Here is a 57671-nt window from a genome sequence, read left to right as displayed (position 1 = left end):
AAGAAGATGATTTGCTGGTGTTCCCAGATCATGGGGTTGAGCAACAAGAGGCAAATATTTTAGAGCAGAGCCAAAATCCCGTCACGGAAAGCTCCAATGCTCTGATAGAGTCTACAGAGCCATCATCTGATTTATGGGAAGGCTTGTTGTTAACAGAGGATACACAGCCAGAAGTAGAAGTTACTATAGAAGATACTGCCCCCACACTACTCGACTCTCTGCCAGATCCTACTGATACAATTACAGTTCTCACGGATTTATTGGTTGATGCCAGCAGTGACCAACAACTTTTAGAAATATTATCCTTTGATGATAATTTAGAAATCGCAGCGGCAGAAACTCTCATAGTGTCCTCACCAAGAGAGGTGCAAACAGAAGCGCAGGATTTACTTGTATCTACTTACATTGCTGCTTCACCACAGGAAAATTTACTGTCTCTAGAAAATAACGAGGCACAAATTGTACCGGACATTGTTCTAGACGAAGAGCAGTTGCAGCAATTGAATCGAGATTTGGCTAACTTTGATTGGCAGTTAAATTCTGGCTCAGAATCTCTTAATAACTCGGAAAGTTTTCAGAATTCCCTAGACACAGTTGAGACGATAACTGAAACTTCTAGGAGCCAACCATTAGAAAATATACCAACGGGTGCTGTTGCTGATTTGGATGTTCCTCAATTGGACATTGGGGTAGATTTGAATCAGACAACTGAAAAAAAAAAGGAAGCCACAATTTTTTTCCAGGACGCTTCTTTGCCTACCAGTAACAATTTGATTGCTACTTCTGAAGCAACAGTTACAAGTCTGGATTCAATTTGGTATTTAGGAATTGATTTGGGTACAACGGGGATTTCAGCGGCGCTATTGAATCGTTCCAGATCGATTGTTTATCCTGTTTATTGGTCAGCACAAACCCAACTAGGCGAAACTGCTTTTGAGCAATCATTTCGCTTACCCGCAGAAGTTTATCTACCTACGGCTTCCATACCTCACGCAGAAACTATTGAGCAGACTACACCAGCAGCTGTCGCTAAGGATAAAGTCTCTGACAATCTGACTCAAAATTCTCCGCTACATGGATCACCAGAAGAACCAAAGCACCATCTTTATTCAACGCATTTAAAGCCCTATTTACACGTAGCTATCCCCTACAAGAATACCCAGCAAAAATGGGAACCTGTGTTGCAGTTAAATGAATTTTCAGCCGGACCATTGATTTGGGTGGTGCGATCGCTCTCTAAACTACTATTAACTCTCAAATCTGATCAAAGCAGTACTACTCCCGCTCTCATTGCTCATGCTGTGGGGATAGATACACAAACTTTCTCTCACATCATCAATAACCTAGCCGGTGTTGTTTGTACTTGTCCCTCTAATTGGTTAGAACAATATCGCTTCAATGTGCGGGAAGCTATCCTCACTAGTAAACTAGTCTCCCATGCCCAACAAGTATTTTTTGTTGAGGAAGCGATCGCTAGTTTGCTACCAGAACTTGATAGCGCTGATTCTCAACCAGTCCAATTGAGTGAAAATCAGGGTTTGCGTCCTTTAAAAACTAGCGAATATCCTATGCAGGGTAACACCTTAGCACTGAATATTGGCGCAACCTCTACAGAAATGGCACTGGTTGATTTACCAAGTGATTTAAGTCAATTAACATACAGAGATTTCATGCTCCACAGTTTTGCCTATGCTGGTAAGGGCATTGAGCAGGATATTATCTGTCAGTTACTGCTACCACCAAAATCTCGTCAACCCCGTCAGCAAGCCCAAGCTAATAGCAACACAGCTAGCAGTAATTCTACTCAAAGGCATTGGCAACCCTCTATTCCTGGTTTAGATCAGATGCACTTGTCTAGTTTGGGGTTGGAAGCATTAGAACTACCACGAGTTGGGGAACCGGATATTGCTGCCCGCATTCGCTTCCAGCAGCGGTTAGAAAGTTCTCTGTTAGGACAAGGACTGTTAGAAGCTGCTACCGCCCTGAAACTGATTTTGCAACACCAAGAATCTTTTACCCTAGAATTAGCTGACGGGTTGTGGGTATTGCAGCGACGAGACTTGGAGAGCCAAGTATTTGTGCCTTATGTACGTCGTCTCAACCGCGAACTTAATAAGTTATTAGTAGCTCGTGGTATCCCTACAGAAGCTGTTAATCAAGCGATTCTCTCCGGTGGAGTTGCTTCTGTGGGTACAGTCAACCGTTGGTTAAGACAAAAACTCCCTAACGCCAAGATTATTCAGGATTTATATCTGGGTGAAAACGGCGCTCCTAATAGTAGTCGGGTTGCCTATGGTCTGGCTATGTTGCCTCTGTATCACCAGGTTTTAGAAATACCTAGGCAACAGTACACTGATTATTTCCTGTTTACTGAATTGCTGAAGCTTTTACCTGATATCTCCCCTGGTGTTCACGGTAGCGTGCCGGAGACATCAACTATACGTTCCCTATCTTTTGGTGAAGTTCTCCAATTATTTGAAAGTCGTGGCATCAATACCCGCACTTGTCAACAGCGACTACTGGCTTTCTTAGAAGGTGAATTACCTCCAGGTTTGATACCTTCTATTCTGTCGGAAAGGCTACCTCACTCAGATGCTAGGGAAATGCCTTTAGATTCTATTTGGTTGACCAAAGGCTCCCAGGAAAATCTAGATTATCAAGCGATCGCAGCTGCACCACTTTTTGAAAAACAAGGAAATCTTACTTATCGACCGAATTCTCAACAACTTTTGTCTCTGCGTCGCTATCTCGATGCTATCAAAGCCAGTAGTTTGCAATCACTAGAAGAACCATATACAGTTAACTTTTCCTTCACCGTAAATCCTCAACATTAATTCTCCAAAAAAACATCCTCCAAAAGACATATGTAAAAGGATGTACCACGAGATTGAAAGAAACATTAACTGCACCGTATTAATAACGCCTACTTCTGAGTAAAAACATCTTCTACTCAAAAGTAGGCGTATATTTTTAATGTTGGTTTTATAGTATTTACCGATCACTTAATTGTCATGCACTGAGCATATAGCAGGAGGCAGGAGGCAGAGGGCAGGAGGCAGGAGGGAAAGCCTTATTATATCTAAGTTTCAAGGATTAATAATGTCCTAATTATCCTGGCTACAGCTATAAAACTCAGGCACAGAGCAACTTGTAATATCACTTCACTTAATTAAAGCTACAAATGAATCTCCCCATCCCCGCCATAACTTCTATATAAAAAACATCAAAACTTTAAAATACCTTGGCTTAATTAAAAGATTGTATAAAGTTATATGGTTTTACTTTTTATGGTACGAAAAATTACTTATGATGATCATGGATTAAATTGAAATGTGCTTTCGCCTGCAAAAGATGCAAAAGATAACCATAAATTGTGTCCCTGTTTACTCTTAGAAATAAAACCAAAAGTTATACTGTGGCTAATTTAAGTGTTCTCAACCATCTGACTGTGATTGATGTATTATCACAGTCCCTCCATCCATCAACTACTAGTACTACAAAAAGATTAATTGATATTGTCGGAGCAATTGTTGGTTTAATAATTACATCCTTGGTCATACTTCCCATAGCAATTGCCACCTTATTTAATGATCCAGGTCCCATATTATATTCCCAAATCCGCTGTGGATTGAACGGACGTACCTTTCGGATCTGGAAGTTCCGTTCTATGGTGGTTAATGCAGATAAACTCAAGTCTCTAGTCAAAAATCAAGCCCAAGGTCATATATTTAAATCTACTGATGATCCTCGCATTACTCCTTTGGGTAGGTTTTTGCGACGCAGTAGCTTAGATGAACTCCCTCAATTTTGGAATGTCTTAATGGGAGATATGAGCATAGTTGGCACTCGTCCACCCACTCCTGATGAAGTCATTCACTATGAACCACATCACTGGGATAGATTGCGAGTTAAACCAGGCATTACGGGAGAGTGGCAGACTCATGGTCGTTCCCAAATCAAGGACTTTGAAACTGTTGTCCGTATGGATTTAGATTATCAACGTAAGTGGTCTATCACTTATGACTTGATGCTAATGTTTAAAACTATCTGGGTAGTTTTAAATAGAAGTGGCGCTTATTAGAAAGTGACTCAGTTAAGTAAGTCAGCACAATAAAATCAAACTGTTGAGCAGAATAGGATATTAACCCTTGACACCGCTACCAGTATCTGTAGGGACAATAAACCTTTGTAAAAATAAAAATAATAGCAATACTGGGGTAATAGAAATTATTGACCCAGCAGCAACTAATCGCCAATCTAGAGAAAACGTCCCCGCCAGTTTAGCCACTCCCAAGGGTAAAGTATATAAACTCTCATCTTGGATGACAATTAAAGGCCACAAAAAGTCACTCCAAGCACCAATAAATACAAAAATAGCTAGGGTTATTAGTGCTGGGCGAATAGCTGGCAACATTATATGCCACCATAATCCTAATTCTGAACTACCATCTAAGCGGGCAGCTTCTTCTAGTTCTTTAGGTACGCTCATAAAAGCTTGTCGCAATAAAAAAATCCCGAAAGCAGATGCCAAACTCGGAAAAATTATTCCTAAATAACTATTTCTCAACCCTAACTGCACTGTCAAAATATAGAGGGGAATCATCACGATTTGAAAGGGAATCATAATCGTCGAAACGATAGCGATGAAAATTCCGTCTCGTCCCACAAATGATAATCTGGCTAAGGGATAAGCTGCTAAAGCACAAAATAGTAGATTTAATCCCACAGTCAGTATAGCCACCAAGGTACTGTTATATAGGTACTGCCCAAACGGTAAGGATTCCCACACACGAGAGAAGTTGTCTAATGTGGGTTGAGTGGGTAATAATTGCGGCGGTGATTGTAAGATGTTTTCTGTGGGCGATTTTAAGGCTGTGCTAATTAGCCATAGCAGAGGAAAAAGGGTAACAATTGCGATCGCACCTAGTATTCCATAAATTAATAACGTTTGCAGGCGTGAATTTTTTAAGTTCAGCATTTTAATTTTTAATTTTTAATTTTTAATTGTTCAACTCCTCATCAACCCATTTTCCGTCACCACTGCTTGTAAAGGCTTATCCCAACTATCTACTGGGAGTTGAGGTAAATAGGCAAAATCGAAAACTATCCCCATAGTTGGTTTTTTAGCCCACTCAGGAGAACTCAAAAATCGGTCATAATATCCCCCACCATAACCCAAGCGGTATCCTTGGGCATCACAACCTACACAGGGAACAAGTATTAAATCCACTTCCTCAATATCAATTATTCGCGCTTCTGGGTGTGGTTCACGAATACCATAAGCACCTGTATGAATAATGTCCTCAGGTTGCCAAAAATGCCAAACTAGGGATTTACCAACACAACGGGGAAAACTCCAGCGTTTTTCTGAGTTAGTAAATAGTAAACTCAGGTCAGGTTCTTGACGAAAGCTGAAAAAAGCGAGAATGGTAGTAGATTGAGTAAATAATCGAGAGTTTTGTAAATTAGAGGAAATGCGATCGCTCTTTTCTTTCCACTCTGATAATGTCATTGATTGACGTGTTTTGAGCAGAGTGCGTCGGAGTTCGGTCTTCTTTAGCGGGGAATTAATTTTTGGCAAGGTCTAATTTTGATTGTGCTGTTTTTCTTTTATTTTAGACAAGCTACAACCTTCTGCGGTTCATCAAATTAAGTAATTTTTGGAGGTGATGCAGTATTCAAAAAGGCGGGTAGACCCCGCCCTACACAGATAAGGCAACCTCACCTGGCTTTCAAACCTTAATTCTTTCTTGGGAACTTATAGTTAGGCTGCTAAATTAACCAGCGTTTTGACGATACCAATCAATTGTATTTTTTAGCCCTTGTTCAAAGCTGACTTGAGCAGAAAATCCAAAGGCTTGCTTCGCTTTTTCGGTATCCAAACAACGCCGGGGTTGTCCATTCGGCTTGTCAGTTTCCCAAACAATCTCACCTTCATACTCCATCAATTCTGCAATTAAAGTAATCAAATCTTTGATGGATATTTCATAACCAGTTCCCAAATTAACTGGTTCCGAATCATTATAGGATGTTGTACCCATGACAATACCCCGTGCGGCATCGGTAGAATACAAAAACTCACGGGTAGGAGAACCATCACCCCAAACAGGAAGTTGCTTATCTCCCTTAATTTGAGCTTCATGAACTTTGCGAATTAACGCTGGAATTACATGAGAACTGCTGGGGTTAAAATTATCTTCAGGCCCGTATAAATTTACAGGCAACAAGTAAATACCATTAAAGCCGTACTGCTGGCGGTAAGATTGCAATTGGACTAAAAGAGCTTTCTTAGCGACTCCATAGGGAGCATTTGTTTCTTCTGGATAGCCATTCCACAAATCTTCTTCCTTAAATGGGACTGGAGTAAATTTGGGATAAGCGCAGATAGTACCAACACAGACGAATTTTTCTAAACCCACTTGATAGGCAGCATGAATTAACTGGGTTCCCATCATCAAGTTATCGTAGAATAACTCGGCGGGTTTTTCGCGGTTCAGTCCAATACCGCCTACATGAGCCGCTAAGTGAATCACAATATCTTGCTGGTCAACAGCACGTCGGCAATTTTCCCAAACTCGCAAATCACAATCATGCGATCGCGGTACTGTAATCTTGTCACGGTCTGCCCCGGCCTGACACAGCTGATCTATCACCTGACGACCTAGAAACCCCGACCCACCAGTAACCAGAATTCGTTTGTTTTTTAGTTCTAAGGCAGTCATAGTTTTATCCTTGGCAAGAAGTTTGAATCAAAAGTGGAGAGTGCCTAGTTCCTGACGAATAGTAGCAATATCACGGGGGTGTTGTGAACCATTGCTATTGGGGGATGTGCAACCCAAAGCTTGTAAGTCACCTTCTACCATGAGGGAGACAAGTTCTGGAAAAGTTACTGAAGTTTTCCAGCCTAACTTTTGCTGCGCTTTCGTGGGGTCACCAATTAACAAATCTACTTCGGCGGGACGCAGATAACGCTCGTCAAACTCCACATAATCTTCCCATTTGAGATTTACATAACCAAATGCCAATTCCAAAAACTCTCGTACTGAGTGAGTTTCTCCAGTAGCAATCACGTAATCATCTGGCTGGTCTTGCTGCAACATCAACCACATTGCTTGTACGTAATCTTTGGCATAACCCCAGTCTCGTTTGGCATCTAAATTGCCCATATAAATACTTTTCTGTTTACCGGCAAAGATGCGAGCGACTGCTCTGGTGATTTTCCGGGTAACAAAGGTTTCACCCCGACGTGGTGATTCATGATTAAACAGAATGCCATTACAGGCAAACAAGTTGTAAGATTCACGATAGTTCACTGTTTGCCAGTGAGCATAAACTTTAGCACAAGCATAGGGACTGCGAGGATAAAAGGGTGTTGTCTCGCTTTGTGGTACAGCTTGGACTAAACCATACATTTCTGAAGACCCTGCTTGGTAGAAACGCACTTGAATTCCGGTGCGCTGCTGGTAGTCCCGAATGGCTTCTAACAAACGTAGAGTTCCCATTCCTACTGCATCTACTGTATATTCTGGTGAATCAAAGCTGACTCTAACATGAGATTGCGCGCCCAAGTTATAAATTTCTGTAGGCTTGACTTCTTCTAAAATTCGGCGCAACGTAGTACCGTCTGTCAAGTCCCCATAGTGAAGCAACAACTTTACGTCTTCTTTATGAGGATCTTCGTAAATATGATCAATACGGTCTGTGTTAAAGGTAGAAGTCCGGCGAATAATACCGTGAACTTCATAACCTTGTTCTAGTAAAAACTCACTGAGATAGGAACCATCTTGACCCGTGATACCAGTAATCAACGCTCGCTTTTGTTGCGTCATGCTCAATTATTCCTTTTTGTTGTAGATCTTATTGAAGATAGGAAAGGTTACAGTCCATCTGAGATAAATTAGCAGCTAATGGCTAAAATTGTCTAACAATAAACCTAAAAGTCTAGTTGCTATTTTAATCTAAATGTAAATTATTTTACTTAAAAAGCAGTACTTTAACAAGCCAGATAATCCAGATAATATTTATGTAAATTAAAATTGTGAGTATAATTTTATAATTGTACAAATCTTTGTCAAAAGTTCATTAATTCTTGGTTTGTGTGAAGCCTGTGCAAATAATAGAATTATTATTGCCGCCAAGCTTTACTAGTGATCTAGTTGAGGCTACTGATTGGTAACGGGGTAAAAACGGAAATTTTTACCAGTTACCTGTAGCCTGACGCTACGAGTCAACATAGCTATGCCACGGAAGCTATCATAAATCAAACCGGATTGCTATAATCAGCACAACAGCTTATCTGTAGAGCAATTCATACCCCCAGATAAGCTATGAGTCTTTTCTTAGTATGCTCCGTTGTTTTTGGGCATGATGACAACATCAATGGTTTTTAAGATGATCCATAAATCTAGCCAAAAATTCCTAAATTTGACATAGTGCAGATCTATTTGGACTCTCCGGGGGTAAGGAATATCATTACGTCCAGACACCTGCCATAATCCAGTAATTCCCGGACGGATGGTTAAAATCTGATCGATGTGACAGCCATATTTTGGTAATTCTTCCGCTACTAAAGGGCGGGGACCGACAACACTCATATCCCCTGTTAACACGTTCCAAAACTGGGGGAATTCGTCCAAGCTAGTAATTCGCAAGAAGTGACCAATTTTGGTAATACGAGGGTCTTGTTTGAGCTTAAAAGTACTGGAAAATTCTTGGCGCAACTCTGGGGATGTTTCCATCATTTGGACGAGAATTTCGTCTGCATTGCTGACCATAGTGCGGAATTTAATACAATTAAAGCGGCGATAGTTTTTACCCACTCTTTCTTGGACATAAAAAATCGGCCCTTCTGAACTGACAGCGATCAGTAAGGCCAAAATTATGTACAGCGGAAAAAACAAGATCAAGACCGACAGCGAAAAGACAATATCTAATAGTCGTTTGGCAAACTCTCCGTTTAAACCCTGAAAAGACAAACCTCTAGGTTTTACCTTTGGCGGTTTAGTTTTTTGACCACGTTTTGCTAAAGTATGCGTCGAGGCATTGGCATCTTTACGTGGGTATCGCTTGCCGGAGAGGAGTGAGCTCTGGGCAGTCATCATACTCCTTAATAATCCACACCACACATAGTCCCGATCTTAAAGCTAAAAGGCAGTGATTCTGGGGAAAAATTCCCACAAGCTTACAAAAGAAATACAAAAATCCAGACCATCACTCTCAAGAAGGTCTTTTTTCTTGACATTGATTCAAAAAATCTAGATAGCGCTCTGCGAAGACTTGTCTAGAAAACTGAGTAGAGTGTAATCGTATATACTCATAATTTAAAAAATCCTGATAAGCTTCAAACTTTTCTACTGCCTCCACTAAAGCTGCTACTGTTTGTGATCTGAAAAAGATACCTGTTCCTGTATCTACACAGGTACGAATATCCCGTACAGTTTCTAAAGCACCTCCCGCACCATAAGCAATCACCGGAGTTCCACAAGCTTGCGCTTCCACTAAGGCAATGCCAAAATCTTCACAAGCTGCATACACAAATGCTTTAGCACGAGCCATATATTTTTTTACCATATCATCGGGTTGCCATCCCAGTATTTGGATATGAGGATTTGCTATCTCACACAGCTTTTTCATTTCGGGGCCTGTACCAATTACCACCAATGGTCGTTTTAGCTGATTAAAAGCTTGAACAATCAAGGATACTTGTTTATAACTCACTAATCGGGAAACGATGAGATAAAAATCCTCTTTATCAGCTAAAAAAGGAAAGTCTTCAATATTCACTGGTGGGTAAATGACTTCTGCTTCTCGCCGATAGCAACGCCAAATCCGCCTAGCTGTATGCTGTGAGTTGGCAATGAAATAATCAACACGGTTTGCACTCAATACATCCCATTGACGTAAACTATGCAATAGATGTCTTGTCATCCACCCAATCCAGCCTTTTCCTAGTTTGCTTTGGTCTAGATAATCAAAAGTCAAGTCCCAAGCATAGCGCATTGGGCTATGACAATAACAGATGTGCAGTTGATCAGGAGTAGTCAGGATGCCTTTGGCGACTGCATGGGATGAAGACAGAATTACGTCATACTGCCGTAAATCTAATTGTTCGATTGCCAATGGTAACAAAGGCAAATATTTTTGTACACCTTTGTGGGCTAATGGGAAGTGTTGGAGAAACGTTGTACCAATCTGACGCTTGTATAGATAACTTTCAGGATTACAGGATTCAAAATCTATCAGGGCATATAAATCAGCCTCAATGTGATTTAAAATTTCTCGAACAACGAGTTCTGAACCGCCTGTGGCTTTAGGTGTCAGCCACTCATGAATGAGAGCATATTTCAAGGACACAGTTAATCTAGGGGGGGCAAAGGGTGGAATTTATTGAATTTTGACTTGATGAGTAAGTTGGGCTGTTCTTGGTTAAGCAAAAGATGTCATCCTAGCAAAAGATGTTCCGAGATGATGCGGCAACCTGATAACCTCAAAGACGAGGGTGATGAAAGCAAATAACTGACATAGGAATTGGGGGTTTATGCGAATTCTGATTATTGGTGGTACTCGGTTTATTGGTGTGTATTTGACTCAGCTACTGCTGGAAACTGGACATGACGTGGTGTTGTTTAATCGTGGTAATTCTCCAGCACCAACAGGGGTAGGACAAATTATAGGCGATCGCACTGACTCTAGCCAGTTAAAAGCTAAGTTATCATTAGAAAATTTTGATGTTATTTTTGACAATAACGGTCGGGAATTGACAGATACTCAGCCACTGGCGGAAATTTTTCAAGGACGGGTGCAGCATTTTGTCTACATGAGTTCTGCTGGAGTATATCTTAAATCTGACCAAATGCCCCATATAGAGGGTGATGCTGTCGATCCTAAGAGTCGTCACAAGGGTAAGCATGAAACGGAAGCTTACTTGCAACAATCGGGAATTCCTTTTACTTCGATTCGTCCCACCTATATTTACGGACCGAAGAACTATAACGAGTTGGAAGGCTGGTTTTTTGATAGAATTGTGCGCGATCGCCCGATTCCTATCCCCGGTAATGGAATGCATATCACCCAGCTAGGCCATGTCAAGGATTTAGTCCAAGCAATGACTCAGGTGATAGGTAACGAAAAAGCTATCCAGCAGATTTATAATATTTCTGGCGATCGTTTTGTAACTTTTGATGGTTTAGCCCGTGCTTGTGCTGTGGCTGCTGGTAAATCACCTGATGATCTTAAAATCGTCCATTATGACCCGAAAAAGTTTGATTTCGGTAAACGGAAAGCTTTTCCCATGCGAGTACAACACTTCTTTGCATCGGTGAATAAAGCGATGACAGAATTAAATTGGCAACCTGAATATGATTTAGTTTCGGGTTTAAAAGATTCTTTGGAAAATGATTACCTACCCTCTGGCCAGGATAAAACAGAAATAGATTTTTCTGTGGATGAAGAGATTTTGAAAGCTGTGTGATTAGGGTTTGGTGACTGGCAAGATGAAGCAGGGGGAGAAAAATTAATTCTTACTCCTGTTCTCCTAAGGGGAAGTAAACTACGTGCAGCGTTCTTTAGGTATTCGTCTAGCAGGACAAACGCATTTTATAAAAAATTAGAATCTGGCATTGGTTGAATGTCGTGCCAGGAGTCACGAGTCGCTTTAGCCTTAGTCATTTTCTATTCAGGATTTATGTAAGAAATATCTGCGGAGCTTATTTCTTCAAAATCTATCACTTTTCTTGATTATTTGCAGGTAGCAAATAGATAACTCCAGATATCACCGTCAAAGCAATGGATACCCAAAAGGCAGTTAATGCAAATATTTGCCAGACTGAAGATAAAGGTGCTATGAGTAGGGCTATAGCAATGATTTGACTGACTGTTTTTAGTTTTCCCCAAATATTCGCACCAGTGATAGTGGTTTGATTGACTCGCCAACCTGCGATCGCTATTTCCCGTGCTAAAATCACAAACACTCCCCAAGCAGGGATTTTTCCTAATTCTACTAATACCAATAATGGTGCTAACACCAGCAATTTATCTACTAAAGGATCAAGAAATTTACCTAATTCGCTAATTTGGTTCAGTTTTCTGGCTAAATAACCATCTAACCAATCAGTTAAAGCTGCAATTAAAAATATTGTTAAACATATCCACCTAGCTTCATTTGTAGGATTATATAAACCATAAAGTAGAAATGGTATTCCCAGAAGACGAGAGAAAGTAATCCAGTTAGGTAAAGTCATAAATAATTCAAAATTTAAACAAAATTCACAATAGATACTCTTCTGTAAGCAATACAAAATTCCCGACAGAAGGCATCTACACTTTACGGCATTATACGTCAATAAAGCGGTATAGCAGGAGGCAGGAGGCAGAGGGCAGGAGGCAGGAGGGAAAGCCTTATTATATCTAAGTTTCAAGGATTAATAATGTCCTAATTATCCTGGCTACAGCTATATTTATAGCGGTTATCGATAGCGTCAGGTACAGTTTTGACCTTTCTTTTATCTCTCCCTCACCCTCCCGTAGAAGCGAACAGGAGCAGCTTTTATTGTGGGAGAGGCTGTGAATTGTTCTCCCTTCCCTCGTTGAGAATGGGGTTAAGGAGTTAATAGGTCTGTCTGTATACTGTTACCTCACCGAATTGAAAATGGCTATAATATCAATTCACTTAATTAAAGCTACAAATGAATCTCCGCGTCTGTGCGTAAGAGCATCTGTCCATTTGTATCCACTTTAAAGTGAAACGGGATAAGGCAGGGATATTTGACATGGTTGTATTTTATTATTAGTAATTAACAAAACACTATTAGGAAAGTTAGCCATGCTGTATCACTTAGATTTTCACGTCGAATACCCAGAGGATATGACTCAACAAGAACTGTTTGCAATTTGGAGTGAGGAAGCAGATGCTGCACTACAAGCAAAAAGCGCAGGAATAGTTGTAGATTTGTGGAAATGTGTTGGAACTCGTCGGGTAATTGTGATTGTTGATGTTCCAACTCCTGACACCCTTGATCAAATTCTGCTAGATTTACCCATTATGAAAAAAAATGGTCATAAGGTGCAGGTGGAGGTAACTCCTCTGAGAAGGTATGAAGACTTTGCAGCAGATATTAAAGCTAGGTTAGAGGTTGTTTAAAAAATATTTTTATTAACATCCAATATATTGGAGACCTAACCCCAAGTCCTCTTCCATACAAGGACAAGAAGGAATCACAAGCCTCTCAAAAAATAAAAGCTGCTCCTATTCCCTCCTGCTTGTGGAAGATTTTTAGAGAGAGGTTATTGGGGGTGAGTGGTTAGGTCTCCTATGTCTTTAATTAAATCGAAAACTGCTATCTCAATAAAATTATTCCTTTGGATATACATTCATACAATAACAAGCAAAACTATCGACAGAGATAGCGTAAATTTTATTTTGCTACACCTATAATTAAAACCTTGTGAATACTTTTGAGGAATTTGACTCAATACTAGAAATATAATACACAGCAAGGTAAATAATATGTATATTGATCGAAGATTGCCACAAAAAATAGTAGCAAATACAACTGCCAATCAGTTAATTCACCGCGACGTTAAACAGAATCAAGTACAACAAGATAGCTTGAATTTCACCGATTTAGCAATATCTTTAAGTCCTCTAAGCTTTGTCTTGATTTGGGCTATTTTTCTAGTTATTTTGCAGAAAACTCGTTCTCATTTAGATAACAAGATAGTTTTTACTATCAATGGTTTACAAAAAGTACCCTGTAAAAACTGTAAGTTTTTTGCCAATAACCATTATCTTAAGTGTGCTGTGCAGCCCGATATTGTTCTCACGGAAGAGGCAATAAATTGTTCTGAATACTGCCCTAGAAAAGGTAAATTTTCTGTCAATCAATTCTTTAATTAGGGCTTGCTGAATAAATGTAAAACCTAGATAAATCAAGGGATTCAGGGGTAAAAAAGGTTAAGTTGGTGCAAGGAATAGACATTTTACCCATCAAAAACTTATCACTTTTCCGCCAAAGCAACTATTCAAAAGCTGCTTCTAATTCTTCCTCCTGACTCCTGACTCCTGACTCCTGACTCCTAACCCCTAACGGAAAGACTTTTTCAGCAAACCCTAATTAAGTCCTACCAATTCTGATGCGGGGACGCGGAGAGGGGGAGACACGGAAGAAAAAGACGCGGAGAGATTGTCCCCTTGTCCCTCTTTCTCCGTGTCCCCTTGTCCCCGTGTCTTCTTTTCCCTGTTCCCTGTTTACGAATTAGTAATTAGTTACTTTGGTGATTGATTATATTTCTCTACCAACTCCTTCACTTGAGCCATGACAAGTGGGTGTGGATCTGTTTGCAAGTGGGGGAGAATTTCTTGAATTACTCGCTGAGAAACTACACTCAGGTAAGAAATTGCTGCTTCCCTAACAAAACCTGTTGGATGGCGCAAATTTGCCAAAATTTCCGTAGTTGTGAGGCGAATATAAGCAGCTTGAGCAAAATGAAAACAACAAGCTAAACACCAATCAGAGAGTAAATTTCCCTGTTTAATTAGCTTACATAGGCGTTCATTGACTGAAATATTTTCATATTGCCAAAATCCCGCATCGACGAGATACTTGAGCTTTTCTTGTTCTGGTCGCCGATCTAAAATGTTTAGCAATAGAGACTTACAAGGCAAATTCACAGTGTGGTCTAATATCTCTAACCCTCGCGCTAGATTTACCAAAGACTGAGATTGAAGATTGAACGCTGCGGCTTGCATCTTTTCTGCTGGGTAAAGCAGTTTCAACAGGAGTAATAACCGATCTTTAACATCTAACTCTAATTCTAGAAGTGAACGTTGCAGCAACTGACCAATAGTCAAAATCTTCTCATTCTCTTGATAATATTTTAGAGAATCTAGATTTTGGAAGTCTAGGTAAGCGGCATAAATCTCACCTAACAATCGTAATTCTTGCTCAATTAAAGCTTCAACGCGACTTTCATAAAACCGATCCACAAGACTACTATTTTCGGCTTGTTGCTGAATTTTCAGTAAACTGCGGAGGATATAGTCTCTAGTCGTACCCCAGGATGTTTCCAAATATAGCCATAAAGTTTCTATTGCTTCTGGTGTGCCGATTTGAGCAATTGTCCGCCAAGCGTACATCCGCACAACTTCTGGTTTGTAAATATTTGTAGCTAGTTTCAATAGCATGGGGATGGCTTCATTTTCCAGACTCACCAAGCACTGCATAGCTGTAGTTCGAGTGGATTTGTAGTAGAGTGCTGCCAGCAGTGATGAATAGTATTCTTCTAAATGAGTAGCAGCAATCATTTCTAAGACTGCACAGCGTACTCGTAATGAGTCATCCTGCAATAAGTTGGGGAGGTGAACACGCAGCGCCTGTAAGTAAACCACTTCTCTGAGCGCTCTGACTCCATTCACCCGTTCTCGTTCTTGTTTATGGGTGAGCATCCGGCGCATAGTTGTGGTAGCTGCTGCCTGTTGCATGGGTGTTCCCTGACGCAACAGCAAGGCGGCCGCAGTGGCGCGGATCAGTGAATGGTGTCGCGGTTGCAGATACTCTTCTAGAAGGCTTAAATTGGGATTTTCCTCAGCCAGCCACACGTAACGCATCGCTAGAGCAAATACTTCTGGATCTACTGTTCCTTGGGGTTGGTCTAATAATACACGCACTTCAGGGATATACAGGGGTTTTGCACCTGCCATGAGCATGACTTCTAGGCTTTGTCCTTGTAAATCTGGGGGTAGCTTCAGTAGCAGGGGTGCTAAAACTTCTCCTGATCCTGGGAGATCAATTTGGGCTAAAAGTTCTAAACAAGAGCGTTTATCGGCTGTAGTTCCTGTTTCTACTAAAGCTTTGACTATTCCCTGCTTGAAGGCACGTAGACCTACTGTGGCGGCACTCAATCCCCCTCGTTCTGCACTTAAGACTAATACGTCAACATAGCGCGATCGCAATTCCCACACTACTTTTAAACAGGTGGCAGCTACAATCACAGTTTCGCCGATTAAGACCCACTTTTGTAGTGGTTCAGGAACAAATTTTTGGGAGATCCATATAGTTCCAAAAATGACTAATCCTGTCAAACCTGATGCGATCGCTTCTGCTGTCCCACTGGATAAGGCCTGCATTCGGCTGCGAATCCTCTCAGGTATAGGTTGATAAAGTGCTGGACCGCTACTAATTACAAAGGTATAACGCAGCAGTTCATCGCAGAATTTGAGACTGATTAAACCCCAGAAAAATCCCGGTTCTTCAATGGAAGGAAATAAGTTGAGAAGGGAAATCACCCCTGGTAATAAAAAGCCGACAGTAATTGGTAACAGTGCAGCTGTGAAAAACACACCCACTTTTTCAATCAATCGGCTGGAAATAAACCACTGGGTAACTAATTCACACAGTCCCACAATCCCACCAAAAACACCCAAAAAGCTTGCTAGTTGTTGTTCACTTAAACTGGAATTCAGTTCGCGCAGATACTGAAAATCTATTAATAGACCAATTACTTGCAACAGGGCAAAAAAGGCAAATAACTGCCAAACGTATCGCTTTAGCGGAGTTTCTAGGCGGCGGTGTCGGGAGGCTTGTTCTTCGGTGATGTGCCGTTGTGGGGTATGGGGGAAAGCGGTTGGATATTTATAAGTTAAATAAAATAAAATTCCTGAGCCTAAAAGAACGACAATACAAGCAATGAGAATAACTTTATTCAGGTTAGCGAATTTGAGTAACCAAGGTAAACTAAAGCCACTAATCACGTCGGCTACTAATATGCCACTACTGACTAATGGATAAGTACGCTTAATCTCACGAATGTTGAATAGTTGATTAGCAACAATAGAAGTGTTGAGGTCATTGACCACGTAACAGGCATCTACCCACAACCTCAGCAGAAAGATAATAATTACTGCCACATAGGGAATATTTATACTCCCATACAGAAATACTAATAGAAATAATGGCATCACCATGCCCGGAGCGATCGCTACAATCACCGCACGCAACGGAAAAACTTTTTGTAACCAAGAGTATAAAACAACTAGTCCAGCACCAGTGACTGCACTGGCAATATAAATCCAGGGTAGTTGTCCCGCACCATATTTACCTAAAAACAGTGCTACAGTGCTATCCTCAGCCCACCGCAATCCTACAGATACAATTGTGTAGAAGGCAAACATCATCCAAGTGCGTTCCACTTCTTCTGGTCGAAGATTCACCCACTTAAGCAATCGTGCCAGAACGCCTTTATTGGTAGTTAACCAGTGATTTTTTAATTCCATGCAGTTTTAATTTCTGGGGTAATCACAACGCAATGGCTAAGTAATTAGAATAACAGTAACTGAATGGCAAAAGTCCTGAACAACTGAGTATTTTCTTTCTCACTCAGGTGTCAGGACTATCGTTTTTAAATAAATTTACAAGAATTTAGACAAGAATTTAAAACTGATGAGCGCTTGGAGTCTGAAAACAACAGCCCTGATTTTCACACAGAGTCTTTTATTACCTGATGTACCCAGCGCTCAACACTATTTTGGTGAGAGGATTATTTTTTGGGAGAAATCAGCATCATCATATTTCGCCCTTCTTTCTTTGGCGCTTGCTGTACTTCACCAAATGGCTCCAAATCAGTTGCCATCCGCTTAAGCAGATCCTCTGCTAAATCACTGTGTTGGATTTCTCGACCCCGGAACATCACAGTGGCTTTGACTTTATCACCATCTTTGAGGAAGCGTTCTGCTTGCTTGACGCGCACGTTATAGTCATGTTCTTCTATTTTGTAGCGCATCTTCACTTCCTTCACATCAGCCGTGTGCTGCTTCTTCCGGGCTTCCCGCGCCTTTTTCTCCTGCTCAAATTTATATTTGCCGTAGTCCATGATTCGACATACCGGCGGATCAGCTTTGTCACTGAGTAGCACCAGATCTAGTTCTTTATCTTCTGCTAGTTGTAGCGCTTCCTGTGGAGTGATAATTCCCAGTTGTGCGCCATCAGTGTCAATGACCCGAATTTTCGGGAAGCGAATCCGTTCGTTAATTTGGGGCAGATCGCGAGTTCTTTTTTTCTCAATCACAGGCATTATGATTTTTGGGAGCTTTTTAGTTAAGGATTGGGCTTGGTCTTGGTTTACTTAGTTTTGGTTGTTATGCCCAGACAGGCAAAATACACAAATGACTCACAACTGAAAAATGAGTCTATATTCTCTAGGATAGCGAATCCATACAATAGTTGGATTGTCTGTTATATTTGTCATTCTACTCACTTTGATATAATTTCCCTACAATAGTTAATTTAAATTACATAAATTCGGCTAATATTGAGTATTATTACATTTTTGAGCAATGGCTTGACATTTTTACCAATCAACGGATAGTCCAGATATCTGGGTTAAATATATAACTACCACTTATAACTACACTGCTAAAATAGAGAAAAGAAATGTTTCCAAACTCATGAGTTGGAGGAACCTGTGACCACTGCGTTATCTTGGCAGCAGCGGGTTGGTAATCAAAGGGACTGGGTTTGGCGGGGTTGGCAAATCCGCTATACGTATATCCGTCCTCGTCAAAATCATCAAAATCAAACACCTTTAATTTTGCTACATGGGTTCGGTGCTTCCATTGGTCATTGGCGACAAAATTTAGAAGTTTTGGGCGAACATCATACAGTTTACGCTTTAGATATGCTAGGTTTTGGCGCTTCGGAAAAAGCCCCAGCTAATTACAGCGTCCAACTTTGGGTAGAACAGGTTTACGACTTTTGGAAAGCATTTATCCGTCAACCAGTAATATTGGTAGGCAATTCTAATGGTTCACTGATTTCTATGGTTGCTGCTGCTGCCCATCCTGATATGGTGCAGGGTATAGTAATGATGAGTTTGCCAGATCCAACGTTGGAACAAGAACTCCTTCCCGCTTTTTTGCACCCAGTAGTCAGAGGAATAAAAAGTATTATTGCTTCTGGTGTGATTCTGAAACCTCTTTTTAATCTGGTACGACGGCCAGGTGTACTGCGACGCTGGGCTAGTCTTGCTTATGCTAACCCAGAAGCTATCACCGACGAACTCATAGAAATTTTAGCTGGACCTCCTCAAGATAGAGGTTCTACCCTTGCTTTTATCGCTCTTTTCAAAGCTTCAATTGGCGTAAACTTTAGTCCCAGTGTCAAGAAAACATTACCAAACTTAACAATTCCTATGTTATTGATTTGGGGAAAAAAAGATCGATTTGTTCCCCCAATTTTGGCTAGTGAATTTGCTCGATATAACGATAAATTAGAACTGCTGCATTTAGAAGATGTTGGTCACTGTCCCCATGATGAAGCACCAGAACAGGTTAACAAGGTGATTTTGAATTGGATTGAGAAGAATAGGTGACAGGCGGAGCAACGCGATTTTGTGAGATCATCATAAAAACAGAAGGGGGCAGGGGGCAGGGAGCAGGGGGAATGGAAAAAGAACCAATCAAAAGTCATGAAGACCTAGAAGTATACAAAATGGCATTTGATGTCGCCATGAAAATCTTTGAATTGTCAAAGAAGTTTCCCATAGAGGAAAGATATTCATTGACTGACCAAATTCGTAGATCATCACGCTCTGTTTGTGCAAATCTTGCAGAAGCATGGAGAAAGCGTCGTTATGAGGCGGCTTTTATCGCTAAATTGAATGATTCAGAAGCTGAAGCAGCAGAAACTCAGACTTGGCTTAAATTTGCTGTGAAATGTAGTTATTTAGATGTTGATACAGGCAGAGAACTTTATGGAACTTACAACCGAGTTTTAGGCATTCTAGTAACTATAATCAACAATCCATCTCCCTGGCTTATAAAACGCTAATTTCTAATCCCCCTGCTCCCTGCTCCCTGCTCCCTGCTCCCTGCTCCCTGCTCCCTGCTCCCTGCTCCCTGCTCCCTGCTCCCTGCTCCCTGCCCAAACGAAGGAATCTCACTTTTTCACATCGCTCCCGGTGACAGGTTAGATGGAAATTTTCACGATTACGAATACACTAGCCAACTGTAACTTGATCAGTGTTTACACCCGTAGCACCATTTACGGAACCAGCTACAGCAATCATCTTGTTGAGAATATCCTGACTAGGAACTTTACCTTTTAGTACCACAGTGCTGCTCGTTTGAGCAACCCAGAGAGTATCAACGTCATCAAGTTGGGGATCTTCGTCAAACGCCAATGCTACTCGTTTGGCTAAACCGCTTTGGTCATATTCTCCATTTAATCCTAGACGTTCTGGAGCAATGCTTTGGGTAGCAGTAGCTGCACCTTGTGGTACTGGTTGAGGAGTCGGATTTACTTGTGCATTTTCCGATTTTTCCATGCCAAAAAGTCTTTTTAACCAACCCATAACAATTTTTCTCTTACTTCAAGGTTTATACACCTCAAGTATAAACTCTTGAAGAAAAAGTAACATCTACCCCTGAAAGGATATTTACTAACCAATATTTCTACTAAGGGTATGATTTATGTCCGATTTTTATATATGTCACGTCTGTGATATTAAGTGTTTATCACAAATTCATATTCAATAACCGCAAAAACACGGTTTACTCTATAAATTAAATACATTAGGATTATAGCCATGTTTAAACCTGTCTGTATGAGAAATAATAGGGATTTAGCATTAATAAACCCCTAAAGTTCACAATGCGACAGGAAATAAAGCTTTGTTATCAGGTGAAAACAAAAAAAATATGTTGAATAACTCTTTAATCAATCAAACCACCACAGTTGTCTTTATTGATTCTTCCGTTTCCGACTACCAAACCCTACAGACAGGAGTTGTGGAAGGAGTAAAATCGGTCATTCTTTCCCCAAATCGAGACGGAATTGAGGAAATTACCGAATTTTTACAACAAAATCCTCAAATTAGCACAGTACATATCGTTTCCCACGGTTCTCCGGGATGTTTGTATTTAGGAAATAGTCAACTGAATTTAGATAACATCAGTAAATATGCTGACTTATTGCAGCGTTGGCAAAGCCAGAATATATTACTCTACGGCTGTAACGTCGCTGCGGGGGATGCTGGGGAAGAATTTATTAGAAAATTACATGAGATTACCAACGCAACCATTAGCGCGTCAGTAACAAAAACGGGAAATGCAGCATTAGGGGGAAATTGGGAGTTAGAAGTTAATATTCCCGTTACAGATGTAGAGACGTTACATGAAACATCTCTACCTTATTTGTCGGATATTGTTTTTCGTGCAGACACTCTCAACACCTATCAGGGAGTATTCGCACCCACATTAGTCGGCGTGTGGGATCGTTTAAGCTATGCTAATGCTGTGACAGTTGTAGGCTACTTTATCTGGTACGTCTGGCTTTGTTGGTGCTGATGTGAATGTCAACCTGTTTGGTGCTAATTTCTTGTTTAGTTAATTAGTGGTTGATGATTTTGGTGGGTTACGCTTTTGCTAACCCACCCTACGCTTAGGGTTTATAGAATTTTCATCTTCATCCTGTTCATCCTTAAATCCTGTTCATCCTGATATGGCTTGCGCCACGCTACGCTATCAGACATCTTCCGTAAATGTGAACCTGACGCTTAGAGAGGAAGAGCAGTGTTGACATGGAGTTTTAAATGTGTTATGATAAATTTGATAAGGAAGAATTATCATAAAATAAAACTAAGATAATTAAGATCATACTTAATCGTTTGATTACATCAGGTCGGGGTTTAGCAGCTACGCAACAGTGGTGTCAACTGAGAACAAACCCGCCCGGAACTCAAGTTCCGGTCTAAAAGCTAAAGTGCGTTAAAACGCACTCTGGTTAACTCAAAATCAAAAATTATCCTCTTGATGCCAAAATAGTCGGTTTAAACCGACTTTAGCTTTTAGACAGGGAATTTATTCCCTGGCTTTAAGGAACATCGATTTACATTAAGTTGACACCTATGTTGCGTAGCTGCTAAACCCCTACAAAATATGTGGTTTTGACTTTTATATATTATGTTCGTTTAATTACTTATTAAAAACTCACCGCACGGTTCCATAACTATAAGTCTTTAACCGAACACGATATAACTTATGTACACCTCCACCTTCCCAGAAACCCTCCGTCACCGTCGCCAAAAACTAGCCACCCTGATTGATTTTCCGGCAATTCTTTGGTCTGGTAGTAGCAGTCCCCGCAACTTCCTCGCTAATACCTTTCCCTTTCGCGCCAATAGCCATTTCCTCTATTTCGCCGGAATTCCTCTGCAAAACGCCGCTATTCGCCTAGAAAGTAGCAATCTACAACTATTTATAGATGACCCCCACCCCAGCAGCGCCCTGTGGCATGGAGAAATGCCAACCCGTGAAGAAATCGCCGCAACAATAGGCGCAGATGATGCCAGACCAATGGCAGAATTAAAAGATTATTTAGAAAATGCTGCTACTCTTCCTGTTCAAGATGCTGCCACTTGGACACAGCAAACACAACTTTTAGATAGATGGGTGTTACCGAAAAATCAACTTGCAGGAATTGATTTAGAACTAGCTAAAGCTATTGTTTCCTTACGTCTCACCCACGATGCAGCGGCGTTAGTAGAATTACGTAAAGCAGCGGCTGTGAGTGTAGAAGCACACAAAGCGGGAATGGCTGCTACACCTCAAGCTAAACTAGAAGCAGAAGTCCGCGCCGCAATGGAAGCAGTAATTATGAGTCAAAATATGACCACTGCTTACACTAGTATTGTGACAGTACATGGCGAAGTTTTACACAATGGGCATTATTACAACTCCCTGCAACCAGGGGATTTACTCCTAGCTGATGTCGGTGCAGAAACTGAGACAGGTTGGGCTGCGGATATTACCCGTACATATCCAGTTTCTGGTAAATTTTCATCTACCCAAAGAGATATTTATGATATTGTTTTAGCCGCCCATGATGCTTGTATTGAAAATATCGCCCCTGGTGTGGAATATGCAGAAATTCATCTGTTAGCGGCGACTGTGATTGCTGAAGGTTTGGTAGATTTGGGGATTTTACAAGGTAAGCCAAAAGATTTAGTAAAAATGGATGTTCATGCGCTGTTTTTTCCCCACGGAATTGGACATCTTTTGGGTTTAGATGTTCATGATATGGAAGATTTGGGCGATGTAGCCGGGTATGATGAAGGCAGAACAAGGAGCGATCGCTTCGGTTTAAGTTATCTGCGGTTAAATCGTCCCCTACGTCCGGGAATGTTAGTCACCATTGAACCTGGATTTTACCAAGTTCCAGCCATTCTCAATGATCCGAAAACTCGTTCTCAATATCAATATTTAGTCAATTGGGAAAGACTAGAACAATTTGCCGACGTACGTGGAATCCGCATAGAAGATGATGTATTAGTTACAGAAATAGGTAGGGAAGTTTTAACCGCTGATTTACCAAATCAAGCTAGTGCTGTCGAAGACTTGCTAGTTAGTTAAACTAAATCGTGAGACAAATTCAAAGTTATCAGGAGCAAGCCCATGCGATCGCTACTCGCCGCATTTATGATCAGCTTAGGACTATCGCCATTCTTAGCTCAAGCACAGCAACCAGTTGCAGATCCCAAAGTTGCCGCAATGGTAGAAGCACTGCGACTAGCTGCACCCCAGACCAACAATCCCAATGATGGATATTATAGTGAATGGCAAGTCAAACCAGACACTCTCAAAGGTTGGTCAAAAACTTGTCTGAAAAAAGAATTAACACCAACTCAGTTTGAAAATAACCCCAAAATAGCCCGTCAAGTTATCTCCTGCATCACACAACGGGAGTTAAATAATCAAATTCAAACTACAAAAAATAACGAAACCGCTGCTGTGCGTGGAGTCGCTTGTTGGTGGATGACTGGTAATTATACAGGCTGTGACAAAGGTTTTACTGCTGACTACGTTAAAAAAGTTGTCCGTTTTTATCAACAGGAACGTTCAAAACCAGCAGTCAATCAATCAAAAAAAGGCAGTTCTTAAATAATTCGTAATTTGTAATTAATTTTTGTGACGGGGATTTAGACCCACGGTACTCGGTTAAAAAACAGGACTTACGAAAAAAACCTTTCAAACCCTCTTTCCTTCGCGTTCTTTGCGTCTTCGCGGTTCAATAGTTCATGATTCGTGCGTAAATCCTGTAAATATTGAACATTGATGCATGGGTACTTACTTTTCCTCCCCCTGCTCCCTGCCCCCTGCCCCACATTAACAAGAGTTAGCTATTTCATCATAGATATAGGCATACCCTTGCTACACTCGCCATGAAAACTACTAAGCTGGTAAAGAGCATCCTTTTCTGAATCGCACCCAGCAGCAATTCAGACTCCCCCATTGACTAACTACGTTGTAACTGAATTATGTTTGATGCACTGTCTGACCGTTTAGAGTCCGCCTGGAAAAAACTGCGGGGACAAGATAAAATCTCTCAATCCAACATTCAAGACGCTTTGCGGGAAGTGCGCCGCGCCTTGTTGGAAGCAGATGTCAACCTCCAAGTCGTTAAAGATTTTATTACCGAAGTTGAAACCAAAGCTCAAGGAGCCGAGGTAATTGCAGGCGTGCGTCCTGACCAACAGTTTATCAAAATTGTTTACGATGAACTGGTGCAGGTAATGGGGGAAGAAAATGTTCCCCTGGCAGAAGTTGAGGGTAAAACCACTGTCGTCCTCATGGCTGGTTTACAAGGTACTGGTAAAACCACCGCTACCGCTAAATTAGCTTTACATTTACGGAAATTAGAGCGTAGTTGCTTGTTAGTCGCCACAGACATATATCGTCCCGCAGCTATTGACCAGCTAATCACACTCGGTAAGCAAATTGATGTACCAGTATTTGAATTAGGTAGCGACGCAGATCCTGTAGAAATTGCCCGCCAAGGTGTGGAACGCGCCAGGGCTGAAGGGATAAATACAGTCATTATTGATACCGCCGGTCGGTTACAAATTGACCAAGAGATGATGGCGGAATTAGCCCGGATAAAGTCAACAGTCCAACCAGATGAAACCCTCTTGGTTGTTGACTCAATGACTGGTCAAGAGGCTGCAAATCTCACCCGCACCTTCCATGTTCAAATTGGGATTACTGGGGCAATCCTGACCAAAATGGATGGTGATAGCCGGGGTGGTGCAGCCTTGTCAGTACGCCAAATTTCCGGTGCGCCGATTAAGTTTGTCGGTGTCGGTGAAAAAGTCGAGGCGCTGCAACCGTTTTATCCTGACCGGATGGCTTCCCGGATTCTCGGTATGGGAGACGTTCTGACTTTAGTAGAAAAAGCCCAGGAAGAAATAGACTTGGCCGATGCCGAGCAAATGCAAGAGAAAATTTTGTCGGCGAAGTTCGACTTTACAGATTTTCTCAAACAGATGCGTTTGTTGAAAAATATGGGTTCTTTGGGTGGGATCATGAAGATGATTCCGGGCATGGGCAAGCTTTCCGATGACCAGTTAAAGCAAGGGGAAACCCAGCTAAAACGCTGTGAAGCCATGATTAATTCCATGACTGGCCAAGAACGGCGTGATCCAGATTTATTATCTAGTTCTCCCAGTCGGCGGCGGCGAATTGCTTCGGGTTCAGGCTATAGAGAAGCAGATGTCAGCAAATTGGTAGCTGATTTCCAAAAAATGCGATCGCTCATGCAACAAATGGGTCAAGGCAATTTCCCCGGTATGCCAGGAATGTTCGGCGGCGGCGGCAACCCCTTAGCCGCAGGCAATCGCCCTTCCCCAGGTTGGCGCGGTTATCCCGGTGGCGCACTACCCGCCCAAAAGAAAAAGAAAGAGAAAAAGAAAAAAGGCTTTGGCACTCTTTAGGCGAGAGGGAATAGGGAATAGGAAAGAGGGAACAGGAGAAATTAACGTTCAACCTCTTGCCTCTTGGCTTTTGCCTTCTTCCACTGACAACGTGCTAGAATTATCATTTCATTCACAAAATCACTACCTACAAACAGGAGAACGATTTCTCGACATGATCAAACTGCGCTTGAAGCGATTCGGTAAAAAGCGGGAAGCAAGTTACCGCATTATTGCTATTAACGACCTATCTCGCCGTGATGGTCGTCCCCTAGAAGAACTAGGATTCTACAACCCCAGAACCGATGAAGTCAGACTAGACATTCCCGGCATCGTCAAGCGACTACAGCAAGGCGCTCAACCCACCGACACTGTACGTCGCATCCTTGTAAAAGCTAATGTTTTTGAACAGGTCAGTGCAACAGCCGCATCATAAACTTGAGATGAAATCACTAACAACCAGTCCTAACTATGTTGGGCTGGTTAAGTTTCTAGTACAACCGTTTTTAGAATCTCCAGAGTCTTTAAGCGTCGATTGTGAAATATCTGAAAACCTGAAACGGGCTTGGATTCGCATCGCCTTTGAAGCCACAGACAAAGGAAAAGTCTTTGGTCGCGGAGGACGCAATATTCAGGCGATTCGCACAGTAATCTCCGCCGCCGCAGAACTGGCAGGGCAATCAGTATACCTGGACATCTACGGCAGCAGTTCCCAAAGTCGAGATGGTATGTCTTTTGATGAAGAACAGGAAGAAAGAATACCACCACCAAAATCGAGAGAAAGAAGTGGAAACATTCCCATGCCTGTTGCTAAACCCCGTTCTCGCTTGGTCTAAACTGGGAAATTTGAGAGAACTCAACCCGTAATCAGTTGTGGGAAAGATTGAGACAGGTAGCAACAAGATAGTCAAATCTTTTCGGAATCTTTCGTTACTATGACGGAATTATCAGTAAAGTATAGACATCTGTTGCTGGCCTATTCTCAGAATCAATAGAATTTTATCTTTAGGGAACTCCAAAAAATAAATTATTCAATTTCGGCTAATCAAAACGACTTTTCCTCCCCCTGCACCCTGCACCCTGCCCGAAAACCGATGGTATATTTTTTTAATTGATACACTGCATATTGCAGGTAAATGAAGTCCAAAATATATTCACAAAGCCAAGCGGTAAGAGGGTTTAATTGCTGACACTATTTTACTAATACAAGCTTGATGACATAAACTCACCGTCAAACCCAGGTACCAAAAGACTTTGAAGGCTGTTAATAGTTAAGAATTCTCTACTATAACTATTTTCAAACAAGTAATTTTTAAATCATATTTCAGGTTAAAATATATTCAATTCTTATAAAAATTTAAAAAAATATTTTGTTGGCTTCTTTAGGAAAATACGAACTTTGTCAAAAACGGCTTCTCACCTAATTGCTAAAAAACTATGGCAGGTGCTTTAACAATTCAGCTGCCTAATATTCCTAGTGCGATCGCACTAGCAGGATATGGGGAAGCAAATCTCAAATTCCTATCTCAACAAACAGGAGCCAGCTTAGTTTTACGTGGACAGGAACTACTGATTGCTGGGACAGACAAGCAAGTTGAACTAGCGGCGCAATTAGTGCGATCGCTCGAAAGTCTCTGGAGTAAAGGTAATAATATCTCAACTGCTGACATTTTAACAGCCCGTCAAGCTATAGAGAGCGATCGCCAAGGTGAACTACAAGACCTACAGCGAGACATCCTTTCCAAAACTCGCCGGGGTCAAGAAATTCGCGCCAAAACCTTTCGTCAGCGACAATACATCGAATCCATCCGCAAACGAGACCTCACCTTTGGTATTGGACCAGCTGGAACTGGTAAAACCTATCTCGCCGTTGTTGTCGCCGTCCAAGAACTCCTCTCTAATCAGTTTGAACGCATAATTTTAACCCGTCCAGCCGTCGAAGCCGGTGAAAAACTTGGATTTCTACCCGGAGATTTGCAGCAAAAAGTCGATCCCTATCTCCGCCCCCTTTATGATGCTATTCATGAATTTATCGACCCCGAAAAAGTCCCTAATTTGATAGAACGCGGTGTAATTGAAGTTGCACCCCTCGCCTATATGCGGGGGCGGACTTTGAGTAACGCCTTTGTAATTGTTGATGAAGCCCAAAATACCACACCCGCGCAGATGAAAATGGTTTTGACTCGCTTGGGTTTTGGTTCTCGCATGGTAATTACAGGTGACATCACCCAAACCGATTTACCAATTAACCAACAATCAGGTCTATCTATAGCTTTACAAATTCTTAAACACGTTGAAGGCATTGCCTTCTGCGAATTTACCCAGAAAGATGTCGTGCGTCATCCTCTAGTACAGCGCATTGTTGCTGCCTATGAACAGTACGACAAATAGTCAATTAGTCAGATAATTTTGGATTTTAGATTTTAGATTGATCCCATAAATACGTGGGCTTCTAACATCAATAAATCATTAGTTATTAGTCATTAATCATTACTAAAAAAAACAGCTTATGAATACCACTTTGAGAGAATTTATAGAAGATTGCCAAAACTTAGGTAATGTCAGGCTCATTGTCACCAGCAGCGCCACTGTTTTAGAAGCAAGATGTAAGATTGAAAAACTATTTTATGCCGAATTGCTCAAAGGCAAATATGCAAATATGCACACAGATGACTTTGAATTTCACCTGAATATGGACAAAATTACTCAAGTGAAATTTGAAACAGGTGAAGCAAAAAGAGGCAACTTTACAACTTATGCAATTCGGCTTTTAGATGAAAAACAAGAACCTGCATTAAGCATATTTCTACAATGGGGCAAACCCGGAGAATATGAACCAGGTCAAGTAGAATTTTGGCAAGCTTTAAAAGAAAAGTATGGAGAAGTTTGGCAACCTTTACCAATTGAGACGCTGTAATTTAATACCTAAATTCCTCTCGTTCCCAGTCTCTGACTGGGAATGCAATTAGGAGGCTCTGCCTCCCTTAAAAATATCAATTGACACCAATCATCAACGCTAAATCTTCCTAAAATCTAATATTAGTATGTTTATTAAAATAAGTTTTAGCTTTTTTTTAATGCTTTTACTCCTACTAGGAAATAGCGAAGCTCAAGCCGGAGAATTAGCAGAAAGATTAGCAAATTTTCCTCAATGGGAAAAATTAACTTCAGTTAAACCAGCCGAGGGGGATTTAGTATATCCTGATTGGATGGCTGGAAATTGGCAAGTTACCAGTACTTTAGTAGATTTAGCCGCACCTTTAGCACCAGATATCATCACACCTGGGTTTGAAGGAAATCGTCGCCAACTAAATCAACCTATCAGTTTTTTAGTGAGATTTATAAAAGTTAAACCGCAAGTTTCAGGTTCAAAACTTATCCCCAAAACAGATAGTAAAAATCAAATATTAGTAGCTGATAGAGTATTTAACAGCTTAAATTTATCAAGAGCTTATTTAGGAAATGATGCTATTTTAGCAGTCAAAATAGATCCACAATCACCGAATCGTCAAATTACCTTCTTACGTGGCGAACGTCAATTAGTTTCTATTGTCACTGCACGCGCTACAGAAACATCACCTAATCAGTTTATCACCACAGAAGTATTTCAACAATTATTTAAAGGTGGTTCTCGTCCCTATTTTAATTCTGTAGAATCTACTACTGCTTACCACAAACTTTCAAAATCTCATCCATCTATTGAAGCAGATCAAGTTACTGCTGTCTACCTTTCTCCGCAAGATCCAGATTATTTTACAGCTGGTTCTCGACCGGTTGCTCTTTATCGTTATCGACTCGATTTTTTGTCCCCAGCACAGCAAAATATGTCTCAAGAATGATTTAATCGTTTACAGCTTGACTCTTTTGTAGCATAACTGTAGTATAAAGTTTATCAGCTAATGGTCATGCTTTATAATATTGTTAATCATGGCGAATTTTCGAGATATTATCAATTATTTTCGTCCTTACTGGAAGTTGAGTATTTTCAGCATTACCGCATCCAGTCTTTACGAAATTATTGATTTAGTTGTACCTTATGCGATTGGACAAATATTAAATGTTTTGTCTAATCAACCCTTAGACAAACCAGTACAAGAAGCAATTTTTACCCTTGCAAATATCACAAATTATCCAGTTAATAAATCTCTATCGCTGGCTTTATTACTAGGTTTAATATTTTTGGTTACCGTAGTTAGAGCGCCCACACAGCCTTGGTTAACTCTTTGGTTTCACTGGGATATAGCCTTAAGAGCGCGTCGAGATAAAACCCAAACAGCCATAGCCAAAATTCTCACACTTCCACTAGAATTTTATGATGAAAATAACCCCGGACGTATAGCAGGAAGAATAGCTAGAGGTCTTGCTAACCACACCTGGGGTTATCCTGAAATTGCCGGTCAATTTATTCCTAAATTATTGCGTGTATTGGGAATATTTGTATTTATTGCCTTTATAGAATGGCGAATTGCAGCTTTATTTCTGATTTCTTTTATACTTATCCTCAGCTTTAGCTTGAAGCAATTGCAGCAGCTAATTGGCTGCGAAATGGGATTAGATAAATATATGGAGAACACAGAAAGCCGCACATCAGAAATTGTCACAAACATCAAAACAGTTAAAGCATTTGCAACAGAAGCAAAGGAACTTGAGCGACAAAAACAACGTTTGCATCGAGAATTAAAAGTAGTTGATTACCGACTTCACAAAGGTTATGTGAAACTGGCAACTTTGCAAAAGACTGTGATTCAGTTTTGTGTGTTTATGATTTTGGGTCTAACTCTAGTCGCTACACTAAACGGTAAAATTTCTCTTGGTCATTTTGTAATGACTTTAACTCTTTCTAGCATGGCATATTCTGAGTTAGAACCCATCAGCAATCTAGCCGAATCTTTTGCTCGTCGCTATTCTGCTATGATGCGGTTTCATGAATTTCTGCAAACACCATCAGGAGTAGATTCAGATGGACTTATATCAGAAGAAATTTCGACAAAAATTCCTTATGAATTTACTGGCAAATTAGAATTCTCTCACATTAGTTTTGGATATGATAGCAACCGTCAAGTTTTGCAAGATATAAATCTCTTGATTGAGCCATATCAAACAGTAGCCTTAGTGGGAATATCTGGATCTGGTAAATCTACTTTAGTAAAGTTGCTTTTGCGCTATTTTGAACCGCAAACAGGGCAAATTTTGATTGATGGTGAAGACATTCGCACCTTAGATGTAGGTAATTATAGACGTAGATTAGCGATCGTTCACCAAGAAGTAGATGTTTTTAACGGTACTATCTTAGATAACCTCAAATATGGTCGGCCAAATGCAACCTTTGAGCAAGTACAGGAAGCTTGTCGAATTGCCAAAGTTGACGAAGTAGTTCAGCACCTACCCCAAGGTTATTACACAGTTGTGGGTGAAAGAGGTGTGAGGTTATCAGGTGGACAAAGACAGCGCTTAGGAATTGCTAGGGCGTTATTGGTAGAACCGGACATACTGATTTTTGATGAAGCTACCTCTAGCCTAGATTACGAGTCTGAGCGTTCCATTCAATTAGCCATGCGTTCAATTCAAGGAACTCGTACCACAATTATCATCGCCCACCGTCTCACCACAGTCAGAGAAGCCGATAAAATCGTGGTTCTAGACCAAGGAAGAATTGCCGAAGTAGGTAGCCACGCTGAGTTATTGCGCCAAGAAGGCATTTACCACCGCTTACACTCCCTGCAAGAAACAGGAGATATCATCGTTTAACCACTCGAAACCCATTATTTACAAGCTTTCTAGTTTTTAAAGAAAAAAATTGTTTTTAGCCCTTGCCAAACCAGAGAACTAGTGATATTATTGTAAAACGTGGGACAGAACGGGTCGATGTCCGAGTGGTTAATGGAGACGGACTGTAAATCCGTTGGTTTACGCCTACGCTGGTTCAAATCCAGCTCGGCCCACCACTTCTAGAGATGTGAGTTACAATAGCTGAGTGTCGAGTAAACTTCTCAGCTTTGTAACTTATATTTCAAAAATCAAGTCTAATTTTGCCCGTGTGGCTCAGTGGTAGAGCACACCCTTGGTAAGGGTGAGGTCACGAGTTCAATCCTCGTCACGGGCTTTTTGAAATCATAGAAAAATCAATAATTTCAGCCATTTGCATAAGTTGGCTGTACTTTAGCATTGTATCACATACAGCAGGAGTCAGGAGTCAGGAGTCAGGAGTCAGAAGTAAAACTGGCTTGGTGTATAGGTTTCAATCTAGATTCTGTACCTCATTGATCTGCAATCTGCTGTATCTAACAATTATATGTAATCAGGTATTTTAAGGTACAGATAGTCGTACAATTCATAAGGTTTCATTATGATTGTTCCTCTATGGCTGCCAACACAACAGATTTAGAAAAGCGTTTATGGGATGCTGCTGATGAACTCAGGGCAAATTCTAAACTTAAATCTTCTGAATATTCTGTACCAGTATTAGGCTTGATTTTTCTGCGTTATGCTGATTGGAAATTTACCAAAATTGAGCAGGAATTAAAAAGCAAAGGAAGCAGTAGAAGAAAAATTAATAAAGGTGATTATCATGATAAAGGTGTCATGTATTTACCCGAAGAGGCAAGATTTTCTTATTTACTCAATTTACCTGAAGATGAAAATTTTGGTAAAAAGATAAATGATGCCATGAAGGCAATAGAAAAAGAAAATAAAGATTTAGAAGGGGCTTTACCTAATAGCTATACTAATTTAGATAATGAATTATTAGTTGAATTATTAAAAAAGTTTAATAAAATTGATTTTGGTGCAGATTTAGAAGGGGATGCTTTCGGGAAGATTTATGAATACTTCCTTGGTAAATTTGCCATGAGTGAAGGGCAAAAAGGTGGAGAATTCTTTACACCTACTTCTATAGTTAAATTAATTGTGGAAATAATAGAACCATATTACGGGCGTATATATGACCCTGCGTGCGGTTCTGGGGGTATGTTTGTTCAAAGTGCGAAATTTATAGAAAGACATAAAAAGAATCCTAGTAAAGAAATTAGTATTTATGGTCAGGAGAAAGTAGAAGAAACTGTAAATTTATGTCAGATGAATTTAGCAGTACATGGACTTTCAGGAAATATAAAACAAGGTAATACTTATTATGGAATTAATCATGCAGATATAGATTATATTAACTATTTTGATTTTGTGATGGCAAATCCACCATTTAATGTTGATAAGGTGGATAAGGAAAAAATGAAAGGTGATATCCGCTTTCAAGAGTTGGGATTACCCAAAACAGATAATGCTAACTATATCTGGATTAATTTATTTTATAGTAATTTAAATGAAACAGGCAGAGCCGGATTTGTCATGGCTAACTCTGCTAGTGATGCGAGAAGTTCTGAGTTAGAAATTCGCAAAAAATTAATCCAATTAGGTGTAGTAGATGTCATGGTTGCTGTAGGTTCTAATTTCTTCTACACCGTGACTTTACCTTGTACTTTATGGTTTTTTGATAGGGGGAAAAGAGATACAATTCGTAAGAATAAGATTTTGTTTCTTGATGCTAGACATATTTTTACACAAATTGATAGAGCGCATCGAGAATTTACATCAGCACAGATAGAGTTTATCGCTAATATTGTCAGGTTATATAGAGGTGAAGCAGTAGAAACAAATCATGAAGACGTAGGGATAATTCATGAATTATCTCTACAAGAGAAATTCCCAGAAGGTAAATATATTGATGTTGCTGGGTTGTGTAAGGTTGCAACTATTAATGAGATAGAAGCACAAGGTTGGAGTTTAAACCCTGGTCGTTATGTGGGAGTTGCGGAGAAGGTTGTGGAGGATTTTGATTTTGCGGAAAGGTTGGAGGAGTTGAATGAGGAGTTGGAAGTTTTGAATGTGGAAGCGCGGGAGTTGGAAGAAAGGATTGCGGAAAGTGTCAGGTTTTTGTTAGAACAGAGTTAAATAGAGAAATGCAACAGGATTAAGTTATGAACGCTTACAAAACATATATCACTATTGATGATACCAAACAGATAATTTTATCTGATTTACCATTTACACCTGGACAAAGATTAGAGGTGATTATTTTAACTGAAGATAGCAAAGGAGAAGTAAACGTTGATAGTCAAGATGAGAAGCGGAAACAGTTTTTGTTAGCAGCTAATAAAGCTTATGCTGAGTTAAGAAATAACCCGGAATTATGGCAAGATGAGTTAGCAGAACGGGAATTATGGGAGCAAACTTTAAATGATGGTTTGGAGGAATTTTGAGTAATATTTCACGGGGTGACATTTGGTTTGTAGACCTTAACCCAGTTAGAGGACATGAACAAGCTGGAAAAAGACCTTGTTTAATTATATCTGTAGATTTGTTTAATCAAAGTCCATCAGGTTTGGTTGTAGTTTTACCCATTACCTCTAAATATAAGGGTATACCGTTTCATGTAGAAGTTAATCCACCTGAAGGAGGTTTAAGTTTACAAAGTTTTATTAAGTGTGAAGATGTGCGTTCAATTTCTGTGGAAAGATTGACTAATAAATTAGGTGTAGTTTCTGAGCAAATATTGGCAGAAGTTGAAGAAAGATTAAGAATTCTGATGGGTTTGTAAAAAGCAACAATTTATGAAAATTAACTTGAATCCAGAAACGGAACAACTGATTAATTCTCTGCTTGCTACGGGTAGATATAAAGATGTTGATGATATTATTAATAAGGCTTTTATGTTGTTAATTAATAGAGAAAGAAGACTGGAAGAATTACGACAAAAAATAGACGTTGGACTTGCGGAACTTTAAAGAGGGGAAGGTTTAGATGGTGAAACTGTTGTGATGGAAATTTTAGAAAAATTTAGAAAAGCACGGGAAGGTAACAATGTTGAATTTGGAAGCTAGAGAGTTATAAGAAAGAATTTCCGACAATGTAAATCTATTATTAGATAATATTTAATTATGAAGAAAAAAACATTAACACAAACAATTAAAATAAAAGACTTAGGAAAAGTTATTACAGGTACAACACCACCGACAGCTAATAAAGCTTATTTTGATGGGAAATATCTTTTTATTAAGCCATCTGATATTTCCGAAGACCAAAGATATCTTTTTGAAACCGAAATAACTTTATCAGATGCAGGTTATGAATATCAAGCAATTAAGGCATTGCCTAAAAATTCCATTTGCGTTGTTTGTATTGGCACAATTGGTAAAAAGATGTGCCTCACAAGTCAAGAGTGTTTTACTAATCAGCAAATAAATAGTATTGTAGTTAATCATTCTAAATATGATCAACTTTATGTATATTATTTGATTAGAAATTACCTTCCTCATCTAAAACAATTAAATGCTGGTTCTACATCTGGTCGTGAAAATGTAAACAAAAGTAGTTTTGAAAATATTGAAATACAAGTTCATGAACTAAAAATACAACAAAAAATCGCCTCTATCCTCTCCAACTACGACGACTTAATCGAAAACAACACAAGACGCATCAAAATATTAGAAGAAATGGCGCAAACTCTCTACAATGAGTGGTTTGTAAAATTCCGCTTTCCTGGTCATGAACAGGTAAGAATGGTTGAGTCTGAGTTAGGTTTAATTCCTGAAGGGTGGGAGGTTAAAGAGTTAGGAGATATTGCTCAAGAAGTTAGAAGAGGAATTAATCCTGATACTGTTGACCCTGAAACACCTTATTTTGGTTTAGAACATCTACCAAGAAAATCAATTGCTTTATCTGAGTGGGGAAAAGCAGGAGAAGTACAAAGTACAAAATTAGTGTTTTATAAAGGTGAAATACTTTTTGGTAAAATTAGACCTTATTTTCATAAAGTAGGTGTAGCACCTATTGATGGAATTTGTTCTTCAGATACTATAGTTATTAATCCAAAAATCTCACAATACTTTTCAATTGTTCTTAGTTGTGTTTCTAGTGAAGATTTTATTAATCATACAACACAAACATCACAAGGAACAAAAATGCCTAGAGCTAATTGGGATATTTTAACTAAATATCCTCTTGTAATTCCATCATCTTCTATACTTGAACAATTTAATAATTTTATAGAAAATGCTGTTCAGCAAATACAGATTTTAATATTTAAAAACAAAAACCTCCAAAAAACCCGCGACTTACTCCTCCCCAAACTTATCTCAGGAGAAATAGACGTTGAAAAACTAGAAATAGACACAGAAAAAATTGCAGCATAAAACAAAATAAAAATGGAACAACATCAATATATTGTTTTCATTGATAACCAACCATAATATTAGTCGGTTTTAATCGACTTCAACTATGAGACTGAGAATTTCTTCTCAGGCGTTAATTGATACTCATGAGCAAATGATGTGAAATTGCAATCATCACAATAAATAGACATCTCCGGTAAATATTGTAGAGACGTTCCATGGAACGTCTCTACAAGGGCTTTAGGTTACGTATATTTAATTTCCGGAGATGTCTAATACCATCAATTCTATCTCAATTAGCATCATCAACCGCCCCGTTTCGCATCATTAACCGCCGAGGAATTAATTCCCCGTCTCATAGCACAAGTCGGTTAAAACCGACTGAAAAAAATCATCGGTAAATATAATTTATCATCATAATTTATCATCCTGTAAATCCTCAAATCCTGGACATCCTGATTCTGACAATAATACAATGTGTTGGGTATCGTTCCTCAACCCAACCTACAACTGATTCTGACAATAAAAAATAGTGCATAATAAATACAGAACCATGTGTAAATACACCAGCATTTATGCGCTATCCTCACCCCGACTCAGAACAAGCATTAGAAAACGCCACCATTAAGTTATTCTCAGAATTAGGCTGGAATACCGCTAACTGCTACGATGAAAAAATAGGCATAAATGGCACATTAGGGAGAGAAATAAGGGATGAGGTAGTGTTATTTTCTAAACTGCGTACAGCCTTAACCACAATTAACCCAGACTTACCACAGGAAGCGGTAGAATTAGCAATAGAAGAACTTACCCGCAGTCGTAGTACATTAAGTTTAGAAAATGCCAATAAAGAAATTTACCAACTATTAAAAACTGGGGTAAAAGTCAGCTTTAAAGATGCTAACCATGAAGAAATAAAAGAAACGGTAAAAGTTATTGACTGGAACACACCCAGCAATAATGATTTCTTCCTAGCTTCTCAATTTTGGATAACAGGTGATATTTATAAAAGACGCGCTGACTTAATAGGTTTTATTAATGGTTTACCTTTAGTATTTATTGAACTCAAAGCCAACCATAAACGTTTAGAATTAGCTTATAAAAATAATTTACAAGACTATAAACGGACAATTCCTCAACTTTTCTGGTACAACGCTGTAATTATTCTTTCTAATGGTAGCAAAAGCCGTATTGGTAGTTTAACCGCTTCATGGGAACACTACAGCGAATGGAAAAAAATCAATGATGAAGGTGAAGAAGGGATAATTTCTTTAGATACTATCATCAAAGGAACTTGTGATCAAACACGGTTGTTAGATTTGATAGAAAACTTTATCTTTTTCTACACTGCAAAAGGTAAATTAGTTAAGATAGTCGCTAAAAATCATCAGTTTTTAGGTGTCAATAGTGCTATAGAAGCAGTTAAAGATATTAAAAATAATCAAGGTAAATTAGGAGTATTTTGGCATACCCAAGGAAGCGGAAAAAGCTATTCAATGGTTTTTTTATCACAAAAAATACTCCGTAAATTAGTTGGTAACTGGACATTTTTAATAGTTACAGATAGAGAAGATCTAGACCAGCAAATATATAAAAATTTTGCTTATTCTGGAGTAGTTACAGAACCAGAAAAGGAAGTAAGAGCTAAAAATGCTGAACATTTAAAACAATTACTCAAAGAAGATCACCGCTATATATTCACATTAATTCAAAAATTCCGTACAGAAAAAGGTGAAACATACCCTTTATTATCTGACCGTTCAGACATTATCGTCATTGCTGATGAAGCTCACCGTAGCCAATATGATATATATGCTTTAAATATGAGAAAAGCTTTACCAAAAGCGGCATTTATTGGCTTTACAGGTACACCATTAATGGCAGGAGAAGAAAAAACTAGAGAAGAATTTGGTAATTATATTAGTATTTATAACTTCCGTCAATCAGTAGAAGATAACGCCACAGTTCCGCTATTTTATGAAAATCGTATTCCTGAACTGCAATTAAAAAATGATGAGTTAAATGAAGATGTCTATCGCATTATTGATAATGCCATGTTAGACGAAGAAGAAGAACAGAATTTAGAAAGACAATGCGCTAGACAATATCAACTTATTACCAGAAATGACCGTTTAGAAGTAATAGCGGCTGATATCGTCACTCATTTTTTAAATAGAGGCTACAAAGGTAAAGCAATGGTAGTTTCTATTGATAGATTTACTGCTGTAAAAATGTATAACAAAGTCCAGGATTATTGGCAACAACATTTAACCAAACTTAAAACAGAATTAGCAACATCAAATATTAGTGAATTTGAACAGAAGCGACTTTCTAAACAAATTCGCTATATGGAAGAAACAGACATGGCGGTAATAATTTCTCAATCTCAAGGTGAAATAGAAGCATTTCAGAAAAAACAATTAGATATCACCTCTCACCGTCAAAGAATGGTGAAGGAGTCACCAGCACTAGATGAGAAATTTAAAGATGTTGATAACCCATTAAGAATAGTATTTGTTTGTGCAATGTGGATAACAGGTTTTGATGTTCCTAGCTGTTCCACTATCTATTTAGATAAACCCATGTATAACCATACGCTCATGCAAACTATAGCTAGAGCAAACCGTGTTTTTAAAGATAAAAATAACGGTTTAATAGTTGATTATATCGGTGTATTTAGAGATTTACAAGAAGCATTATCTATTTATGGTTCTGCTGCCGGTGGTGGTATTCAAGAGGGAGATACACCTGTTAAAAACAAATCAGCTTTAGTGGGACAATTAAGAACAGCAATAACGGAAGCTTTGGTATTTTGTCAAGATAAAGGAATTGACTTTACCCAGTTAGAAAATATCCAAGATGCTTTTTTAAATACTAAATTCTGGGATGAATCTGTAGAAGCAATATTAGTAAATGATGATGCTAAACGCAATTATTTTTCTATTGTTAACAATGTCACTAAGCTTTATAACGCTATTTTACCTGATATCTCTGCTGGTGAATTTACCAAAAGTCAAGCCTTATTAACAAGGTTAGCTGATACAATTAGGTTAGAAGTTCCAGATATAGATGTATCTGATGTTGTAGAACAGGTAGAAGAATTACTAGATGATTCTATCATGGCTGGACAATTTATCATCTCTAATCATCCTAGCCAATTAGTAAATCTCAATGATTTAGATTTTGACGCATTACAAGCACAGTTTAATACTGGTTATCAGCGGACAGTAGCAGAGAAACTTAAGGGGAATATTAACAGCCAATTACAAAAGATGGTGCAGTTAAATAGAACCCGGATTAACTATCTAGATAAATTTCAGAAAATGATAGATGAGTATAATGCTGGTTCTAGAAATGTGGAATGGTTCTTTAATGAGTTGATTAACTTTGCTCAAGATTTAAAGACAGAAGATAAAAGAGCAATAGTGAATAAATTAACTGAAGATGAATTAGCCATTTTTGATTTATTAACTAAACCAGAAATTAACCTCACCAAAGCAGAAGAATTAGAAGTAAAGCAAGTAGCTAGAGAATTATTAGAAACATTAAAAAAAGAAAAGCTAGTTTTAGACTGGAGAAAACGCCAGCAAACTAGAGCAGGTGTAGAGGTGACAATTAAAGATATTCTCGATAAATTACCTCAAAGTTACTCAACAGAGGTATATGAGCAAAAATGTTTAGAAATTTATCAGCATATCTATGAGTCTTATTCAGGAAAGGGAAGTAGTATTTACGAGATAGAAAAGCTGTAATACTAGCCGAAAATACCAGATTTAAGGTTGATGACTACGGCGAATTTCTGTAATTTGATCTGCTACATCCAGTATAGATGTAGGTATTTCCGTTCCAGTGAGAATAAGATCAACATGGGGAGGGCGTTTTGTCAGAAACTCTAAAACCTCTGCTTCTGGAATTAAGCCAAACTTAATAGCTAAACTTAATTCATCTAAAACAACCAGAGAATACTTACCTTCAGACACCACTTTTTGTGTATACTGCCACAACTGCTGTAAGGCTTCGGTTTCCGTTTCCTCTAGCTGTGGTGTATCAATGCAGCGCGGTAAATCACAGCGAAACCAATCTAAATGTTGACCCATTTGTATAGGTCTTTCCGCTCCTTGACGAATACCGCCTTTGAGAAATTGAACTATTAAAACTGGTGTACCTTGACCAGCAATTCTCAGTGCTTGCGCCATAACAGTCGTAAAAAAATTACGCTGAGAGGAAGTGAAAACTTGCACTAGTCCTTGAACTGAATATGGTAGGCTGAGAGTCGAATTGATACTTGAGGGTTCTAGCTGGGCAACCATAGAGATAAGGTGAAAAAGTCACAATACATTAAATAGCTTTTTCTGTGAATAGTAATAGCAAGTTTACGCTGTATGATTAATCTATTTTGTACAGATTGAGTGTATTTTTACGATTGGCATTCTTTTAGTCAATCACTAGATTTATTCTGAAGTCAAGAGCAATTTTAATTAAGATTTTGTTTTTTTAGATGAAAGTAGTTGTAAAAATAACAACAATCAGTTGCCTCTGTCCATCCATTAAACCACTGAATTGATGGACTGAGAATCATGAAAATCTTGGATTTATCATTTGATTTTGGCAAACAAGAGTTAAAAAGTCAGAATTTTGAGATTAAGAGGAGTAAATTGTTGTGAAATTAGTGATTTTAGGAGGTTCAGGATCTGGAAAAAGCACTCAAGCAGAAAGGCTCTGCAAATACTTTGATGTTCCTTTGATTTCCACAGGTGAGATTTTACGGGAAGCGATATCTAACGAAAAATCGGGTAATGGCTACAATACACTGAATGAGTTAGGCAGCCTCACCCAGCCATACGTAGAAAAAGGGGAATTAGTCCCAGACGAGATCATGATTGAATTTATCAAAGTTCGCCTCAACCAGGAGGATGTAAATCGTGGCTGGATATTAGAGGGTTATCCTAGAACAGCCTTCCAAGCTGAAGAATTAGATTTTTTGTTAGACAGTTTAGAACAGAAACTAAATTGGGCAATTTATCTGCAAGTAGCAGAGGCAGTAATGGTTAGCCGATCTTTAGGGCGATCGCTCCCAGATGATCAACCAGAGATTGTGCAGCGCCGGGTAGAGTTATTCTACGATCGCACTGTCCCTATTTTAGAATATTATGACCGTCGTCGCCGTCTGTTAACTATTAATGGTGACCATTCCCCAGAACAGGTACAGCACAATATTCTGACTTTACTTGGGTGACAGTAGGAGGCAGGGAGCAGGGAGCAGGGGGAGAAAATTAACCCTTCTATCCTTCTATCAATACTTTTGCCTAACTGCATCTAGCCCTTCTTCTTCACTGTCACCTGTCACCTGTCAACTGTCACCTTCTTCCCCAATACCCCATTCTCCTGCGGTAATCTAAAAGCATCCCAAATTTTGAGGCAACTCCAATGACTTGGCAGCGTCCAGACGGTCGAAAACCCTACGAACTTCGCCCTCATAGTTTTTTACCCGGTTTCACTCGCTTTACTCCCGGTTCTGTTTTGGCTAAAAGCGGAGATACTCAAGTACTCTGTACTGTCAGCGTTACTGAGGGAGTGCCGAAGTTTTTAAAAGGAACTGGTAAAGGTTGGTTAACTGCTGAATATCGGATGTTACCATCTGCCACTCAACAAAGGCATGAAAGGGAATTTATGAAATTATCGGGAAGGACACAAGAAATTCAACGTTTAATTGGCCGCAGTTTAAGAGCAGCTTTGGATTTTGATATTTTGGGAGAACGGACATTGACTGTAGATGCTGACGTGTTACAAGCAGATGCTGGAACCAGGACAACAGCAATTACAGGCAGTTTTGTGGCTTTAGCTCAAGCAATTTCTAAATTATTACAAGATGGAGTATTAGAGCGCTCGCCCTTGTGTGGACAAGTGGCAGCAGTTTCTGTGGGTTTATTGCAAGAAGAGCCATTTTTGGATCTTAACTACATTGAAGACGTAGCCGCAACTGTAGATTTTAACGTGGTCATGAACCACACACTTGGCATCATTGAAGTTCAGGGAACAGCAGAAGAAGGTAGCTTTAGCCGTACCCAGTTAAATCAATTGCTGGATTTCTCAGAAAAAGGCATTCAGGAATTATTAATTGCTCAACGGGATGCAATTGCTGATTGGGATACCTTATTTGTAAGAAATTAGGAGTAATGTTTCCAGTCCATGTTTAGTTGTGATGAATATTAACTGAATAAGAAAATTCAATATTAATTGGCGGTAAAGTTGCAACCAAAAAGAAATTTAGAGCAATTGTGGATTGTTCGCTGTTTTGCCACAGTCCTCCTATTTGGTCAAATCTGCCTGCATTTACTTCAAGGAAAAACTTACTACCGGAAAATTTTAGAGCATATGGTGACGGCAGGCCCAGCTTCCCTCTCACCAGTTCTGCTAGTCAGTGGTTTTGCTGGGATGATTTTCACCATTCAAACGGCAAGAGAATTAGTCAGATTTGGTGCTGTAGAGAGTGTCGGTGGTGCTTTTGCTTTAGCCTTTTGTCGAGAATTAGCGCCAATTTTGACTGCTAGTATCATTGCTGGACAAGTTGGTTCAGCTTTTGCGGCAGAAATAGGTGCAATGCGGGTCACAGAGCAGATTGACGCGCTGTATATGCTCAAAACTGATCCCATTGATTATCTTGTACTACCAAGAGTTATTGCTTGCTGTTTGATGATGCCCTTAATGATGATATTCGCTTTATTAATGGGTATCACTGGTGGAGCTTTTGCGGCCTCACAATTTTATCAGGTGGTTCCAGAGACGTTTTTAGAGTCAGTCAGAGATTTTTTATTGCCTTCAGATGTGTTGATTGTTTTGCTCAAAGGGTTAATTTTTGGGGCTATAGTTGCTGTTAATGGCTGTAGTTGGGGATTAACTACTAAAGGTGGAGCTAAAGAAGTAGGAGAATCTGCTACAACAGCAGTTGTGACTACTTGGGTAGCAATTTTTATTATGGATTTTGTACTGGCGTTGCTACTGTTTGAGCAGCCTATACTTTGAATTTCATCAAAGGCTTTTATTAACACGTTTGATCAATGATTGGATCTCTTTTGCTTTATCTGTATCTCCCATCTGACGATAAAGTGTTTCTGCCTGATGATAAGCCTTAATACACTCCAATTGTGTATCTCGCTGTAGTCCTAGCATCATAGCTAAACTTTCCCAAGCAGCTGGGTTGGTTGGATCTTGATTCACCTGTGAACGCAATTCTTGTAGCGTTTCTTGTTTCTTTGCTTTGCTAGAAAATAACGTGCCAAAGACTTGTTTCGCCAATTTACGACCAGCTTCTAGTTCTTGATTAATTTCCTCTTCACTGGGGATATAAACAGCTTCTGCTCTTTCGTTTATGGGAATGGCTTCATTACCCAATCCCACAAAGGAGCGCATTTTTTCAGCAAGTTCTCGATGATGTTTCAGCGCGATCGCTTTTTTGCGTCGATTTGATTCATAAGAACTTTGGCTAAGAGTGATTTGCTGACCAGATTTCAGCACAACATACAACTCGCTACATTCAAAAGACTGAAAATCCGAATCGTAGTCCTGTTCAACTTGGATAGCTTGAATCTGACTGAAGTCAAATATACGTTTTTGGTGTTTTCCCAATAAATTAGTTTTGATTTGCAGTAGGTGTTTGGTAGTTTGATCAAATGTCCAGATGATGAAGCATGGAGAATAAAGTATATAAATGAATATGATAAAAATAACAGGTATGCCCCACATCAAAACATGAAATAGCATATTAGCAAGCTGTACAAGATGTGTAAAAACATGAAAACTATTCAAAATAATATGGCAGCCGAAACCAATCCCGCAAACCCAGACGGCTACAGCTATTGTGTTGACAAACCACTTTTCCTTAGCAGTTTTAATTACAGTTGATTGGGCAATATTTCCACGCTGAAAAGTTAACTCCAAGGGGCTATCATGAACAAGTTGCAGTTCTAACTCATGTTCTGCACAAGGTTGACGTACACGCATATTCAGTTCAGTATGTTACATTTTTATGGTATATTTACTTAATAATACTCTTGAAAATCAAATATTAGTCCTATATATCTAAAGCGATTTATTAAGTATTGATTCGTTACGTTCCCCCTACAGGGAGCTTTATTCTTCAAGCTATCCTCTGCGATGATTATTGGCGGTTAGTACAACTGACTACTGACAAATAACCATGAATGGTGATAAAGAACCTCTAGGTTGATTATTTCCCAATTAACTGGATGATGTTAAAAGTTTCAAAAGTTAAAAAGGGAAACTGTCAGAAGTTCGGTATTGTATTGCTGGAAGCCGGTTATGTAATGATGAAGCCATGAACAAAACGGTTGAAGTTCTACCGGATCAACCAGCGCTGGTTGCACGGGCGCTAGATTTGATCTTATCGAAATTGGAAACGGCTATTCAGCAACGGGGACAATTTACTATTGCCTTATCTGGTGGTAGCACACCTAAGCCCTTGTATGAAGCGATAGGTAATCAAAAGTTGACTTGGGATAAAATTCATGTGTTCTGGGGAGATGAGCGTTATGTCGTACCAGATCATCCTGATAGCAATGAACTGATGGCACGTCGCGCTTGGCTAGATCGTGTTCCTATTCCAGCAGCAAACATTCATGCTGTACCAACTTTATCAGCCAATCCTGCCGTAGATGCTGCTAAATATGAACGGCATTTGCAAGAATTTTTCCATTCTGTACCAGGAAAGTTCCCTGCATTGGATGTAGTTTTATTGGGAATGGGTGATGATGCCCATACTGCATCATTGTTTCCCCATACAGAAGCGCTTAAAGTATGCGATCGCTTGATTACTGTAGGTAATAAAGACAGTAGTCAGCGCATTACCTTCACTTACCCATTCATTAACGCTGCTCGTAGTGTGATTTTCTTAGCTGCTGGTGCTAATAAAAGACCTGCTTTAGCCCAAGTCTTCGCATCCGAAGCTGATGATTTCGCTTATCCATCTCGCTTAATTAAACCCCAAGGAGAACTTGTGTGGCTGCTGGATGCAGCAGCTGGTTTGGAACTGAAACCTTAAAACCTTAAATCAGTCAACAGTGAAGAAACTGATAACTGACTTTTGCTTGCTAGTACTATATTTTACGATGACCTTGACAAAGGCTTAAATCCATGATCGTCTGCCCGAATTGCAATCATCCCAACCCAGACGGCGCTGTTCAGTGTGAAGCTTGCTATACACCCTTGCCAGCGACTACTAATTGCCCTAGCTGTGGGGCAACAGTGCAGGCAGATGCTGCTTTCTGTGGTCAGTGTGGCTATAACCTACACTCAAACGCTGCAATGGTAGCCACAGCAGTAGCACCAACCGTTGCTCCTGACATCCCTGTGGAAGTACCACCATTGGTTACACCTGACCCGATGTTAGAACTTTTACAACCTGACGCTTTGGGACTCAACACTCCTGCTAATTCTACCCTTCCACTTACAGTAGTTTCAGTAGCGCCCGAACCAATACCAACACCCCCACTACCGCCTGTCACACCACCAGTTGTGGCAGAAATTACCCCCCCACTACCGCCTGTCACACCACCAGTTGTGGCAGAAATTACCCCCCCACTACCGCCTGTCACACCACCTCCACCTATAGCTGTAGTTCCTGAGCCGGTTGTTTTCATACCACCAGCACCTGAGCCAGAACCAGTTGTTGTGGTTCAATCCGCACCGGAACCGGAACCAGTACTACAAACAGTGACTGCATCGAGAACTCAATTACAGCAAGTTGTGGCGCGGCTATTTCATGTCCAAAGTAATCAGGAAATTGAATTGCCGCAAAATCTCTCTGTGGTGCATATTGGTAAGCCTAATGACCGGATTCCTCCCGATATCGATGTAGCTGGATTTCCAAGTTCCGAAATTGTCTCGCGGATTCATGCAGATATTCGCGTTGAGGGAGACGCTCATTATATTGAAGATGTGGGTAGTTCCAACGGCACTTACATTAATAATTTGCCGCTATTACCAGGGAACAGACACCGCTTACGTCCAGGCGATCGCATCAGTCTGGGTAAAGGAGATTTGGTAACGTTCTTATTTCAACTTTCTTAGACAAATAATTCGTAATTCTTAGTTTGTAATTGGTAATTAATAATGAATAATTACCAATTACGAATTCATAATTAGGAACCTAACCAATGAGGAAACCAAAAGATTTTGAACCTTTTCTGACTCAAGAAGCCCCCGCAGAAGTTGAACGCATGGGGTTAAATTGGCTGATAGGCGCAGCGATCGCTACTGTATTTTTGTGGCAATTACCAAACGGCGATTATATTTTATACCCATTTACTATTTTAGCCACTTGGTTTCACGAAATGGGTCACGGCTTGATGGCGTTGATGTTAGGGGGAAATTTTCAGAAGTTGGAAATTTTTAGTAATGGTTCTGGTGTGGCTACTTATACTATGCGCTCTACATTGGCTCCGATTGGGCCTGCAATGGTAGCTGCGGCAGGGCCAATGGGTCCACCTATCGCCGGTGCTGCTTTGATTCTCGCTTCCCGCAGTTTTAAAGCAGCTTCTTTGAGTTTGAAGATTTTAGGGGGTTTTTTACTGCTGTCTACATTAGTTTGGGTGCGTTCTTGGTTTGGGTTGATTGCAATTCCGGTACTGGGTGTCATTATTCTGGGAATTGCTTTGAAGGCTCCCCGTTGGGTTCAGGGTTTTGCAATTCAATTTTTAGGTGTGCAAGCTTGCGTGAGTACCTATCACCAATTAAATTATCTATTTAGCTATAGTGCTGGTTCTTTGGGGCTTTCTGATACGGCTCAAATGCAGCGGTATTTGTTTTTACCTTATTGGTTTTGGGGTGGTTTGATGGCTGTGGCTTCTTTGGTGATTTTAGTTCAAAGTCTACGGGTTGCCTATCGTTCTTAGGGATTTCCTACAAAAAAATACGGATTAAATGAACCGCAAAGACGCAAAGAGCGCGAAGTAAAGAAAGAAGGAAGAAGATAGCTAATCTTTCAGTGTTGTTAGTGATAGGACTAAGTTTGGATTTCTTCAATCAATTTAATAATTTGTCGGTAGTTTTTTATTTTTCCTTCTTGATAATAAAGGTTAGCTGATTTGCGGAAGTCGTCAATAGCATTTTGCTTATCTCCCAAATGTCGGCGAATATTTGCCCGCATTAGATAAGCGGAAGCTGAAGACGGTTGGAGTTTTAAGGCTTGATTTAAGTCTCTTAGCGCTGCTTTTGAGTTTCCTAACCAAAAATGGCTCCGACCCCGGTTAAACCAGTCCTGAGCTACCTGAGAATTGATGATTATTGCCTGGTTGTAATCGGCTATTGCTTTTTTATAGTCTTGTAGGGCATAGTAGGCATTAGCGCGATCGCTATAAAATCTGGCTAATTGGGGATTTAACCTTAATGCTTCAGTATAATCTTGGATTGCGCCTACGAAGTCTTTTAAGGCATAGCGGCTCAAACCCCGGTTGTAATAAGCTGTGACTAAATCAGGATTTTGTGCTAATGCTTGGTTATAGTCTGTAATTGCTCCTTGTTCATCTCCTTCCTGCCACCGAGCGTTACCCCGATTGCAGTAAGCTTGGGGAAAATGCGGTTCAATTTTGATTGCTTGGTTATAGTCTGCAATTGCTGCGGAAAAATCCTCTAAAGCTTGATAAGTAATAGCTCTTCCATAATAAGCAGCTGCTAAATTTGAATTTATCTGTAATGCCTGATTATAATCTTTAATTGCGCCTGGATAGTCTCCTAGAGAAAATCGAGCCGTAGCGCGATCGCAATATCCTGTGGCTAAAGTAGGATTAAGTTGTATTTGTCGATTGCTATCTTCAATTGCACCTTGATAGTCTCCCAATCGCTGACGCGCATTAGCCCGAAAGCCGTAAACTACATCTAGGGTAGGATTTTCTTGTAATGCTTGGTTAAAGTCTTGAATTGCTGCTTCATCATCTCCCAAAGTACTACGCAGCAAACCCCGCTGGTAGTATGCTTGAACATCATCAGGATTGAGTTTAATAGCTTGGTTAAAGTCTTGCATGGCTTTGTCATATTTGGCCAGATGACAAAAAAGCAAAGCTCGGTTGTAGTAAGCTTCCGCAAAATTGGGTTTTAAATGTATTGCTTGGTTATAATCTGCGATTGCACCCTGATATTCTTGAAGAGCGTAACGGCTATTACCACGATTATGATAAGCTTCGGCAAAGTTGGGATTTAGGGCTATTGCTTGATTATAATCTGCGATCGCTTCTGTATATTGACCGATACTATGGTAAATATTACCCCGATTGCTATAAGCTGCGGCAAAATTAGGATAATACTCCAAAGCTTTGTTGATATCTGCAATAGCTTCCTGATAACACCCGCGATTAAAATTAGCTAACCCCCGGCCATGAAAAGCCTTAGCAATATCGAAATAGAGATTCGGCTCCAATTGAATACTATTATCTATTGCTTGCTGATAATCTGCGATCGCTTTTTCATATTCTTCTAAAACCAAGTAAACATTTCCCCTTTCTTCGTAAGCTTTAGCTAGAATGGGTTCTAACTCTATTGCTTGGTTAAATAGCGCAATAGCTCCTTGAAAATCCCCCCCTAACTTTTTCTTTAATCCCTGATTTATCAACTCTTCAGCATTCATGTAATTTTTTGTGATTAATACCAATTTTCTATGAAGATGCACCTAATTATTTTGGAACATAGCGAATTATCTTGAGAAAATCTCTGCGTACCTTTGCGCTAACCTCCGCGTACCTTTGCGTTGAAAAAAGCTGAATTTTGAATTATTTAAGTAGCATAGCAACGGACAAGGCGGTTAGGACATCTACTAATGCTACAACTTAGACACCAAGAGACTTTTAGCACTGTCACCTGTCACTTCCTGTCACCTGCTATAGCAACTTCTAATCGCCCACTCTTCAATTCTAAAACACAATCAACGCCTTGCAGATGATTTAACATCAACTCATCTCTTTGTTGCCAAACTGCAAAGATTTTTTCTCTACCATCTGTTAATGATTCTAAATCAATTTGATAAACATTATTTACCTGTTTCAGTCGCAAACCCAATAAATTTAATATGCGGTTAATGATCTTAATTCCAGAAACAACTTCGTTCCCTCTCACCAAATCAATACCCAACGCTCTTTTAATATGTTTACTGTTCTGAACAGCAACATTTTTTAACCAAATTAAATCAGCATCACTTTCACTAAATACTCTTTCTGGTTCCAAAAACTGGAGCATTCCTAAAGCTATCATAGCCTCAACTTTCAGAGTATAAGTCCTTAAATCTGGCAGAAAAACTTTACCCTCACCCCAAGATAATTGCTGATACCATTCTTGCTCATCTCTGACATGAAAATATTCACTTTCATGAGTTAGATAATAGTGAATTAGCAATTGTCCATAATATCCTTTATCATCTTGCAACTTCAACAGCGGAGTAACTTCAACTCCATACCTTTGTCTGAGGATATATTTATTAATTTCTTGACGTTCGATTTCACTCAAAGAATGCTTAATTAATAGTTGTTCATATTCCACATAATCAATATCTTTAGCATTAGCAACAGCAGTTGCAGCGAATAATTGATTGTGGATTTTAATATCTTGAATTTTGCGTTTAATGTCTTTAGCTTTCTGGCGACTTTGCGCCCAATCTTTCTGCACTTTCACAATTTGTAAAATTAACCGTTTTCGGGTTTCTATATCACTAGAATCCGTGGCATAAAATGCCAAACGTAAATCCCGAAGAATATTATTTTGAACTGCATTACTCCGCATCTGGATGTGATGCCCATCTGTAATTAAACCATCTTGCATCGATTGACGATAAAGACGAATAGAAGCATTTACTCTAGCAGATAATTTAGCCCAAGTTCTTAAATGAATGGGGTCATAAACCAAAGGTAAATCAACATCTATTTTATGTAAATGACTCAGCAAAGCCAAATTTTCTTTTTGATTTTCCTGATACCAATAAGATAACAACCGATAATTTGTACTCCCGCTACCAATTAAGCCAATACCGCGTTTAGCACACCAAACAACTCGCGGTACATCATCCCGGACTCTAGCTAAAGCTTGTCGTGCTTCTGAGTCAGGAATTACCCCTTGAAAAATGCCATAAACCCGGTCAAAATGTTGGACATCAATACTAATTCCTGTCCCCAAACTAGGAGTAACAAAAACGGTTTCATAATCGGTTATTTTTTGATTAATAGCGCCTATAAAATCAACCGCTGCATGACCTGGTGTATTAGTAGTATGGCTACTAACTACCAATGTATTAGGAAATTCTTTTCTTAATTTCTGTAATCTTTGCCTTAAGTAACCTTCAATAGTTTCACAACTGTAACGTCCAGTCCGACTATCCGTAGTCACATAACATTTACGTCCAGCAATTAAATCCAATTCTAGTTGATGAATTAAAGGTGTTGGGTTAGGAGAATCATAAAAAGTCACATCCCAACCTTGCTGAGGTTTCCATTCATTGACAACCACCCAAGGAGTTAATTTTATTCCTGATAATCCTTGTAAATATTCTAGAGAAACATCTGATAAATCTGCATCTTGGGCAATTACTAAACCCCCAGTTGTTAAAACTGTAGAAATCAGTTCTTGGAATAATTTAAGAATTCTTACCCGCTTTTGTTTACAAGTATTACTGTTGAGTAAATGCCATAAAGATTGTTCTACTTCATCTAAAATAATTATTGCACCTTGCCAATCTTCTGGCTTCAGTTTCCAAATAGAATCAATACATAAACCGAAAGATTGAGTAATTGGTAGTTCAGGCTCATTTTCCACAAACCATTCTGTTTTATTTATTCCCCAATTAATCCCAATTTTTTCACACAAAAACCGCCCTAAAAGGATTCTGTGAGTAATTAATAAAACTGGTTGATTACGATTTTTGGCTTTAGTAACAACAGCTTGCAATCCTGTGGTTTTACCTGTGCCTTTAGCTGATTTAACTCCCACCAAACCAGAGGTAGGAAAAGGTAGTTCACCTAAATAGGGAACATTCACAGTTAGTGCAGCCGGAATTGTTAAATCTGTGTGGGGTTTGGTTTGGGCAAGATAAATTTCTAAATCAACACTTTGGCGATAAACTTTATCGAAACTGGTTGCACCTTTGGCGACGATAAACTCATCAACACCTTTTTCTTTTCCTGGTAGTTCAACAACTTTTACAGGACAGTTTTCTTGTTGAAATAAACAACCAAGTTGGGAAATAGCATTATTAACAGCAGCAATTTTTTTAGCTTGAATTTCAAAATCAAAACAAATATAAAAATTACGTTTAGTTTTAGCGAATATAGCTAAATCAGGTATTAATTGACGACGAGTAACTTTGCCAAATTCATCTTTAATAACTCGATAACCGCTGGTAATTCCCGGAATAGCAATAGCAGCATATCCTTGTGTTAATAATGCGGCTGCTTTTTTCACACCTTCGCAAATAATGATCGCAATGTTAGATTCCATTATCCATTGCCAAAAACCGACGGCTTCGCCATCTTCAGTAATGCTAATATTGTCAGGCATGGCAATTTGATAACGTTGGGAAACTTGCTGCCAAATTTGCAATGTCACCCGCAAACAAAATACCCGCGTTGGTGTGCTGGGGGGATGTTCATATTTAATAGATTTGCCATTTTGATTTTGTCGGGGTTGACTGGGTTTAAAGCATCCCCATTCCATCATTTGCCAATTGTTAAGAGGATCTCGTCCAGAACACCACCAACCACCTTCTGTAATGTGGCTGTAACGCTGTAACCAGCCGTTTTTTATCATGCCAGTATTGGTGCGGGGCAGTTGGTCGGAGATCAGCAGATATTCATAGGCATTCACGCCTTGAAGCGATTTGAAATTTAGTTGGGCTATGTGTAAAGAAATACCATTAACCTTGACTAATTCTTCAAGGTGTTGGGGGTGTAAATAATGCAGATGCATGGGCAGAAGCGCTAGGGGAAGACAACGAAATTAAAACCTTAACACGCATCTGCTAATTTTCTATAGAAGAATTTGCGATATTTTTATGATACTTTTATTACATTGTTTTGAGAGATACTTCGGTGAATACTCAAATTGGTGATTTGGGCGGTTGAATGGTGGAAATAATAAGTTTGTATTGTGATATTTAGCTGCTATAAATTTTTATTTATCAGTAAATCTTCTATTTGGTAAATAGTAGAAATGTACTCCTAACCTGTAAGAAGGGAATTTGTCAAGGTGTAATAGCTGTCAAGTTAATTGTAATAATTTTTACTAGAAGTTTATTAAAAGGGATATAAAAATATATTATTACAGTATATAAATTTTCTTATTTACAATATTCTCACTCAGCTTTCTAACCCACCTGGGAATTAATTCCCAGTCTAATAGCCGAAGTCCGTTAAAACGGACTCAAAGATTATACTTTAAGCTGTTTGTCTTGTCTCATCTTCAATATTTACCCAAGTTTCAATAATGAAATCTAGCTTGTAGAAAATCAATCCTGTCATCACTAACTAGATAAACAATTCGATGTTCTTGGGTAAGTCGTCGTGACCACGCATCTGAATCTAAATATTTCAGAGGTTCTGGTTTTCCAATACCAGTAAAAGGCTCTCGCATAATTGCTTCAATTAAATTAAAAGCACGCAGCGCAGTTTTACGGTTTGTATCTACCCAAAAAGCAAGGTCTTACCGAAATTCTGGATGAAAAACAGCATCCCGAATTTTAATTTCTGAGGGTTTTGATTCATCTTTCTTTTTTTTCGTCAATTCCCAACTCCTGACGTAGTTCGTTGATACTTTGCGGTTTTAAAGTTCTGGCTTTTGCTCTTTCTAAAGCTGTTAAAAGACGTGCTGCATTTTTAGGGGAGCGCAGTAAATGAGTTGTTTCTAATAAACTTTCTAATTCGTCAGCAGCAATTAAGGCGACGTTTTCACCGTCAGGTTGGGTAATAATCATTACTTCTCTATCTGCAACTACTTGAGCGCAGATGTCAGCTAGGTTATTACGAGCATCTGTTAAATTTGTTTGGTTGGACATAGTGGGATTTTTCCTCATGCTGTAGCTGACAATACGGGCTTTATGGCTGCTATTTATAGTTCAAGTTAAATTTTAATAATTAATATGAATGTTACCCTTTATAAGCATTTGCCTACTGTTAGGGTAACATCCAGAATCAGCCATGAGTTTGGTTGTCATCGCTTACTTTTTTGTTGACTATTCGTTAAGCATAGATAGTACGTAAAGATTTTAATTCATCTGTGTCACTTACAACTTTACGTAATTTCTCACTGAAATAGACAACTTTATAATCAGGTGCAAGTTCTTTTTGCAGTTGCTTCCACAAACTAATACCTTCTTTTTCAAAAGCATCTTTAGCCTTTAAACTGGGAAAACCTGATGAATTAGGATCTTCCCAGTTCAACTTTGTATCGTAAATGTCAGCCCATTTTTCCAACCGGCTAATAGTTTCTTTACTTAATGGCATCGTTTCTGGATCAATATCTCCAGCTTTATCAGAACTAGCCCACCATAGTGGGTAGCATCCATAATCGGCCATGAGTTTGATTTTTTTTGCCATAGTCACTTTACCAAGTTATAGGGCAATACGGTTCAGTTAAGGGTTTTTCAGATACTATTAGGTAACGAAATTTCAATGGTTTCAACCCCTTATGATTTAGTTAACTGAACCGTATTGAGTTATAGGGAAGTTTTGGGGTTAGCTCCAACTATATATCCATTATCGCTTACAGTCACAGATATATAAAGGGTTTTGCCATTAAAGTTAACTTCATAAATAGGGCGAGTTTTTTTTCTTCCTTGATACCCAACTATTTTTCCTTCGGTTACTGCTGTAATAATTGCATCTGCTATCTGGTCTGTTTCTATTCCTTGATCTGCAAATTGTGAAGAATGTTTTTCTAATATGTGCTGGAGTCCTGCGTCAGCGTTACCCTCTTCCAAAAACACGATTTTGCCATCAGGTTGCTGGGCAATCTGCACAATCTCTTCAGGGTTATGCTTAATGCCAGCCTCAAGGAGCGCCGCAAGTAATGCTGCTTTATCTTGATTCATATTTAATTTATTTTCTTATAGAAGTTTGCATAATAATAGTATTGACTATATCCCAGACATTGGTTCTTTGTCAACCCTTTTAATCAACACAATTAAGGGGTAAAGATCCTCAATGAATCCTTACCCCTTAATCTTCTCAATTAACCCCTAAACCTAAGCCCCTACAGACTCCTTAGCTGCATACAAAACCTCAGCCGAGATATCTTTAAACCCACGCTCACGGGCAAACTTTTCGGTATTTCGCTTCACTTTACCGCGCACAAAACCAGGAATCTTATTCAATTCTGCTTGTCCATCTTTTGTCCAATTCAAACCAGATTCCGCAGAAATTCCTTTGGTAATTACTTCTTTTGTATCGTGTCCACCAAAGATTTCTAATAAGTGATCTTCCATTCCCAAAGTGAAGGAATTGTAGATTAAATCAGTGATTTGATTTGTGCCTTCATAACCCATAAATGGTTTGTAACCAATGGGGAAATTCTGCACGTGAATAGGTGCTGCAATTACACCGCAAGGAATGTCCAAACGTTTACCAACGTGACGTTCCATCTGTGTTCCAAATATAGCAGAAGGTTCAACGCGAGCGATCGCATCCCCAATTTCTCCATGATCGTCTGTAATCAATACCTCATCGCAATATTCGCTCACCTGTTCTCTAAACCAGTCAGCATCATACTTGCAATAAGTACCAGCCCAAACCACATGAATCCCCATTTCCCGTGACAAAATCTTAGTCAAAGCAGCAGCATGGGTATTATCACCAAATACCACCGCTTTCTTCCCAGTCAAGTTCTGACAGTCAATCGAACGGGAGAACCAAGCAGCTTGGGATACATGGAGAGTTTGCTCATTAATGAAGTCTTCGTAATCAACTTCACCACCTTGAGCATTAATTACCTGCTGAATTTTGCGGATACATCTTGCAGTTTCCACAACACCCATCGGCGTAATATCTACGTAAGGAGTCCCGAATTCTTCTTCTAAATATTTAGCTGTTGTTAACCCAAGTTCGCGGTAAGGAACTAAGTTAAACCAAGCTTGAGGCATAGTTTTTAACTCGTGTACCGAAGCACCTTCAGGAATGACAGTATTTACCTCAATTCCCAAATCAGCCATTAACCGTTTCAGTTCGGTACAGTCGTGGTTGTTGTGGAAACCAAGGGTAGAAATACCAAAGATGTTAACTGAGGGTTTAGCTGTTTTTCCTGTTGGGAGTTCCCCACGCTTACGGGCTTTCTCAATGTAATATTGAACGATTTGTTGTAGAGTTCGGTCTGCGGCTTGTAATTCGTTGTAGCGGTAATGGTTCACGTCCGCCAGCATTACGTCACCTTTAGCTTCCAACTGCGCCCTTTCCACAAAGTTGTGTAAGTCTTCTTGCAAAATGCTGGAGGTGCAGGTGGGGGTTAAAACAATTAAATCGGGGTGTTCTTCAGCGTCTTTGCGGGTGATATTATCTACCACCTTTTCTTGAGAACCACGGGCTAAAACGTTTCTATCAACCACACTGGTTGTAACTGGGGTAAAGTTCCTCTCCCGCGATAGCATGGAACGCATGACGTTAAAGTAGTCATCACCTAGTGGGGCGTGCATGATTGCATGAACATTTTTAAAAGAACTCGCAATCCGCAAAGTTCCAATGTGGGCGGGGCCTGAATACATCCAGTAAGCTAACTTCATCCTGTGTTCTCCCTTGACAAGTTCAATAACTATAAGTGCTTGATTATTAAATCGCTTCTGATTTTCTCAAACCTACTGGCTATGAACAAATAAGGTTTGTTGCGAGGTTATTTGATGCGGGAGGCAGTAAGACCTAGTTTCTGACTGGGTTATGGCTGTTGATTTAAACAATATTCATGTTGTTTAAGTAAATAAATCTTAATGATTTGACCAATGTTTTGATCAATTTTTAGCGATCGCCTAAATAGCGCTTTACATGACTTCCTTGATCAATAATTCGCTAAAATATACACCATAGGGTTAATTATCGGCTTCATTACCCATTACAAAAATTATGGTAAAAATACCCTTTCTGGCTTCGACAATTCCTCCTTTGACAAACGGCGACAAACTCACTCGTTATGAATTTGAGCGTCGATATAATGCCATCCCTAAACCTAAAAAAGCCGAATTAATCGAAGGAATAGTTTATATTATGCCTGCTGCTCTGCGTTTTAGAAGTCATGGTCAACCTCATGGTCGGATAATTGGTTGGTTGTTTAGTTATGAAGCTATGACTCCCGGTGTGGCATTAGGAGTTGAACCTACAGTGCGTTTAGATTTAGATAACGAACCTCAACCTGATGCAATTCTGATTATTACACCAGAAGCAGGTGGACAAACTAGACTTAGTGAGGACGATTATATTGAAGGTGCGCCAGAGTTAGTTGTGGAAATTGCTGCTAGTAGTGCAGCTATTGACCTACATGGCAAAAAACAAGCTTATCGCCGTAATGGTGTCAAAGAATATATTGTTTGGCAAGTTTTAGACCAAAAATTGACTTGGTTTTCTCTGGAACAAGGTGAATATTTAGAATTAGCACCTGATCAAGATGGAATTTTACAAAGTCGGGTATTTCCAGGTTTATGGTTAGCGGTAAATGAATTATTAACAGGTAATATGCAAAGTGTGTTGAATGTTTTACAAGTTGGTTTACAGTCTGTTGAACACACGAATTTTATACAGAAATTAGGTACTGATTAACCTATTTTTATGTTTCATTTAAAAGGTCTAATTGTGTTTGTTTAACTGCCATTTTTTTTTTCGATTCCATTACCTGTCTCTGACAGGTAACGAGGTGAAAGTCTCTACAAAACTAATTTAAAGCTAATTTACTCACCCAAATTAATCGCCGGATTCCTACTAAAAAACCCCCTCGGCATCAACTTAAACCCAACTTGGTGTCGTGGCATTACAGGCCAATCTTCTGGACGGGGAACATGAGTCATTCCCATTGTGTACCAAACAACAATATCTTCATTTTGCAAAGACTCATTATCAGCAATATATTTTGGTAAACCTTCTCCCATTTTTGTTTGATTGGGATAATCTCCACCTGCATACATTTCACCGGGTTTATATTTTGTCACCCAGAGATGATGAGTTGCAAAAGCAGCTTTTTCTCGGATCTTCGCACCTTCTACAGCATACATAATTGTATTTCCTCCCGGCATCAACATATATGCAGGAGCAACACCTAAACTATTCTGTTTATCTGCACTAGCAATCATCCATTCTCGACTGTGTTTGATATCTAAATCACGAACAGCAGTTTTTTCTTTTGTTAAGAAAGTGTCTTCTACAGTAATGGCATTTCCTAAAGGATTTTTATCACTGATTGGCAAAGCTGCAACATTCATTTCCATCACGGAATTAGCCTGTCCGTCAACATCTAAATCTAGACGATAATTAAAGAAATGCTGATGATTGACTCCAAATATATTCTTAGCTATCAATCGTCCAAAGTTATTATTATCCTGTTTTCTTGCTGCTGTCCCCTGTGCTAATACAATCCCTGTTAACTCATTTTGTACTTCTAAAGTACCGTCTTGGTGAAATATCCAATTGATGCTGTAGTCATAATTATCAACTGCCGTCGTCATCTTCATTACTAATTCACGACTGCGACGCACATAATTTTTCTGGGTACTATAATCAAAATGTTTCCACAATACGCCGTTATCTTGTTCATAAA

The 57671-nt window shown here is 39.4% G+C and carries 49 protein-coding genes, 2 tRNA genes and 1 pseudogene (2 of these 52 cut by a window edge); 32 read left to right on the top strand and 20 right to left on the bottom strand.

Annotation, left to right across the window (positions count from 1 at the left end; all coding sequences use genetic code 11):
- Together H6G68_RS14150 and H6G68_RS14145 are read left to right on the top strand one after the other, a co-directional pair.
- Window positions 1-2834, top strand: partial view of a hypothetical protein gene (locus tag H6G68_RS14150; RefSeq protein WP_190907213.1) — the 3' portion only. Its footprint begins 1534 nt before the window's first position; the window shows 2834 of its 4368 coding nt (coding positions 1535-4368); the start codon falls outside the window, past its left edge; it ends in the stop codon at window positions 2832-2834.
- A 581-nt stretch (window positions 2835-3415) separates the two neighbouring features.
- Window positions 3416-4081 carry a sugar transferase gene (locus H6G68_RS14145; RefSeq protein ID WP_422596097.1) on the top strand — a complete coding sequence of 222 codons (666 nt, stop codon included), beginning with the start codon at window positions 3416-3418 and terminating at the stop codon, window positions 4079-4081.
- Between the two features lie 60 nt (window positions 4082-4141).
- Here H6G68_RS14145 and H6G68_RS14140 read toward each other — a convergent pair whose 3' ends face one another.
- The 6 genes from H6G68_RS14140 to H6G68_RS14115 form a co-directional block, all read right to left on the bottom strand.
- Window positions 4142-4978, bottom strand: a complete 837-nt coding sequence (locus H6G68_RS14140; protein WP_127053564.1) for a carbohydrate ABC transporter permease — start codon at window positions 4976-4978, stop codon at window positions 4142-4144.
- Window positions 4979-5008: 30 nt separating this feature from the next.
- The gene (locus H6G68_RS14135) at window positions 5009-5581 is read right to left on the bottom strand and encodes a 5-formyltetrahydrofolate cyclo-ligase (RefSeq protein ID WP_190907211.1); all 573 of its coding nucleotides are present in this window, start codon (window positions 5579-5581) and stop codon (window positions 5009-5011) included.
- 196 nt (window positions 5582-5777) lie between these two features.
- Entirely contained in the window at window positions 5778-6722 is a 945-nt protein-coding gene (locus H6G68_RS14130; protein ID WP_190907210.1) for a GDP-L-fucose synthase family protein, read from the bottom strand.
- A gap of 27 nt (window positions 6723-6749) precedes the next feature.
- Window positions 6750-7829: a GDP-mannose 4,6-dehydratase gene (gene gmd / locus H6G68_RS14125; RefSeq protein WP_190907209.1), complete on the bottom strand. Its 1080-nt coding sequence runs from the start codon at window positions 7827-7829 to the stop codon at window positions 6750-6752.
- Window positions 7830-8339: 510 nt separating this feature from the next.
- Window positions 8340-9098 (bottom strand): undecaprenyl-phosphate galactose phosphotransferase family protein, encoded by a 759-nt coding sequence (locus H6G68_RS14120; RefSeq protein WP_127053638.1) that lies wholly within the window; start codon window positions 9096-9098, stop codon window positions 8340-8342.
- A gap of 118 nt (window positions 9099-9216) precedes the next feature.
- Window positions 9217-10353 (bottom strand): glycosyltransferase, encoded by a 1137-nt coding sequence (locus H6G68_RS14115; protein WP_127053560.1) that lies wholly within the window; start codon window positions 10351-10353, stop codon window positions 9217-9219.
- Window positions 10354-10537: 184 nt separating this feature from the next.
- Here H6G68_RS14115 and H6G68_RS14110 point away from each other — a divergent pair, with 184 nt between their 5' ends.
- On the top strand, window positions 10538-11470 hold the full coding sequence (locus tag H6G68_RS14110) for an NAD-dependent epimerase/dehydratase family protein (RefSeq protein WP_190907208.1): 933 nt from the start codon (window positions 10538-10540) through the stop codon (window positions 11468-11470).
- Window positions 11471-11723: 253 nt separating this feature from the next.
- On the opposite strand, the gene pgsA is transcribed toward H6G68_RS14110, so the two are convergent.
- Window positions 11724-12239 carry a CDP-diacylglycerol--glycerol-3-phosphate 3-phosphatidyltransferase gene (gene pgsA, locus H6G68_RS14105; RefSeq protein WP_190907207.1) on the bottom strand — a complete coding sequence of 172 codons (516 nt, stop codon included), beginning with the start codon at window positions 12237-12239 and terminating at the stop codon, window positions 11724-11726.
- A 581-nt stretch (window positions 12240-12820) separates the two neighbouring features.
- Between pgsA and H6G68_RS14100 the strand changes: the two genes are divergently transcribed.
- Together H6G68_RS14100 and H6G68_RS14095 are read left to right on the top strand one after the other, a co-directional pair.
- A complete protein-coding gene (locus H6G68_RS14100) occupies window positions 12821-13138 on the top strand; it encodes a muconolactone Delta-isomerase (RefSeq protein WP_127053557.1) in 318 nt (105 codons plus the stop codon).
- A 366-nt stretch (window positions 13139-13504) separates the two neighbouring features.
- Window positions 13505-13894 carry a hypothetical protein gene (locus H6G68_RS14095; RefSeq protein ID WP_127053556.1) on the top strand — a complete coding sequence of 130 codons (390 nt, stop codon included), beginning with the start codon at window positions 13505-13507 and terminating at the stop codon, window positions 13892-13894.
- A 369-nt stretch (window positions 13895-14263) separates the two neighbouring features.
- Here H6G68_RS14095 and H6G68_RS14090 read toward each other — a convergent pair whose 3' ends face one another.
- The gene (locus H6G68_RS14090; RefSeq protein ID WP_190907206.1) at window positions 14264-17269 is read right to left on the bottom strand and encodes an MFS transporter; all 3006 of its coding nucleotides are present in this window, start codon (window positions 17267-17269) and stop codon (window positions 14264-14266) included.
- Between the two features lie 263 nt (window positions 17270-17532).
- Window positions 17533-18066 (bottom strand): translation initiation factor IF-3, encoded by a 534-nt coding sequence (gene infC / locus H6G68_RS14085; RefSeq protein WP_127053554.1) that lies wholly within the window; start codon window positions 18064-18066, stop codon window positions 17533-17535.
- A 390-nt stretch (window positions 18067-18456) separates the two neighbouring features.
- On the opposite strand from infC, the gene H6G68_RS14080 reads away from it, so the two are divergent.
- Window positions 18457-19362: an alpha/beta fold hydrolase gene (locus H6G68_RS14080; protein WP_190907205.1), complete on the top strand. Its 906-nt coding sequence runs from the start codon at window positions 18457-18459 to the stop codon at window positions 19360-19362.
- 71 nt (window positions 19363-19433) lie between these two features.
- Window positions 19434-19820, top strand: coding sequence for a four helix bundle protein (locus H6G68_RS14075; protein ID WP_190907204.1), 387 nt, complete (start codon window positions 19434-19436; stop codon window positions 19818-19820).
- Window positions 19821-19989: 169 nt separating this feature from the next.
- Here H6G68_RS14075 and H6G68_RS14070 read toward each other — a convergent pair whose 3' ends face one another.
- Window positions 19990-20343 (bottom strand): BON domain-containing protein, encoded by a 354-nt coding sequence (locus H6G68_RS14070; protein WP_190907203.1) that lies wholly within the window; start codon window positions 20341-20343, stop codon window positions 19990-19992.
- A 346-nt stretch (window positions 20344-20689) separates the two neighbouring features.
- Here H6G68_RS14070 and H6G68_RS14065 point away from each other — a divergent pair, with 346 nt between their 5' ends.
- The 18 genes from H6G68_RS14065 (at window position 20690) to H6G68_RS13980 (ending at window position 39652) form a co-directional block, all read left to right on the top strand.
- Window positions 20690-21337 (top strand): DUF4347 domain-containing protein, encoded by a 648-nt coding sequence (locus H6G68_RS14065; protein WP_242045261.1) that lies wholly within the window; start codon window positions 20690-20692, stop codon window positions 21335-21337.
- 693 nt (window positions 21338-22030) lie between these two features.
- Window positions 22031-23401 (top strand): aminopeptidase P family protein, encoded by a 1371-nt coding sequence (locus H6G68_RS14060; protein ID WP_190907202.1) that lies wholly within the window; start codon window positions 22031-22033, stop codon window positions 23399-23401.
- Window positions 23402-23443: 42 nt separating this feature from the next.
- On the top strand, window positions 23444-23929 hold the full coding sequence (locus tag H6G68_RS14055) for a hypothetical protein (protein WP_190907201.1): 486 nt from the start codon (window positions 23444-23446) through the stop codon (window positions 23927-23929).
- Window positions 23930-24306: 377 nt separating this feature from the next.
- Entirely contained in the window at window positions 24307-25758 is a 1452-nt protein-coding gene (ffh, locus tag H6G68_RS14050) for a signal recognition particle protein (protein WP_190907200.1), read from the top strand.
- A 154-nt stretch (window positions 25759-25912) separates the two neighbouring features.
- Window positions 25913-26173: a 30S ribosomal protein S16 gene (gene rpsP, locus H6G68_RS14045; RefSeq protein WP_190907218.1), complete on the top strand. Its 261-nt coding sequence runs from the start codon at window positions 25913-25915 to the stop codon at window positions 26171-26173.
- A gap of 7 nt (window positions 26174-26180) precedes the next feature.
- A complete protein-coding gene (locus H6G68_RS14040; RefSeq protein WP_127054853.1) occupies window positions 26181-26573 on the top strand; it encodes a KH domain-containing protein in 393 nt (130 codons plus the stop codon).
- Between the two features lie 601 nt (window positions 26574-27174).
- Entirely contained in the window at window positions 27175-28128 is a 954-nt protein-coding gene (locus tag H6G68_RS14035) for a PhoH family protein (RefSeq protein WP_190907199.1), read from the top strand.
- 118 nt (window positions 28129-28246) lie between these two features.
- A complete protein-coding gene (locus H6G68_RS14030; protein ID WP_190907198.1) occupies window positions 28247-28654 on the top strand; it encodes a ChuX/HutX family heme-like substrate-binding protein in 408 nt (135 codons plus the stop codon).
- Between the two features lie 127 nt (window positions 28655-28781).
- Window positions 28782-29576 carry a DUF6816 family protein gene (locus H6G68_RS14025; protein WP_190907197.1) on the top strand — a complete coding sequence of 265 codons (795 nt, stop codon included), beginning with the start codon at window positions 28782-28784 and terminating at the stop codon, window positions 29574-29576.
- A gap of 88 nt (window positions 29577-29664) precedes the next feature.
- On the top strand, window positions 29665-31485 hold the full coding sequence (locus H6G68_RS14020; RefSeq protein ID WP_190907196.1) for an ABC transporter ATP-binding protein: 1821 nt from the start codon (window positions 29665-29667) through the stop codon (window positions 31483-31485).
- 111 nt (window positions 31486-31596) lie between these two features.
- Window positions 31597-31682 (top strand) — tRNA-Tyr (locus tag H6G68_RS14015).
- An 86-nt stretch (window positions 31683-31768) separates the two neighbouring features.
- Window positions 31769-31840, top strand: a tRNA-Thr gene (locus H6G68_RS14010).
- A gap of 257 nt (window positions 31841-32097) precedes the next feature.
- Window positions 32098-33681, top strand: coding sequence for a type I restriction-modification system subunit M (locus H6G68_RS14005; RefSeq protein WP_190907195.1), 1584 nt, complete (start codon window positions 32098-32100; stop codon window positions 33679-33681).
- 26 nt (window positions 33682-33707) lie between these two features.
- Window positions 33708-33989, top strand: coding sequence for a hypothetical protein (locus tag H6G68_RS14000; RefSeq protein ID WP_190907219.1), 282 nt, complete (start codon window positions 33708-33710; stop codon window positions 33987-33989).
- Window positions 33986-34327, top strand: coding sequence for a type II toxin-antitoxin system PemK/MazF family toxin (locus H6G68_RS13995; RefSeq protein WP_190907194.1), 342 nt, complete (start codon window positions 33986-33988; stop codon window positions 34325-34327). Before H6G68_RS14000 ends, H6G68_RS13995 begins: the two co-directional genes overlap by 4 nt.
- A gap of 13 nt (window positions 34328-34340) precedes the next feature.
- The gene (locus H6G68_RS27210; protein WP_242045259.1) at window positions 34341-34514 is read left to right on the top strand and encodes a ribbon-helix-helix domain-containing protein; all 174 of its coding nucleotides are present in this window, start codon (window positions 34341-34343) and stop codon (window positions 34512-34514) included.
- A 153-nt stretch (window positions 34515-34667) separates the two neighbouring features.
- The gene (locus H6G68_RS13985) at window positions 34668-35921 is read left to right on the top strand and encodes a restriction endonuclease subunit S (RefSeq protein ID WP_190907193.1); all 1254 of its coding nucleotides are present in this window, start codon (window positions 34668-34670) and stop codon (window positions 35919-35921) included.
- Between the two features lie 554 nt (window positions 35922-36475).
- Window positions 36476-39652, top strand: coding sequence for a type I restriction endonuclease subunit R (locus H6G68_RS13980; protein ID WP_190907192.1), 3177 nt, complete (start codon window positions 36476-36478; stop codon window positions 39650-39652).
- Window positions 39653-39673: 21 nt separating this feature from the next.
- On the opposite strand, the gene H6G68_RS13975 is transcribed toward H6G68_RS13980, so the two are convergent.
- A complete protein-coding gene (locus H6G68_RS13975) occupies window positions 39674-40210 on the bottom strand; it encodes a P-loop NTPase family protein (protein ID WP_190907191.1) in 537 nt (178 codons plus the stop codon).
- Between the two features lie 350 nt (window positions 40211-40560).
- Between H6G68_RS13975 and H6G68_RS13970 the strand changes: the two genes are divergently transcribed.
- From H6G68_RS13970 to H6G68_RS13960, 3 genes are all read left to right on the top strand, one after another.
- Window positions 40561-41136 carry a nucleoside monophosphate kinase gene (locus H6G68_RS13970; RefSeq protein WP_190907190.1) on the top strand — a complete coding sequence of 192 codons (576 nt, stop codon included), beginning with the start codon at window positions 40561-40563 and terminating at the stop codon, window positions 41134-41136.
- 191 nt (window positions 41137-41327) lie between these two features.
- Entirely contained in the window at window positions 41328-42071 is a 744-nt protein-coding gene (rph, locus tag H6G68_RS13965; RefSeq protein WP_190907189.1) for a ribonuclease PH, read from the top strand.
- A 78-nt stretch (window positions 42072-42149) separates the two neighbouring features.
- The gene (locus H6G68_RS13960; protein WP_190907188.1) at window positions 42150-42923 is read left to right on the top strand and encodes an MlaE family lipid ABC transporter permease subunit; all 774 of its coding nucleotides are present in this window, start codon (window positions 42150-42152) and stop codon (window positions 42921-42923) included.
- Between the two features lie 6 nt (window positions 42924-42929).
- Here the strand turns inward: H6G68_RS13960 and H6G68_RS13955 are convergent, their stop codons facing one another.
- A complete protein-coding gene (locus H6G68_RS13955) occupies window positions 42930-43901 on the bottom strand; it encodes a tetratricopeptide repeat protein (protein WP_190907187.1) in 972 nt (323 codons plus the stop codon).
- Between the two features lie 334 nt (window positions 43902-44235).
- Between H6G68_RS13955 and pgl the strand changes: the two genes are divergently transcribed.
- From pgl to H6G68_RS13940, 3 genes are all read left to right on the top strand, one after another.
- Window positions 44236-44958 carry a 6-phosphogluconolactonase gene (gene pgl, locus H6G68_RS13950; RefSeq protein WP_190907186.1) on the top strand — a complete coding sequence of 241 codons (723 nt, stop codon included), beginning with the start codon at window positions 44236-44238 and terminating at the stop codon, window positions 44956-44958.
- Window positions 44959-45050: 92 nt separating this feature from the next.
- Window positions 45051-45986, top strand: a complete 936-nt coding sequence (locus H6G68_RS13945) for an FHA domain-containing protein (RefSeq protein WP_190907185.1) — start codon at window positions 45051-45053, stop codon at window positions 45984-45986.
- An 86-nt stretch (window positions 45987-46072) separates the two neighbouring features.
- A complete protein-coding gene (locus H6G68_RS13940; RefSeq protein ID WP_190907184.1) occupies window positions 46073-46810 on the top strand; it encodes a M50 family metallopeptidase in 738 nt (245 codons plus the stop codon).
- 110 nt (window positions 46811-46920) lie between these two features.
- Here the strand turns inward: H6G68_RS13940 and H6G68_RS13935 are convergent, their stop codons facing one another.
- From H6G68_RS13935 to bchB, 7 genes and pseudogenes are all read right to left on the bottom strand, one after another.
- Window positions 46921-48537 (bottom strand): tetratricopeptide repeat protein, encoded by a 1617-nt coding sequence (locus H6G68_RS13935; protein ID WP_190907183.1) that lies wholly within the window; start codon window positions 48535-48537, stop codon window positions 46921-46923.
- 233 nt (window positions 48538-48770) lie between these two features.
- Window positions 48771-51857 carry a plasmid replication protein, CyRepA1 family gene (locus H6G68_RS13930; protein ID WP_190907182.1) on the bottom strand — a complete coding sequence of 1029 codons (3087 nt, stop codon included), beginning with the start codon at window positions 51855-51857 and terminating at the stop codon, window positions 48771-48773.
- A 510-nt stretch (window positions 51858-52367) separates the two neighbouring features.
- A pseudogene (locus tag H6G68_RS13925) lies at window positions 52368-52577 on the bottom strand (Txe/YoeB family addiction module toxin); the annotation flags it as partial.
- Between the two features lie 70 nt (window positions 52578-52647).
- Window positions 52648-52941, bottom strand: a complete 294-nt coding sequence (locus H6G68_RS13920; RefSeq protein WP_190907181.1) for a type II toxin-antitoxin system Phd/YefM family antitoxin — start codon at window positions 52939-52941, stop codon at window positions 52648-52650.
- A 184-nt stretch (window positions 52942-53125) separates the two neighbouring features.
- Window positions 53126-53482: a hypothetical protein gene (locus H6G68_RS13915; protein ID WP_190907180.1), complete on the bottom strand. Its 357-nt coding sequence runs from the start codon at window positions 53480-53482 to the stop codon at window positions 53126-53128.
- Window positions 53483-53601: 119 nt separating this feature from the next.
- Window positions 53602-53976 carry a hypothetical protein gene (locus tag H6G68_RS13910; protein ID WP_190907179.1) on the bottom strand — a complete coding sequence of 125 codons (375 nt, stop codon included), beginning with the start codon at window positions 53974-53976 and terminating at the stop codon, window positions 53602-53604.
- A 153-nt stretch (window positions 53977-54129) separates the two neighbouring features.
- A complete protein-coding gene (bchB, locus tag H6G68_RS13905) occupies window positions 54130-55656 on the bottom strand; it encodes a ferredoxin:protochlorophyllide reductase (ATP-dependent) subunit B (protein ID WP_190907178.1) in 1527 nt (508 codons plus the stop codon).
- Between the two features lie 334 nt (window positions 55657-55990).
- Here bchB and H6G68_RS13900 point away from each other — a divergent pair, with 334 nt between their 5' ends.
- Entirely contained in the window at window positions 55991-56680 is a 690-nt protein-coding gene (locus H6G68_RS13900; protein WP_190907177.1) for a Uma2 family endonuclease, read from the top strand.
- Between the two features lie 128 nt (window positions 56681-56808).
- Here H6G68_RS13900 and H6G68_RS13895 read toward each other — a convergent pair whose 3' ends face one another.
- Window positions 56809-57671 carry the 3' end of a primary-amine oxidase gene (locus tag H6G68_RS13895; RefSeq protein WP_190907176.1) on the bottom strand. Its footprint extends 1117 nt past the window's final position, so only the last 863 of its 1980 coding nucleotides appear in the window; its start codon lies beyond the right edge, outside the window; the stop codon is at window positions 56809-56811.

Source organism: Anabaena catenula FACHB-362 (genome assembly GCF_014698735.1).
Taxonomy (GTDB): domain Bacteria; phylum Cyanobacteriota; class Cyanobacteriia; order Cyanobacteriales; family Nostocaceae; genus Anabaena; species Anabaena variabilis_A.
The sequence above is the reverse complement of the archived record's forward strand: the minus strand, read 5'-3'. Positions and strand labels throughout refer to the sequence as shown.

Bases quoted from the DNA above. Each gene is read 5' to 3' on its own strand.
- gmd (WP_190907209.1), bottom strand. From the start codon at position 7,829: ATGACGCAACAAAAGCGAGCGTTGATTACTGGTATCACGGGTCAAGAT.
- ffh (WP_190907200.1), top strand. From the start codon at position 24,307: ATGTTTGATGCACTGTCTGACCGTTTAGAGTCCGCCTGGAAAAAACTG.
- pgsA (WP_190907207.1), bottom strand. From the start codon at position 12,239: ATGACTTTACCTAACTGGATTACTTTCTCTCGTCTTCTGGGAATACCA.
- H6G68_RS14065 (WP_242045261.1), top strand. From the start codon at position 20,690: ATGTTGAATAACTCTTTAATCAATCAAACCACCACAGTTGTCTTTATT.
- H6G68_RS27210 (WP_242045259.1), top strand. From the start codon at position 34,341: ATGAAAATTAACTTGAATCCAGAAACGGAACAACTGATTAATTCTCTG.
- H6G68_RS14030 (WP_190907198.1), top strand. From the start codon at position 28,247: ATGAATACCACTTTGAGAGAATTTATAGAAGATTGCCAAAACTTAGGT.
- H6G68_RS14095 (WP_127053556.1), top strand. From the start codon at position 13,505: ATGTATATTGATCGAAGATTGCCACAAAAAATAGTAGCAAATACAACT.
- H6G68_RS13975 (WP_190907191.1), bottom strand. From the start codon at position 40,210: ATGGTTGCCCAGCTAGAACCCTCAAGTATCAATTCGACTCTCAGCCTA.
- H6G68_RS13920 (WP_190907181.1), bottom strand. From the start codon at position 52,941: ATGTCCAACCAAACAAATTTAACAGATGCTCGTAATAACCTAGCTGAC.
- H6G68_RS14035 (WP_190907199.1), top strand. From the start codon at position 27,175: ATGGCAGGTGCTTTAACAATTCAGCTGCCTAATATTCCTAGTGCGATC.
- H6G68_RS14040 (WP_127054853.1), top strand. From the start codon at position 26,181: ATGAAATCACTAACAACCAGTCCTAACTATGTTGGGCTGGTTAAGTTT.
- rph (WP_190907189.1), top strand. From the start codon at position 41,328: ATGACTTGGCAGCGTCCAGACGGTCGAAAACCCTACGAACTTCGCCCT.
- rpsP (WP_190907218.1), top strand. From the start codon at position 25,913: ATGATCAAACTGCGCTTGAAGCGATTCGGTAAAAAGCGGGAAGCAAGT.
- H6G68_RS14025 (WP_190907197.1), top strand. From the start codon at position 28,782: ATGTTTATTAAAATAAGTTTTAGCTTTTTTTTAATGCTTTTACTCCTA.
- H6G68_RS14060 (WP_190907202.1), top strand. From the start codon at position 22,031: ATGTACACCTCCACCTTCCCAGAAACCCTCCGTCACCGTCGCCAAAAA.
- H6G68_RS14130 (WP_190907210.1), bottom strand. From the start codon at position 6,722: ATGACTGCCTTAGAACTAAAAAACAAACGAATTCTGGTTACTGGTGGG.
- H6G68_RS14075 (WP_190907204.1), top strand. From the start codon at position 19,434: ATGGAAAAAGAACCAATCAAAAGTCATGAAGACCTAGAAGTATACAAA.
- H6G68_RS13910 (WP_190907179.1), bottom strand. From the start codon at position 53,976: ATGAATCAAGATAAAGCAGCATTACTTGCGGCGCTCCTTGAGGCTGGC.
- H6G68_RS13955 (WP_190907187.1), bottom strand. From the start codon at position 43,901: ATGCGTGTACGTCAACCTTGTGCAGAACATGAGTTAGAACTGCAACTT.
- H6G68_RS14110 (WP_190907208.1), top strand. From the start codon at position 10,538: ATGCGAATTCTGATTATTGGTGGTACTCGGTTTATTGGTGTGTATTTG.
- H6G68_RS14020 (WP_190907196.1), top strand. From the start codon at position 29,665: ATGGCGAATTTTCGAGATATTATCAATTATTTTCGTCCTTACTGGAAG.
- H6G68_RS14140 (WP_127053564.1), bottom strand. From the start codon at position 4,978: ATGCTGAACTTAAAAAATTCACGCCTGCAAACGTTATTAATTTATGGA.
- H6G68_RS13915 (WP_190907180.1), bottom strand. From the start codon at position 53,482: ATGGCAAAAAAAATCAAACTCATGGCCGATTATGGATGCTACCCACTA.
- H6G68_RS13985 (WP_190907193.1), top strand. From the start codon at position 34,668: ATGAAGAAAAAAACATTAACACAAACAATTAAAATAAAAGACTTAGGA.
- H6G68_RS13940 (WP_190907184.1), top strand. From the start codon at position 46,073: ATGAGGAAACCAAAAGATTTTGAACCTTTTCTGACTCAAGAAGCCCCC.
- H6G68_RS14070 (WP_190907203.1), bottom strand. From the start codon at position 20,343: ATGGGTTGGTTAAAAAGACTTTTTGGCATGGAAAAATCGGAAAATGCA.
- H6G68_RS14100 (WP_127053557.1), top strand. From the start codon at position 12,821: ATGCTGTATCACTTAGATTTTCACGTCGAATACCCAGAGGATATGACT.
- H6G68_RS14005 (WP_190907195.1), top strand. From the start codon at position 32,098: ATGGCTGCCAACACAACAGATTTAGAAAAGCGTTTATGGGATGCTGCT.
- H6G68_RS13900 (WP_190907177.1), top strand. From the start codon at position 55,991: ATGGTAAAAATACCCTTTCTGGCTTCGACAATTCCTCCTTTGACAAAC.
- H6G68_RS13945 (WP_190907185.1), top strand. From the start codon at position 45,051: ATGATCGTCTGCCCGAATTGCAATCATCCCAACCCAGACGGCGCTGTT.
- H6G68_RS14120 (WP_127053638.1), bottom strand. From the start codon at position 9,098: ATGACTGCCCAGAGCTCACTCCTCTCCGGCAAGCGATACCCACGTAAA.
- H6G68_RS13935 (WP_190907183.1), bottom strand. From the start codon at position 48,537: ATGAATGCTGAAGAGTTGATAAATCAGGGATTAAAGAAAAAGTTAGGG.
- H6G68_RS14090 (WP_190907206.1), bottom strand. From the start codon at position 17,269: ATGGAATTAAAAAATCACTGGTTAACTACCAATAAAGGCGTTCTGGCA.
- H6G68_RS14055 (WP_190907201.1), top strand. From the start codon at position 23,444: ATGCGATCGCTACTCGCCGCATTTATGATCAGCTTAGGACTATCGCCA.
- infC (WP_127053554.1), bottom strand. From the start codon at position 18,066: ATGCCTGTGATTGAGAAAAAAAGAACTCGCGATCTGCCCCAAATTAAC.
- bchB (WP_190907178.1), bottom strand. From the start codon at position 55,656: ATGAAGTTAGCTTACTGGATGTATTCAGGCCCCGCCCACATTGGAACT.
- H6G68_RS14000 (WP_190907219.1), top strand. From the start codon at position 33,708: ATGAACGCTTACAAAACATATATCACTATTGATGATACCAAACAGATA.
- pgl (WP_190907186.1), top strand. From the start codon at position 44,236: ATGAACAAAACGGTTGAAGTTCTACCGGATCAACCAGCGCTGGTTGCA.
- H6G68_RS13930 (WP_190907182.1), bottom strand. From the start codon at position 51,857: ATGCATCTGCATTATTTACACCCCCAACACCTTGAAGAATTAGTCAAG.
- H6G68_RS13980 (WP_190907192.1), top strand. From the start codon at position 36,476: ATGCGCTATCCTCACCCCGACTCAGAACAAGCATTAGAAAACGCCACC.